Source organism: Frankia sp. AgPm24, assembly GCF_023243055.1.
Taxonomy (GTDB): domain Bacteria; phylum Actinomycetota; class Actinomycetes; order Frankiales; family Frankiaceae; genus Frankia; species Frankia umida.
The window spans coordinates 1-57,671 of the sequence record NZ_JALKFW010000218.1 but is presented as its reverse complement, the minus strand read 5'-3'; the positions used below and the strand labels follow the sequence as shown (position 1 = coordinate 57,671).

Sequence of the window (57,671 nt, the reverse complement as noted above, 5' to 3'; positions counted from 1 at the left end):
CCGTGCGGCAGCATGATCACGCCGGCGTTGTTGATCAGGATGTCGATGGTGGGGCGCTCGACGAGCAGGGTCTCGGCGGCCTTGCGGACGCTGGTCAGGGAGTTCAGGTCCAGCTCGAGGAGATGGATGTCGGCGTCCGGCGACTCGGCCAGGACGCGATCGCGGGCCTCCTGCGCCTTCACCGGATTGCGACAGGCCAGGATGGTGGTGGCGCCGCGCGCGGCCAGCACCCGCGCGGCCTCGAAGCCGATCCCCGTGTTCGCCCCGGTGACGACGGCGGTCCGGCCCCTGAGCGTGGGCACCTCCGCCGCCGACCACCGTCGCCGCTGCCCAGAAGTAGCTGCCACCGTTGGACCTCCAGGTTTCCGGACGGGGGCGAGGCCCCGATCACCACAAAGTGCTTGATGTGACGTAGGTGCTCGATGTGACGTAGGTGATAGTACGGTCAACGCCGCGCAGAGGCGTGTGATCGGAACATGGCGCCCGCATCGCCCAGATCCTGGTCGCGTCGTGCGGTCGGTTCGCCACACTCCCGCACCCACACCCATACCCACACCGACGGGCTGGACGGCCCGGCGGGTCCCCAGTCGCCCGAACTGGTCGTGCACGTGTATGCGCCGTTCGACGGCGGCCCGCTCGGCCGGGTCAGCCTCGGCCGTCCGGCTCGACCTGCCGCTGTCCGGGGAGGATCGACTGATCCTGCTGGACGAGCTCGCCGTCGACGCCGCGGCCGGGGTGGGGCTGGTGGTGCGACGTGATCCCCGGCACGGATCTTGGCGCGACCGCGGCACGATCTCGGCGAGGTGGCTTATAAGTGCATGTAGACGGTCGGATCGCTGCCTGCGGGGGTGCCGTCGGCGAAGCCGGGCGGGCCTGCCGTCCGGTGAGCCCGGATGCCCGGCCCGGCCCCGGTCCCGGTCGACGCATGCGGCGAGAGGACAGCCATGACGCAGCACCCGGCCGCCCAGCAGCGGGAGGGTCGTGAACGGACGGCCCGTGCGGGGACGACCGACAGCGGTGTCGAGACCGGTCTGTCACCCCGGCAGGAACGGCTGCTGCTACCCGTTCTGACCCTGGTCGGACTGTTGATCTCGCTGATCGGCAGTGTCGGGGCGCCGCTGGTCCCGACACTGGCGCGGTCGTACCACATCTCCGAGAGCACGGCGCAGTGGTCGTTGACCATCACGTTGATGAGCGGCGCGGTCAGCACACCGCTGCTGACCCGGCTCGGTGACGGCCCCCATCGGCGCGCGGTGCTGTTCGCCGGCCTGATGGCCGCGGTGGTCGGCGGGGCGCTGGCGGCGATCCCGGGCAGCTTCGCGCTGCTCGTCGTCGGCCGGGCGTTGCAGGGTGCGGCGAACGGCCTGCTGCCCATCGCCATGTCCATCGTGCGCGACCATCTGCCCGCCGAACGGGCCCGGCGCGCGGTCGCGGTCCTGTCGGTGACGGCGGCGGCCGGCGTGGGTCTTGGCTACCCGGTTACCGGACTGATCGCCAAGTACCTCAGCTTCCACATCGGCTACATCATGGTGGCCGGGTTCGCCGCCCTCGCGGCCGCCCTGGCCGCCGTCGTCGTCCCGTCCGACTCCGATCGCCCCCGGCGACGCATCGACCCACGCGGCGCGGTGCTGCTCGTCGTCGGATTCGGCGCGTTCATGCTGGCGCTGAGCGAGGGCGTCGCGTGGGGATGGGCTTCGGTTCGGGTCCTGGGTCTGTTCGCGGCCGCGCTGGTACTCCTGACCGGTTGGGTGTGGCAGGAACGCCGGACGGCCCATCCGGTCGTCGATCTGCGGATCATGGGTGACCGGGCGGTGCTGGCCGGCAACCTCACCGCGGTGCTGGCCGGCATCGGGATGTACCTGCTGCTGTCGCTGGTCGTCCGGTTCGTGCAGACCCCGCGTTCCAGCGGCTACGGGCTGGGGGAGACGGTCCTGGTCGCCGGGTTCGTGCTGATCCCGTTCTCGGTGCTCAGCGTCGTGTCGAGCCGGGTCGCGGCCCGCATCGAGGACTGGCTGGGTTTCCGTCCGGTGATCCCGATCGGCTGCATCGTCTTCGTCACCGCGATGCTCGCGTTCCGGTTCGCCCGTGGCTCGCTGTGGGAGGTCTGCCTGGTCATGGGCATCGCGGGCCTGGGATCGGGATGTGTGTTCGCCGCGATGCCGCGGCTGATCCTGCGCTCGGTCCCGGCGGCGCAGAGCAGCAGCGCGCTCGGTGTCAACCAGGTGATGCGGTTCATCGGCTTCTCCATCGGCAGCGCCCTGAGCGCCACCATCCTGTCCGCCTTCACCCACGGCGGTCTCGGACTGCCCCGCGTGGGCGGCTACGACATCGCGGCCCTCACCGGTGCCGGTGTGTGGCTCACCGCGGGCATCGTCGCCTACGTCGTCCCCGGCGGCGCACGCCCCGACACCGCATCCTCCCTCGCCACCGCTGGTTCCGCTGTCGGCCCGGGTCCGGTCGCCGCCGTCGTCCCGGATCCCGCCGCCGCGGTGGTCCCCGCGCCTGTGGGCGGGTCATCCGATCGCCACGACGCCGAGCAGGACGGCGCGGACGTGTGACGCCGGGCCCCCACGCCTTTCGAGGCCGTCAGGGGTGAGGATGAGGCCATGGCGGAATCGTCGTTTGATCCACATGCGCTGCTTGCCGCGAGCCGACTCGGTGTCCTTGCCACGATCAGGGCGGACGGTCGGCCGCAGCTGTCGCCGGTGCTGCCCTTCTACGACCGGACGGCCGGGGTGATTCTCGTGTCCTCACGTCAGGGGCTGGCCAAGACCGCGAACCTGCGGCGCGAACCGTGGGCCGCGGTGGAGGTCACCAGCCCCGACGGCCGGTCGTGGGCGACGGCCGAAGGGGCGGTGACGCTCTCGGGGCCGGGCGACGATCCGCTCGGCCCCGAGGTCGAGATGCTCGTGGACTACTACCGCAGGGCCTCCGGTGAACATCCCGACTGGGAGGAGTACCGGGCGGTGATGGTCGCCGACCAGCGTGTTCTGATCACCGTGGCCGTCGAACGGGTCTACGGGCAGTCCCTCGCCGGAACCTGACCGGGGCTGTGGTCAGCTGGCGATGCGCTCACCACAGAAGTTGGGATCGATGGTGGTCTCACCGGTGCCGGTCGCGTTCACCGCGCTGAACGGGTAGCAGAGGGAGACCTTGCCGAAGTCGTGTTCGAAGTCGACGCTGGGGATGAGGCCGCCGGCGGTGTAGTTCTTCACCGCGCGCAGGCCCGAGATGAAGCGGGCCCGGGTGGGGCAGGGGCCGGCGGCCTTCAGCCCTTCGATGATCATGTCGCCGAGGATGTAGCCGATCACGGCCACCGACTGGCCCCTGTCCTGAAGCTCGGGTGCGAAGCGGATCATCGCGGCACGGTAGGCGGCGGCACCCGGTGCGCTCGAATCCGGCGGCTGGACGGCATAGGTGGTCAGACCGGCCAGCAGCGGGCCGTAGGTGGCCAGCAGGTCGGCACCCGGCGGCTGGCCGCCGCTGAGAACGACCTTGGGCTGTACGCCGGCCTGCCGGACGGTGGCGACGATGCGGGAGAAGGTCTCGATCGTCAGAGGACTGGCGAGGATATCCACGTTGTTGGTGGATATCAGTCGGATGATCTCACGGATCTGGGCGTCGGTGGGTGATTCGTCCGCGCTCGTGGAAAGAGTCGGGATGCCGACCGACTGGAGGCTGGACCGCATCTGTTGCGCGATGCCGTCGCTGACGCTGAGGCCGGCGGGGTCGCCGACCACGAGGGCGCGGGTGCCACCTTGTTTCTGCGCGTACCTGCCGAAGGTGGTGACTGCCTCCGAGGAGGTGCTGGCGTTGCGGGAAAGCGAGTAGGTGAACATGTTGCGGTACTTCGACCAGGCGGGTTCCACCGCGATACCGACCACCGGGATTTTGTTGGTGGCGAGGTAGTCGGCGCCGCCGCTGGATACCGGGGTCGCCTCGATGACGGCGAAGTCCTTCTCGTTCTCCACCCGGTCACGGCTGGCGACGGCATTGGTGTCGACTCGGCCTCGGTCATCCGACCAGGAGTAGTGAATCTGTCGACCGTTCACTCCGCCGGATTCGTTGATGGCGCCCAGTCGGGCGTTCAGACCCGAGCGTACCGGCAGGAACGTGGTGGCGAGTGCTCCGGTGTCCGGGTAGATGAGGCCTACCCGTACCTCGTTCTTCGATACGCCGGGATCGTTGCATCCGGTGGCCGCGGAGGTGGCCGGACTGCTGCTGCAGGCGGCCAGCGAGGCCAGGCAGAGTAACACGGCAGATGCTGCCGACAGTGAGCGGACTGTCATGGCCGGGACCTTCCAAGTTCGGATCTTGAGTGGAGGCAACGTTATCCGCCATCACGCAATTATTTGACTATTTGATCACAATATGCTCATCGAGGCTCTGGATAATGCCGTTTCCGAATGAGTGAAATGGAGATTTAGGACGATTTGGGATTGCTGATCCTCGGGTATGGTCGACTTCGCCCCCTGAGTCCGTTCCGTGTGTCGACTCGTCCGCATGTCGTCGACGGACGGCCCGGTGCGGACGTCCTCTGACCAGTCACCTTCGGCGCTCATGGTCAGGGCGCTGGCGAAGGATGATGGCACCGGGGAAGGTGTCGCGCGAAAGGCCGGGAGCGGACGGCGGAATGCTGTCCGTGCCGAGGCGGCCAGGCCGGCGGGTCGAGGCGGGGTGGCGTCGCGGGTCGAATCCCGTCGTGGTGGCGGGTGCCGGGCCTCGGCTACCGATTGCCTGCCACCCGATCGGAAAGCTCGCCCACGATGCGTGATACCGATCAACAGGGTGGCGCGGGCGCCAGTCCAACGGTGCGGGAAAAGTGATGTCCGGGTGGCCTGAAGGGCACGTCCGAAGCCACACCGGGGCACGCTGATCCCCCGGTGTGGTCATTCTTGCGGCTGGCACATCGCCACGCCAGGGTCCCGAAAGGATGGCGTGTGGCCTTGCCCGCGCGTGAGGTCAATGGTGGGCGGATCGCTGTTAAGCGGGTGGTATGTCAGATATTCCTACGGCCGTTGTCCGGGCGGCGGCTGCCCGGCTGGCGACGGCGCGCCGTGGAATCGTGGCGTCGCCGGTTGGTCCGGGCGGCCCGGGTGTCGGTCATGGTCCGCGGCAACGGTCACCGGCGATGGGGCAATGGTCACCGGCGACGGGGCAATGGTCACCGGCGACGGGGCGAGGATCGGGCATGTATCGTGATGCCAGTCACAGATCATCGTCCGCGGCCTGGGTCGACAACGCACAGTGGACGGCCGACGGCGCAGGTGATGTCGGCGATCGGCGCGCGAGGAGCGTGAAGGCGGCGGTTGCGCCGACGTTCACCGGGGGTCCCCCGGTGAACGTCGGGTTTCGGCCGCTCGCCGGCTGGTGACCTGGCCGCAACCGCCGGTCCGACCGGCCGATATTGCGTCGGCAAGCCGACAGTTTCGCGGTATGACTGTGTCGTGGCCGGGCGCACGGGTCTCCATGCGGCAGGCTATGTTCGCATTGGCCGGAGTCGGGGCTCGGTCGAACGCTGACGTCCCTGCTCGCGGAGGTGTCCGGTCTGGTATCACACGCCTGACCGGCCGCCGCCCGGCGGTCCATGCCCGGTTGGTCGGGTGGCTGGCATCCCGGTGCCCGCCGTTCGTCCGACAGTAACCGAGGCGGTCACCTGCCGGGTGCCCGCGGGAATATCAGCATATCGGCGCGGAGCGTCCGCCGCCTGTCTATCCGAACCTCCCAGACGCCGCGCACCGTACGGCCCTGAGCAGGAGAACTGATGAAGACCATTGCCGAGTTCGCCATCCGCCTGCGATGGCTTGTCATCGTGGGCTGGCTCGCGATCATCGTCGCGAGCCAGGGTATCGCCGCGGCGATGGGAGGAGCGGCGTACAAGGACACGTTCAGCCTCCCGCACACCGAGACCGCGACCGTCGCCGATCTGCTCAAGGACGCGGGTCTGGACAACCAGAGCGGCGCGGTGGGCACCATCGTCCTGAAGAACAACAGCGGTGCCTTCACCAGCCCGCCGGCGAAGCTGCAGCCGGCCCTGGCGAAGCTGTGCACCTCCGGTGACCACGTGGCACTGCTGGCCACCCCGTGGCAGTCGATCAACTGTGCCGACAACGGAGCCACGTCGGCCGGTAACCGCCAGCTGCTGAACACCGCGCACGGGTCGACCACCGCGCTGGTGTCGGTCACCTGGGAGAACGGCCACTTCGAGCCGGAGAACTTCAAGGCCGTCTACGACGACCTGAAGACGCTGGACAGCGACGCGCTACAGGTGGAGTTCACCGGTAACGCGTTCGCCGGCATCGGCCAGAGCCAGGGCTCGGGCGGATCGGTGTTCATCGGTTTCGCCGCCGCGCTCATCATCCTGGCCATCGTGTTCCGGACGGTGGCGGCGACCGTGCTGCCGCTGGCCAGCGCCATCGCCGCCCTGGTCAGCGGCCTTGGTCTGATCTACATCCTGAGCCACGCGATCAACGTCTCCAACATCACGCCGTACCTGGCGGAGCTGATGGTGATCGGTGTCGGCGTCGACTACGCGCTGTTCATCGTGACCAGGCATCGACGCAACCTGCGTCGCGGCATGCCGGTGAACGAGTCGATCGTGTCAGCGATCAACACCTCGGGCCGGGCGGTGCTGTTCGCCGGGACCACGGTGTGCATCGCGATCCTCGGTCTGATCGCGCTCGGAGTCAGCTTCTTCAACGGCATGGCGGTCGCCACGGCACTCGCCGTCGGCTTCACCATGATCGCCTCGCTGACCCTGCTGCCCGCGATGCTCAGCCTGTTCGGTCTGAAGGTGCTCACCCGTAAGCACCGGGCGGCCGTGCGCGCCGGGGAGTACATCGGCGACACCCAGGTCGGTTTCTGGGCGCGCTGGTCGGAGTTCGTCGGCAAGAACCGGATCCTCGTCGCCGTGGTCTCCGGCGCGATCATGCTGGCGCTGGCCGTGCCGTTCTTCTCCCTGCAGCTCGGCGCCAGCGACCAGGGCAGCGACCCGAAGAGCTCCACGACCCGCACGGGTTACGACCTGATCGCCGACGAGTTCGGGGTCGGCTACAACTCCGGGCTCGAAGCGGTGGTGAGCGGGCCCGGTGCCACCGACGACGCCTACCTGGAGCGGGTCTCCAAGGCGCTGTCCGGCCAGGCCGGTATCGACGCGGGCAGTGTCACGACGCTTCCGCTGGCCCGCGGGATCGCGTTCGTCTCGTTCAAGACGACCACGTCACCGCAGTCGGAGAAGACCTACACGCTGGTTCGTCATCTGCGTTCGGATGTCCTGCCACCCCTGTACGAGGGCACCCAGAACCACATCTACACCTACGGTGAGACGGCGATCAACGTCGACTTCGCCAAGGTGCTGTCCCGCAAGCTGCCGCTGTTCATCGGCGTCGTGGTCGGCCTGTCGTTCCTGCTGCTGCTGCTGGCCTTCCGCAGTCTGGTCGTTCCGCTGACGGCGGCGGTGATGAACCTGCTCGCCGCGGCCGGATCGTTCGGTCTGATCGTGGGGATCTTCCAGTACGGCTGGGGATCGGAGGCTTTGGGCGGCGGGCCCGGTGGGCCGATCGACGCCTGGATTCCGGTGATGCTCTTCGCCATCCTGTTCGGCCTGTCGATGGACTATCAGGTGTTCCTCGTCAGCCGGATGCACGAGGAGTGGATTCACACCCGCGACAACCGCCGGGCCATCACCATCGGCCAGGCCGAGACCGGCGGCATCATCACCGCCGCGGCCATCATCATGATCGCGGTGTTCTTCGGGTTCGTGGTCTCCCCGGGCCGGCAGATCAAGATCTTCGGTCTGGGTCTGGCGTCCGCGGTGTTCCTGGACGCGTTCGTCCTGCGGACCATGCTGGTGCCCTCGCTCATGCACCTGATCGGGAAGCGGAACTGGTACTTCCCGCGCTGGCTGGACCGGGTCACCCCGCACCTGTCCGTCGAACCGCCCGAGGAGCGGGTGGCCCCGGCCACCGGCAACGTTCCTCCCACCCCGCCCCAGACGCCGCCGCCGCACGACTCGAACGTCAGGGTCTGACGGTCGGCGTCCCGACGCACGACGCATGACGGGGACGCTCCCGGCGATGACGGGGGCACCCTGAGCGCGGACAACCGCATATCGGCACTGTCGGATCGGCCCCGGAGAACACCGTTTCTCCGGGGCCGATCCGTCTGTCAGGCGCCGTTCCGGCCGCGCCAGCGCCCGACCCCGCCCGGACGCGGAACCGCCCCGGTCCCATCTGGTGACCGGGGCGGTTCTGTGACTGTGGCGCTGCTGTGACTGTGGCGCTGCTGGTCAGGAACTCAGCCCGCGCTTGTTCGGTGCCGGTGTGAACTCGGGGGTGGCGTGGAAGTCCACGTCGCCGGCGAGCTCCGGATAGTGCAGGTCGAACGCCGGCCGCTCGGAGCGGATACGCGGCAGGGTGGTGAAGTTGTGCCGCGGCGGCGGGCAGGACGTCGCCCATTCCAGCGAGTTCCCGAAGCCCCACGGGTCGTCCACCGTGACAATGGGGCCCTTGCGGTACGACAGGTAGAGGTTCAGCAGGAACGGCAGGGTGGACAGCGCCAGAATCACACTGCCCAGCGACGAGATGGTGTTCAGCGTGGTGAACCCGTCCTGCGCGCTGTAGTCGGCGTACCGGCGGGGCATGCCCTTCACACCGAGCCAGTGGTCGACCAGGAACGTGGAGTGGAAGCCGACCAGCATCGTCCAGTAGTGCACCTTGGCGAGCTTGGTGTTCATCATCCGGCCGGTGACCTTCGGGAACCAGAAGTAGATTCCGGCGAACCCGGCGAACAGCAGACCGGCGACCACGTAGTGGAAGTGGCCGACGACGAAGTAGCTGTCACTGACGTGGAAGTCGACCGGTGGGCTGGACAGCAGGACACCGGTGAGGCCACCGAACAGGAACGTCACCAGGAAGCCGACAGCGAACATCATCGGCGGTTCGAAGGTGATCTGCCCCCGCCACATCGTGCCGATCCAGTTGAAGAACTTGACCCCGGTCGGCACCGCGATCAGGAACGTCAGGATGGAGAAGAACGGCAGCAGCGCGGCCCCGGTCACGTACATGTGGTGCGCCCACACGGCGATCGACAGGCCGCCGATGCCGATGGTCGCGTACACCAGACCCTTGTAGCCGAACAGCGGCTTGCGGGAGAACACCGGCAGGATCTCGGTGATGATCCCGAAGAACGGCAGGGCGATGATGTAGACCTCGGGATGCCCGAAGAACCAGAACAGATGCTGCCACAGGACGGACCCGCCGTTGCCCGCGTCGAAGATGTGCGAGCCGAACCTCCGGTCGCACTCCAACGCGATGAGCGCCGCGGCCAGCACCGGGAAGGCGATCAGCACCAGGATGGACGTGACCAGCACGTTCCAGGTGAAGATCGGCAGCCGGAACATGGTCATACCCGGCGCCCGCAGGCACAGGATCGTCGTGATGAAGTTGACCGCGCCGAGGATGGTGCCCAGACCCGAGACGGTCAGACCCACCAGCCACAGGTCGCTGCCGAGCCCCGGCGAGTAGGCCTCGTTCGACAGCGGCGTGTAGGCGAACCAGCCGAACGACGCGGCGCCGTTCGGCGTGAGAAAGCCCGCGATGACCGTCAGGCTGCCGAAGAAGAAGAACCAGAACGACAGCGCGTTGAGCCGCGGGAAAGCCACGTCCGGCGCGCCGATCTGCAGCGGGATCAGATAGTTCGCGAACGCGAAGGCGATCGGCGTCGCGAACATCAGCAGCATCAGCGTGCCGTGCATGGTGAAGACCTGGTTGTACTGCTCGTTGGATATGTACTGCAGCCCGGGCCTGGCCAGTTCGGCCCGGATTATCATGGCCAGCACGCCGGCGAACGCGAAGTAGACAAGAGACGTCAGGGTGTACATCACCGCGATGTCCTTGTGCGACGTCGTCCGCAGGTAGTGCAGCAGCGACCCCAGGGCCTTGGGGGGCGCGTCATCTGCCGGCGGGTCCGCGTGCCCGGCCGGCGTGTCGTGCACTAGTGTCACATTCCGCTCCCGATGGTGATGCCGCTGCCGGCATTGGCGTGCGCGGCCCCGGCTGCAGGCTCGGCGCACCGGCCGAGAAACCTGCCGGCGCACGTCACGCTATCCACGGGCCCGTTTTCTCGGCCTTGTCGGACGTCCCACGCCCGAAGGAAATCCGGCACACCGATTCAGCGTAGAAGGTCCCGCCCCGGCGCCCCCACCATCGGGTCCCGCACTTTCTGGCCCTCCGCTGGTCTGTGCCTGTCGCCACACCGGTATTCGTTTCGTTCCGGCCGGCTTCTGGAAACCCCACCGGGTTGGTTGTTCTCCGGGTTGGTGACCTGCTGTTTCCCCGTCCGGTGGGCTGCCGGTGGCCGTGCGCCGTGGGCATCGCCGACCAGGGGCGGGCGAGGACGGGTGCGCTCGGCTGACGTCGGGTGGGTCACGCCGCCCGGATGGGCCTCGCCGCGGCCCGACCCGGCGATCCCGGCCAGCCTGGCATGGCATCCCCGTCGGCATCGCCGCCGGATTCCGTCACCGAACGCGGCAGGCGTCCCAGCGGGCGGCGCACCGGCCGTAGGGTGGTAGGGGACCGGCTCCGACACGGGACACTGGCGGTACGGGGAGGAGCCCTGACGTGCGCCGATTCAACACCGCGGGCCCCTGCGAGCCGGATCTTCACTACATGGTTCCCGCGTTGTCCAGGCTCCCCGAAGCACCCGCTCTGGTCGCGGAGATGAGCTACTTCGTGGTCCACGCGCCGCGTCAGACGGGGAAGACCACCGCGCTGCGGGCGTTGGCCAGGGAACTGACCGCCAGCGGGCGGTACGCCGCGGTCCACGTCACCTGCGAGACCGGTGAGATCGCCGAAGACGACTACGCCGCCGCGCAGCGAGCGGTTCTTCTGCAGGCCAGGGTCGCGACCGAGCTGCATCTGCCGGCCGAGCTCCGACCGCCGCCCTGGCCGGACGCACCCGGCGAGGGGCTGCTGACCGTCGCTCTGACAGCCTGGGCGCGCTCGTGTCCCCGGCCGATCGTGCTGCTGCTGGACGAGATCGACGCACTGCGCGGGCAGAGCCTGATCAGTGTGCTGCGCCAGCTCCGTGCCGGTTTCCCGCAGCGCCCCGGCGGATTCCCGGCGTCGGTCGTCCTGTGTGGCCTGCGGGATGTGCGCGACTATCGGAGCGCCGCCGGTGGCGATCCGGCCCGGCTCGGCACGTCCAGCCCGTTCAACATCAAGGTCGAGTCGCTGCGGCTGGGGGATTTCACCCCGGACGAGGTGCGGGCGCTGTATGGGCAGCACACCGCCGAAACCGGGCAGGAGTTCACCGAGGGCGCGCTGGACCGGGCGTTCGAGCTGACGACGGGGCAACCCTGGTTGGTCAACGCCCTGGCCCGGGAGGCCATCGAGAAGATCGCTGTCTCCGCCGCGGCCCCGATCACCACCGAGCATCTGGACGAGGCGAAGGAACGGCTGATCCTCGCCCGTGCCACCCACCTGGACTCGCTCACCGCCCGGTTGGCCGAACCCCCGGTTCGCCGCGTACTGGAACCCGTCCTCGCCGGCACCATCGTCAACATGGACGGCTACGACGACGAGCTGACCTATGTCCGCGACCTCGGACTGATCGCCCCGGACAGCCCCGTGCGCATCGCCAACCCGATCTACCGTGAGGTCATCGCCCGCGTTCTCGCGCAGGACGTCGAGACCGTGATGGTCGCCGATCCGCGGACGTTCGTGCGGCCCGACGGCCGGTTCGATGTCGACCGTGTGATCCGTGAGTTCGCCGAGTTCTGGATGGAGAACGGGGAGATCCTGGCGACCGGCCGCCGCTACCCTGAGGCGGCCGCGCAGCTTGTCTTCATGGGATTCCTACAGCGTGTCGTGAACGGCGGCGGCTATGTGGCCCGCGAGTACGGCATCGGTCGCGGCCGGATCGATCTGCTCATCCGCTGGCCCTGGACGTCGTCCGACGGGAAACGGCGCTGGCAGCGTGAGGCCCTGGAACTGAAGGTGCGCCGGACGGGCCAGGCCGACCCGCTGCCGGCCGGCCTGCGCCAGCTCGACGGCTACCTGGACCGTCTCGACCTCGACCACGGCGTCCTCGTCGTGTTCGACAGCCGCCCCGACGCCCCGCCCATCACCGACCGCACCGCCATCACCGCGATCACCAGCCCCGCCGGTCGTCCCATCACCCTGCTGCGCGCCTGACAAGGGCCGCCTGCCCAGGCCACTGGTCGCATTTCTTTGACATCGTCAGGAGAGCCCACTGGGCGAGAGGCCGAGGTCGGGGTCTTCCTCCCCGAGCGCTTCAGCGAGGGCATGACGGGAGTCGATGCGGAGCTTGCGGTAGGTGTTGGTGAGGTGCTGTTCCACGGCGCGTCTGGACACGAACAGGGCCTGCGCGATCTCGCCGTTGGTCAGACCTCCGACGGCGAGGAGCGCGACGCGCCGCTCGCTGCCGGTCAGTGCCGCTGGCCCGTCGACAGCGGCACTGCGGGTGCGGACGCCCAGAGCCCGCAGCTCCTCGCGGGCCTGGGTGGCCAATGGTCGCGCGGAGCAGCGGGTGGCGAGGTCCAAGCCGAGGCGTAGCTGTTCTTTGGCTTCGTTGCGCGCGTGGGTGCGCCGCAGCGCGGCTCCGTACTCGATCCGGGAGCGGGCCCGCTCCAGCCGGGCCGGTGAGGTTTCCAGTACCGCGACGGACTCGCGGAGCTGTTCGAGACGGCGCTGGCGATCGTCGGTGACGAGGCCGGTGATCCGTAGAGCGATACCGAGGGCACGGGCGGCGCCGAACTGTCGGCTGCGGTCGAGCTCTTCCTCGGCGAGCCGACGGGCCTCGTCATGTTCGCCGAGCGCGTGGTGCGCCAGCGCCGCTTCTGCCCGCCAGTGGGCGAATCCTGGATTCGTGTAGCCGGAGGTGATCAGGGATTCCCCGCAGAGACGCAGGTCCGTGAGGGCGTTCCGGGGGCGGTGCTGACGCAGGCGTAGTCGACCACGAGCGACGTGGAAGAAGTGTGCCGCGAGCATGTCCAGCGGGACCGGTCCGTCAAGCTGGCGGGAGGTCAGCAGGGCCTGCGCGTCCTCAACCGCTCCTTTGTCGACGAGCGCGTCGATCAGGACCGCGACGGCCAGGGGAGTCTGGCCATCGCGGTCGGTGTGGATGTCCAGGGCGATGCGGGCGTCGGCTTCGGCATCGAGTATCCGACCCGCGTACAACGCGGTGTGGGAACGCATGATGGACAGGTAGGCGAACTCGGCCGCGTCGCCATCCCGTTGTGCGGCCTCGATGCCGGTGGCGAACAGCGCCAGGGCTGGGTCGAGGCGGTCGGCGATGGCCAACGCGGGGCCGGCGAGGCTTACGATGATGAACCGGTCGCGCGCGTGCTGTCGGCCAGCGGGAAGCAGGCCAGCCGCGGCGTCACTGGCCAGCCGGGCCACCTGCGCCGCGGAGCGGTCCGCGACGGCGGCCGCGGCGAAAGCCACTGTCGCCTGGGCCACCCGATCCTCCGTCTCGCCGGCGATACCACGGGCGGTGAGCTGGTCGAGTCGGTCGAGCCACGACTCGACCGACTGGCCGGCGAGCAGATCGGCGAGTGCGATCCCGACGAGCAGACGACGCGACAGGTTGGGTTCGTCGCGCAGTCCGCTCGAGCGGACTCGTCCCAGGATCGCCACGGCTTCGTTGCCCCGGCCGAGCATTGTCATCAGCGCTCCGAGGCTGAGCGCGATCTCGGTCCGGGCGGAAGGGTCGGTGGTCAGCTCAAGAGCCTCACGCATCACGGCTGCCGCGCGATCGGCGCGGTTCGCCATCCTCAGGGCCAGACCGGCCTCCAGCAACAGGCCGCTACGCGCCTCGGCCACCGGGGGTTCGCCAAGCGCTCGCTCCAGCAGGACCGCGGCTGGTTCGGGAGCGCCTCGCGCCAGTGCCTCGGCCGCTGCCGCACGTAGCCCGGCGACGACCCACTGGTCATTGGCAGGCTCGCAGTTGAGCAGGTGTGTGCCGATCCGCTCGGCTGGGGCCATGCCGGCTTGGAGCAGCCGCGCGGCCCGCTTGTGAGCGAGGGCGCGTTGGGACCTGTCCGTGTCCGAATAGATGGCGGTCCGAATGAGGGGATGGACGATCGTCAGGGGCTGGCCAGGAACGAGTATCCCCTCGCGGACGAGTGCGTCGACCGCGCTCGCCGCGCGGGTCTCCTCGAGGCTGGCAAGACTCGTGGCGTGCCAGAGCATCGCGTCGGGGCCGAGAACAGTGACCGCGCGTGCCATGCGGGCCGCGTCCGGACCGAGCCGAGCCAGGCGGACCAGCAGGGCGCGTGAGATGTTCTCCGCTCGCAGGGTGTCCAGCCGGCCGGTCTCGGCTGCTGCCGGTCGGACATCGTCGGCCCGCAGCGCGTTCAACGCTTCGGCGAGAAGAAACGGGTTTCCGCCGCTGGCATGGGCACACGCCCGACAGAATTCATCATCAGCATCAGGAGACAACTGTTCGCGGACGAGTTCTCCCACCGCCTCGGTGCTGAGCGTGTTCGGCCTGAGGGTTTCCAACCGTAGCCCGGCCAGCGCGCTGCCGACGACCAGATCAGAGTCGGTGTTACTGATCGGGAGGGCCGCGAGCAGCAGGAGCACGGGAAGATCGAGCGTGCGCCGGGCCAGATAGGAGATGAAGCGCAGAGACGCCTCGTCCGCCCAGTGCACATCATCCACGGTCAGCAGGAGCGGAGCATGGTCGGCCAGGTTGACACATGCCCAGAACAGGCCATAAAGGATGCCACCCAGCGTGCCCGCGGTGCCGTCCGCCCGTTCCATGAGGACCGGCTCGGCCAGTGTCGCCGCGCCCGCGAAAAGTTCCTGGCGCTGCTGTCGGTCAGCTCGTCGCAGGACCGGTTCGAGAAGCTGGCGGACAATGCCGAACGCGTACTCCCGCTCCAGGTCGGCACCGGTCGCCGACAGGACGCGTACGCCGCGACTGGCAGCGAGCTCCCGGACGGCCCCCAGCAGCGCGGTCTTACCGATTCCGGCGGCACCCTCCACGAGTAGCGTCGCCCCCTGGCCCCGCGCCGTCGCGGCGAGAACCTCCTCGATACGTTTCAACTCGCCGTCCCGTTCGAACAGACCACTCACGTCTCAGCCTCCCCCGTGCCAGCCTGTCCGCGAACGCGTGGGCGCGGCGCGGACAGAACAGCGACAGCCGAAGGCGCCGAGGCTTCGGCCGGATGATCCGTAGGGCCACAGACTACGGCCCCGCCTGCACTCCGTTGCGAAAAACCTTCGGTGGCCACCGTATGTCCACGAGTCGGTCGTGGAGGCTACCGTCACGCACGAATAGACACGCTGTGCGGGGGAGATCGATATGCACCGGGTAGGTATTGTGGCGTGGGGCTGGTGTCGGTTGGCGGTCGCATGCGTCGCGATGGTGCTCGTATCGGTGGCGCTGTCTGCCTGCGGCCCGATAGGGGATGGGCCGGTAGATGGAGGGCCGACGGGAAACGACTCGGCCCAGGCCGGCCTTGCCGGCTGCCCCACACTTCATCCGAAAGAAGAGGATCCGGTCGACGGCCGAAACTGTGTGGCGGCGTTGCAGCAGGCCCTGCACGACCGTGGCTACTCGAACCAGGTGGTGGATGGCCGGTTCGGCGCTGCTACCACGGCCAATGTCGTTGACTTTCAGAAGAAGCACGGGCTGACCCACGATGGCGTTGTTGGACAGCAGACCCGCAACGTACTTCTGTCCGGCGGTGGCGGTGGCGGTGGCGGTGGCGGTGGCTCGGCGAAACTCGTCGCCGGCTGTGCACCCAGGAACCCTCTGGGCGCGGCCTGTCCTATCATGGGATCGGGGTTCGCGCCGGGTGAGCGTGTCCATGTGGACTACTCGCTACCGAACGGCAATGGCCAGGGTGTAGGTGCGACAGCCGACGGGAAGGGCGCTTTCACCGCCAGGACTGTTCTTCCCGTCGAACACACGGGTACCGTCTCCGTCGAGGCGACGGGAGAGCAGTCGGATCGCTCCGCGAGCACAAAGTTCGTCCAGGAGGGAAGAGCGGTTGCCGGCCCGGCCGAGATCCACTGTGTGTTGGCCGAACCCGACGATTGGAGTTTTACCTACGCGGGATCAGGGTTCGGCCCCAGCGAAGGGCTGGATGTGACCTTCAACCCGGACTCGAATGATCCGCAGGTGCGGCGTATCGCGACGCAGAACGACGGGACCTTCCAGGCCATCTCCAATTTTTCTGTGGAGCCGGGAAAGCCCCTGAGGCTCCAGGCCAAGGGCGTGACCACTGGCAGAGTGGCCAGCACGACGATCCACCGCCCGGGCGCGGGCGGTAAACCATCCCCGTGCTGACGCTTCAATGACCAGAGGCGGCAGCATAACGACTTCGGCGTAGGGGGCAGGGTGGCCCGTGACAGCCCTGCGCCGAGGACCTCGACCTGCTGCGGCGGTCCCGATCCTGGAGTTCGAAATGTATGTTGTCTTGGCGTTTTTTGTGGGCCCCGCGGTAGCGGCCTTCACCGGAAGCCCGCCCGCTGGAATCGTCGCGGGGATCATCGTTGCCCTCGCCTCCGTGGGTGCCAGGCAGCGGAGAGAGAAAATCAGGGCCATCAAGAACGATCCTACGAAGAGGCGGTGTCGCACATGCGGTGGAGACGGCGTGGCCCAGTGGATGTCGAACGGCTCGGTTCGACGGGGAACCTGCCACAGCTGTCGTGGTCGCGGCTGGCACCCCAGGTAGCTGTGTCTCCGGACAGCGCCAGCCGCTCCCTCGCCCTTCTGCGTGCCTGAGCTGGCCCCGTCCGCAGACGCCTGCCGCCCGTCCGATCGTCGGATTAGTCTGCGACGGGGAACCCGAGCGCAGGAGGGGACGGGCTATGAGTGAGCCGACGAGCCAGGGCCAGCGGGCCGTCGCGGACCTCGCGCACCGCTACGACGTCAGCGTCGAGGCGGTGCGCACGCTGCTGGCCGCGGTGCTGGCCGGCAACGGCACGCAGGCCCAGTTCACCCATCCCGACCTCGGCGGACGCGGGCAGTGGATGGCCGGCGGCATGACCATGGTCGGTGACATGTTCGACACTGCCCTACAGGCCAGGGTCAGCGGCCTCGCCACCGACCTCGCGGCCCTGCTGGCCAGCCCGGACCTGTTCGCGCCCCACACCACGACTTCGACCCCGCCCGCATCTCCAGCCCCATCGTCGTGGGCTCCGTCCTCGTTTCCTTCCCCAGCCCCGTTCCCGTCTTCGTTCCCGTTCTCGACGGGGGATGGCTGGTGGCCCGGTGAGCTGGGGCGACCCAGCGCCAGCGGCAGCCAGAACGGCGCGCGGTACGCGGTCTTCCCCGCCATGCGACGGCTCGCCGTCCAGCGGGATGACGGACCGGTCAGCGTGTACGACACCGGTGACCATCGGGTCGGCGGCGTCCAACAGCAGCAGGGTGGCCGGCCAGGAACACTGTCGTTCACCAGCCAGCACGGCACCTTCACCGTGGACAGCCTCTCCCCGGCAGCCCCCACGCCACTCGTGACACCCGGGCCCACCGCACCGTCCGAGCCCGCCGCCTCACCCGAACCCACCCTGGCGTCCGAACCTGCCGCCGCAGGGGCGGACGCGGAGGCGATCCTGGCGACCCTTGACCGGCTGGGCGAGCTGCACCAACGCGGTGTGCTCACGGACGCCGAGTTCGCCGCGAAGAAGGCCGAGCTGCTCGCCCGGCTATGACATGACGGAAACGGAAGGGGCCGTGGCCACTATGCGGTCTCGGCGGTCAGCTCGGCCGGGGCGCGCATCCGCCAGGCATCGGTGACGAGTTCGGTCAGCCGGTCGACGCCCACCGCGGCCAGCCGGCACATCACCAGCGGGAAGCCGTCGTAGCCGGGTGCGGTGAAGAACAGCTCGGGTTCGCCGCGCAGCAGCGCCTGCTTCTCGGCCTCGTCGCCGACGTAGAGCACGGCGACGTCGGTGCGAATCCGCCGCGGCTGCCCGGGCCGGCGCTCCGGATACGACCAGACGAACCCCTTGCCGCCCACCCGGAAGTCGAAGCCCTCGCTATGGACTTCTTCGACCCCCGGCAACGCCAGCGCCAGCCGGCACACATCGTCGGCGTCAGCCACCGCACGTCCCTCCCCGCATGACCATCTGGTGTGCGACGAGGCTACGGCCTGATCCCGTTCGGATGGTCGGAAACCGCATCGAGGACGGAGCCGGGACTCGCGGCGGGAGCGGGAGCGGCGTCGGCGGGCCCGCTGACGCCGGGTTCTCGTCGCAGGATGTCCCAGTAACCGCCGAGGGCGGCCTTGAGCTCGCGGACCAGGTCCGGGCGGTCCTCGGGTGCCGCCACGGCGATGAGTGGCAGCACGCCGGCGAAGATCTGGAACGTGACGGTGCCGGCGCGGTGGCAGGCGGCGTCGGTGCGCTGCGGGGCGATCTCGCCGATCAGCGCGTCGACCCGGTCGCAGATCGCCGTGTGCAGCGCCTTCGTGGCGATGGCCAGCTCGGGGGAGAGACCGGCTCCGGCCAGCAGGGCCCGCGCCGCGGGGTGGGTGAGGGTGAGGGTGAGCACGGGGTCGACGACGCTGTCGATGATGTCGGTGGTGGGCAGCGCGGCGAGTCCAGAGATGGTGGCGGCGGCCGGGCCGGTGTACAGACCGGCGCCCGTGGCCGCCAGGTGCTCGAGGTAGCGCTGGGTGAGGGCCGCGGCGATCGCCTGTTTGTTGGCGAAGTACTGGTAGAGCGACCCTGGCGACACTCCCGCTCGCGCCGCGATCAGGTTCGTCGTGACCGCGTCGTAGCCGGCCTCGCTGATCGCGAGTTCGGCGGCGTCCAGAATCGACGCGGCGCGGCGGCGCCCGCGCTCCTGGCGCCTCGGACCCGACTCGGCCGCCAGACCACGTGCGGTCACCAGCTCACCCTCCCTTGACCAATGCGAGCGAAAGCTCGTATTCTGCGGACGTCAAAACGCGAATGATTGCTCGCATCTTACTCCTGGGGGACGTGCATGAACGGCTCGACGCTACGTGGCTGGACCGCGATCGTCACCGGAGCGTCCAGCGGCATCGGCCGCTCGATCGCCGAAGCCCTGGGAACCGCCGGCGCGGCGGTTCACCTGATCGGACGAACCCCCGAACCGATGGCGGCTTCGGCCGCCCGCATCACGGCGGCCGGTGGAACGGCGTCCACCACCGTCCTCGACATCCGGGACGCCGACGCCCTCACGGCGCTGGTCGACCAGGTCGCCGACCGGGCGGGCCGGCTGGACGTGATGGTCAACAACGCCGGCATCGCCAGCAACCGCCCCATCCTCGACGAGACTCCCGCCGCGGCCCGGGAGATGCTCGAGCTCAACGTCCTCGCCCTGCTCACCGGCTGCCAGGCCGCCATCGCGGCCATGCGCCGCACCGGCAGTGGCGGTCGCATCATCAACATCTCCTCCACCTCGGCGCAACGCCCGGACGGCGGCGTCTACGGCGCGAGCAAGGCGGCCGTGAGCTACCTGGGCGAAGGCCTGCGCCAGGAACTCGAGGCCGACGACATCCGCATCACCACCGTGCTCCCCGGCGCGATCGCGACCAACGTCGTGCGCAACTTCACCGCCGACACCGTCACCGCCCTCGGAGGCCTCGCCGGCACCAACGTAAACGTCGCCCCGGGCGAACGCATCCCGCAGGACATCCTCGACGCCGCGCAGGCCGCGTACGAGAACCACCTCGCCCGCCCGGAGGACATCGCCGACGCGGTCCTGCACGTGCTGGCCGCTCCCCTGCGGCTGAACATTCCCGAGCTGGTCATCCGCCCCGCCCAGACCATCCGCGTCTGATCCACTCGTGCTCCCCGCCGCACGCACACGGACACGGACACGGACACGGACACACGGGTGCCAGCGGTACAGCCATGCCAGCGGTCTCTGCGGTGCCAGCCGTCGGACAGTACGTCGAAGGGTACGTGAACCAGAACTATGCGCAGCAATTCAGCTGCCGGCGGGCAGCTCCGGGCCGCTGTGGTCAGCCCTGTGTGGTCAGGCCGCGGTGCGGGTGTTCCAGCCCGGGGGGATGGTGGGGTCGGCGAAGGTGGTGAAGTCGGTCGTCGCCTGGAAGGCGGGCAGTTGGTAGAGGCGGCGGGCGTAGGCCCACAGGTTCGGGTGGTCGCGACGCTCCTGCTCGTCCGCGCGGCCGGGGTAGCGGGCCAGGGTGACCCACAGCCGCAGGTCCGCCTCGGTGAGCTGGCCGCCGACCAGGTACGGGGTGTCGGCGAGCCGGTGGTCAAGGCGGGCGAACGCGTCGAGCAGGGCGGTGCGGGCCGTCTCGTCGTGGGCGGCCCGGTGCGCGCCGCGGTTCACCGCCGGGCCGACCCAGGCGTCGAGCTCGGCGATCTCGGCGCGCAGGTGCTCGGGGTAGAGGTCGGCGCCGTTGGACCATGCCGTGAACTGGGTGGCGAGGTCGATGCCCAGGGTGGTGTAGTCGTTGCTCACCACCTGATGGGTCTGACGGTCCCACAGGGTGGGCACGCTGACGTGGCCGTCGAAGCCGGGTTCGGTCGCCTCGTAGGCGTCGCGGAGCAGGGTGAAGCCGTTCACCGGGTCCGGGCCGTAGGTCTCCCGAAACGCCCAGCCGCGGGCGTCCCGGCTGTTGTCGACATAGGAGACGCCGATGACGTTCTCGAGTCCGTTCAACGCTATCTGCAGGGTGACCCGCTGCGCCCACGGGCAGAACCAGCCGGCGTAGACGTGATAGCGCCCCGGTTCGGCCCGGTAACCGCTGGAACCGTCCGCGGTGAGCCGTCCGGTGAAGCGGTACAACGGCCGTGGATCCGCCGGGTCCTGGTTGATGGTGTACGCGCCAAACGTGGCGACGTCGGTGGGGCTGGCGTACTGGGCGCTCGTCGTCTGGGCCACAGCCGTTCTCCCTGCTCGTGAAGGTGCCTGCGTACCTGACCCGCCTGCCGGACGGTCGGCGGGTGGATCAGCCGCCGATGACCTTGCGATAGACCCGTGGACCGTCGTAGTCGTTGACCGCGTAATGCCAGGTGGCCAGGTTGTCCCAGAGGACGAAATCGCCGGGCTGCCAGCCGAAGCTCACCGTGTGGTTCGGGGAGGCGGCGTGGGCAAGCAGGAACGGCAGCAGCGCCTCGCCCTCGGCCGCGCTGATACCACCGGTCAGCCGCAGCGCCGAGGAACTGAGGAAAAGCCCCTTGCGGCTGGTGTGACGGTGGGTGCGCACCACGGGATGTTCGACCGTCTCGGTCACGGGTGGCCGGTTGTAGGTGCCGTCACCGGGATAGGCGTTGTAGACGGCGTTGACCGATTCGAGCAGCTCGCGGAATGGTTCGGACAGGCTGTCGTAGGCCGCCTGGAGATCCGCCCACAGGGTGCGCCCGCCGATGGCCGGCACCACCTGGTAGGTCAGCGACTCCAGGTGGAACGGCGAGGTGCGCCAGGTACCGCCGACATGCCAGGTCGAGGCCGTACCGGCCTTCTCGAGATCGAAGACGTAGACCAGCCGGTTGTCGGCGTCGCGGTGCAGCCAGCTGGGGTGGTCGAACGGTTCGTCGAAGATCCGCACGGCCCGCACATGGGCGTCGGGGGAGAGATGCTGCCCGCGCAACACCAGCACCTTGTGCGCCCAGAAGGCCGCGCGCAGCGCCTCGGCGGTGGCGTCGTCGACTCCGTCGGCCAGGTTCACCCCGACGATCTCGGCGCCGAGGACGGGACTGGCCGGGCGGACCTCGAAAGGCGCGGTATGGATGATGGTCACCGTTGCCCCCTCTGCACAGGGTGCGGCGTCGGCCGCATCGGTCCGCCCGACGCTAACCCCGCACCGGCGACCCGGCAATCCTTCCTGATATCGGTGAAAAGGGCCGGACATGTTTCGGCAACATTTGTTTCTGGTGTGCCGGGGGAGCGCGTCACGGATGAGCGACGGTACGGGCGGCGAGTCGCCCACGGCCGGCTCGGGTCCGCATCTCCGACGCCTCTCGTCCGCGGGCCTGAACCATGCTGATACGTCCGATGGGAAACGTAGAGTACGTCGCAGACGGGTGACGTGGGGTGCGGGAGGTGGCTGTGACAGTAGCCGACAACCGGCGCCGATTCAGCGACGAGGAGCTGTCCGCGCTGAAGGTGGTGCAGCCGGTGGCCGATGCGGACTGCCGCGTCCGAACCGTGATGGACCGGGTCGGCGACAAGTGGTCGGTGGCCGTGGTCAACGAGATCAGCGGTGGCCCCCGGCGCTTCTCCGAGATCCGACGCTGCCTGCCCGGTATCAACCAGCGGATGCTCACCAGCACGCTGCGGGTGCTCGAACGCGACGGGCTGGTGACCCGCACCGTGTATCCGCAGGTGCCGCCCCGGGTCGACTACGAACTGACCGAGATGGGCCGGGCGATGCTGGAGACCGTGTCGTCCCTGCTGGACTGGGCCCAGCGCAACATCGACGGCATCGACGAGGCCCGGCGGCGCTACGACGCCCGCCAGGCCTCCGCCGAGGACTGACTCCGCACACCTGACCCGGCGCATCCGACTCGGCGTACGTGACTCAGGGTGCTCTGTTCGGAAGGATCTGTTCAGGGTTTGCTGCTCGGGGTGTTCAGAAGCCGATGGTCTCGCGGATGAGAACGACGACGCCGCGGTCCGGGAAGGCCTCGCGCTCCAGGATCAGGTACCGGCCAAGAAACGACCCCTGGTTGTAGAGGTCGTTCAGCCGCTGGTGCTCCCGGGGCAGGCTGTAGGTGCGGATGCGGCGCAGCGCGGTCGGCACATCGGCGACGATCTTCTGCGAGCCGACGACCCAGATCGCCCGGCGTGCCCCGGAGGCGTACGGCGCGAACTGGCTGCCGCTGGCCGAGCCGACGACGAGCGCGCCGTCCTCGGTCACCGCGTGCACGCTGCCGACGACCACGTCGGGGGTGGCTCCGAGCCGGATCGTGGCGTAGACGTCCTCACCGGGCGGCGGTGCGCTGGCCCGCACCGAGGTGTACGTCCCGGATTCGTCGATGTCGGCGAGGATGCCGGACACCCGCAGTGTCTCGCTGGACGCGGTGAAGATGCTCTGCCCATCGGTCGGCAGGAGTCCGCCGACGAGCTCGCGGGCCTGCTCGACCGTGTCGACGACGTGCACGGTGTAGCCGTGCTCCCGCAGCGCGACCACGGCCCGGTCAAGGCGCTCGGTGTCGGCGGGCAGGGAGAAGGTCTCGTCGAGAGGTGGGGCTTCGACGGTCATCGTCGTCCTTTCCTGGTGCGGTGCTCGGTGAAGGCTGCTGCCGGTCACGCCTGTGCGTGCCCCGAGTCTGCGTGGCACCGCGAAACCACGGAAGAAGGCACTTTTTTCTGCCTCGGTGTGCGGAAGGGAACCATGGGCCGCCGGCGCGGCCGCACCGCACCGGGTCGCACCGCACCGCACCGGGTCGCACCGCACCGCGGCGGGCGTATGGACGCTGCGAGTGACCGAGGTAGGCGCCGACGGGACAGTCCGGTATCTGGCGGGCCTGACCGCGCGGCGTCCGGCGATAACCCGGGGGAGCCGGCGATAACCCGGGGGAGAGGGGACGATCACCCGGGGGAGAGGCGGCGAACGTCGTCCTTGGCCGGCATGCCGAGGCTTGTTCGGGAATCGAGGGCCGAATTTTCTGAACAACCCTCGGCGTGAGGCCGAACGACCCTCGGCATCTGGGCCGCGGACCTCACTCGTCACCACCTGGCGCGATCAGGTGCTGCTTGGTGACGATCCGGCTGTCGCCACCAAGATAATCAACGATGTTGACGGCCTCCCGGCCTGCTCCGCGAAGATCAAAGAAGATGAAGATCAAAAGCGGCGTGGCAGTCAGGCCGGGGTGGGAAGGCTGGCAGCGGCGGTCGCGATGCGGTGGCGGCGCCAGCGCAGGGCGGCGGGCACGAGCAGGGCGGTGAGGATCACGAGGACGCCAACCTCGGCGAGAACGCTGTTCAGGGCGTCGGGTGCTGGGTTCAGGCCGCGCTCGGTGAAGCCGAAGACACCCACTGTTCGCGACAGAACAAAGCCGACCAGCGCGCCGCCCGCGAGCCCGGCCGCGGCCAGGCGCAGGACGAACGATCCGCTGATGATGAGCAGGAGGGCCACCGCGAACGAGCCGCTTTCCTGGATCAGGAACATCGTGCCGATTCTGGGAATGACCCGGTAGCCGTCCCGATAGAGGTCGAAGTGGATGTAGCCGCTGATGGCCAGCAGCGCGGCGGCGGCCAGCCGGCCCACCTGATCCGCCACGGCAGGACTGCGCTCGAGTCTCATCCGCACACCGTTCCGGCCCCCGGCCGGGGGCCTGGCTCGGACCCGCCTGGGTGCGGGTTCCTCACCGGTAGATAGCGCGCCGGGTTACTGGCCACCCGCCGCCCGCCGCCCGCACCCCGCCGCCCGCCGCCCGCCGCCCGCACCCCGCACCCCGCACCCGCGTCCCGCGCCCCACCGCCCGCGCCGGGCCGCTCGGCTAGCGTGGGCGGTATGACGACAGCGTCCGACATGGCTGGTTCGGCGCCGACACCGGGCGGCGACCGGCCCCGGCAGCGCACGTTCACCTGGGAGGATCCGGGTGCGATCCTCGCCGCCGGCGCGGACCTCAGCGGGGTGGAGATCTTCACGGCGATGCGCGACGGCGCGATCCCGCCGCCGCCGATCACGAAGACGCTGGACTTCGATGGGGTCTCCTTCGCCGAAGGCACCGCCACGTTCCAACTGACACCGCAGGAGTTTCATTACAACCCGTTGGGGACGGTGCACGGCGGTGTCCTCGCGACCCTGCTCGATTCGGCCTGCGGCTGCGCCGTGCACACCCTTCTGCCGGCCGGGGTGTTCTACACGAGCCTTGACCTGGCGTTGAAGTTCCTGCGGCCGGTGACGACGCGGACCGGCCCGGTCACCGCGCAGGCGAGCGTCACCCATCTCGGTCGGCGCACCGCCCTCGCCGAAGGACGGATCACCGACGCCGCCGGCAAGCTGTACGCCACCGCGACCAGCAGCTGTCTGGTGATCCGCCCGGAGTAGCCAGGGATCGGCGGGCTGAGCCACAGGGAATGCTCAGTGCGCCTCGGTGCTCAGTGCGCCTCGGTCGCGGCGAGGGTGCGCCAGAGGAACTCGTACGTCAACGCCGAGACGTGTGCCAGTTGCTCGTTGTCGGCGGCACCGCCGTGGCCGCCCTCGATGTTCTCGTAGTAGCGGACGTTCTGGCCGTGTTCCCGCAACCGGGCCACCATTTTACGGGCATGCCCGGGGTGGACCCGGTCGTCGCGGGTGGACGTGGTGAACAGCGTGGCCGGATAACGGTGCTCGGGGCGCGCGTTCTGGTAGGGCGAGTACTCGCTGATGAACGCCCAGTCGTCGGGATCATCCGGATCGCCGTATTCGGCCACCCAGGAAGCGCCGGCCAGCAGCAGATGATAGCGGCGCATGTCCAGCAGCGGCACCGAGCAGACGACGGCGCCGAAAAGCTCCGGATACCGGGTGAGCATCACGCCCATCAGCAGTCCACCGTTGGAACCGCCTTCGATGCCCAGCTGGCGCGGTGTCGTGATGCCGCGGGCGACGAGATCCCGGGCGACGGCGGCGAAATCCTCGTAGGCGCGCAGGCGGTTCTCTCGCAGCGCAGCCTGATGCCAGTCGGGGCCGTACTCCCCGCCGCCGCGAATGTTCGCGACCACATAGGTACCGCCGCGGGCGAGCCAGGTACGACCGATCGTTCCGCTGTATCCCGGGGTCAGCGAGACCTCGAAACCGCCGTACCCGTACAGCAGTGTCGGTCCGCCAGCCGCGGCGTTCCCGGGCTCGTCCGACGGGACGTCGCCGGTCGGGGTGTGCGTGTGGCTCGGGCCGACGACGGTGTAGGGGACGCGGGTGCCGTCGTCGGACACCGCGAAATACTGGTGGACGCTCTGCCCGTCGGTGGGGAAGAACGCCGGCGCCTGCTTCAGGATCTCCGGCTGCCCGCCGGACGCGGGGGTGAGCTCGGCGCGGTAGAGGGTGGCGGGCTGCAGGTAGCCGCTGGCGGTGAGCAGGTACTCGTCATCGTCGTCCGGGTTGGTGTCGCTGATGTAGACCGCGCCGGTGTCCGGGAGACCGGTCAGCACAGTGCTCGTCCAGCCGTCCGGCCCGGGGGTGCGCACCGTCAGCTCGGTGCGGACGTCCCGCAGGGTGCCGATGATCAGATGGTGGCGCGTCCACGTGTGGTATTCGAGTGAGGTGTGCTCGTCCGGGGCGAACAGGACGTCGAAATCGCGCCGTCCGGTCAGGAAGGCGGACAGGTCGAGGGCGAGCAGCGCGCCCGACGGATAGACATTCCCGTCCACGGACCACTGCGAGCGGGTGGTGACGAGCAGCCAGGTGCGGTGGATCGAACTGTGCGCGTCGTCGGGGACGTCGAGTCGGACCAGCCCGGACGGAGTGCGCAGGTAGGTCTCGTCCCGGTAGAAGTCGATGCTGCGGTGGATGATGTCGTGTTCGTGGCCCTCGGTCGGATCATGGTAGGCGTTGACCGAGACGTCCTCGTGTTTTCCCTCGAACACGGTGACGGCCTCGGAAAGGGGCGTGCCGCGCCGCCATTCCTTCACCAGCCGCGGATATCCGGACGCGGTGAGCGTTCCCTCGCCGAGATCGGTGCCGACGTAGATCCGATCCAGGTCGATCCATCCCACCGAGCTCTTGGCTTCGGGCAGGGTGAAACCGTCGGCCACGAAGGCCTTGTCGACCAGGTCGAACTCGCGGATCACGCTGGCGTCCGCGCCGCCGCGGGACAGGCTGACCAGCGCCCGCCGGTAACCGGGCCGCAGCACCTGCGCGCCGTGCCACACCCAGTTCTCGTCCTCGGCGGCGCCGAGCGCGTCCACGTCGAGCACGATCTCCCACGCGGGCTCGGCGGTGCGGTAGGAGGCGAGCGTCGTGCGCCGCCACAGACCACGAGGATGCGCCGCGTCCCGCCAGAAGTTGTACAGATGCTCGCCGCGGCGCACCGGGTAGGGGATACGGTCGTCGGCGTCCAGCACCTCGCGGATCTCGCCCCGAAGCGCGGTGAACCGGTCGGATTCGGCGAGTTCGGCGGACGTCTCGGCGTTGCGTTCCCGCACCCAGGTCAGCGCCTCATCGCCGAGAACGTCCTCGAGCCACTGGTACGGATCGTCAAGCAACTGGTACGCGTCGTCGTCAGCCACCGTCCAAGTCTGCCCGAGCCGCGAGCCCACACGCCCGTACCTGGGTCACCAGGTCCCCGGACGCGGGAAACGTCACGTTGCCGATCCGGAGGAGGGCGAGGACCACAGTGCCGGCGGACGTGCCACCGCGGCGGGCCCGGGTCGCCTGCATGATCGCCATGGTGGCGTTCGGGTTGCTGGCGGGCTGCTGGGCGCCGCGGATTCCCGATGTCCGCGCGGACCTGGGTCTGTCGGACGGTGCCCTCGGGGCGGCGTTGCTCGGCGCGCCGTTCGGCGCGGTCGCGACCATCTGGCTCACCGGACGGCTGCTCGGCCGGTTCGCCAGCCGCGTGGTCGTGCGCGCCACGCTCGTGCTGACCTGCGCGGTCTGGAATCTGGTCCCGATCGCCGGCAACATCGGTGAACTGTTCGTGGCCATCGCGCTGTGGGGTGCGGCCAGCAGCGCCCTGGACGTCGCCCTGAACACCCAGATCGCCCAGGTCGAGCGACACTACGGCCGTCCGATCATGACCTCGGCCCATGCCGCCTGGGCCGGCGGCGCGCTGCTCGGCGCCGGCGTCGGTTCGGCCTGCGCCGGCCTGGACATCCCCCTCGCCGCCCAGATCGTCGGCGTCGGCGCGTTCTCCCTGGCCACGATCCTGCCCGCCACCCTGGCCATGCTCCCCACCGACCCGATTCCCACCACCGACCCGATCCCGGCCGTCCCGCGTCCGCTGAACGGCCCGCCCAGGCCGGACGGCTCACCGCCACCCGCCGTCGCGCCCCCGCCGGACGCCTCGCGCGCACGCAGGCCCGGCCGCCCGGCACCGGAGCGCTCGCCGGGGCGGATGGGCGCGCGGGCCCGAGTCGGGAGGATGCCCCGGACATCGGTGGCGCTGTGCGCGATGGCGTTCGGGTCGCTGCTGTGCGAGGGCGTCGCCGCCGACTGGAGCGCGCTGTACCTCGAGGAGGTGACCGGGGCCGCCGCCGGTGTGTCCGGCCTCGGCTACACGGCGTTCAGTGGCTGCATGCTGGCGACCCGGACCATCGGCGACCGTGCGGCTGTCCGGTTCGGGCCGGACCGGCTCGTGCGCACGCTGGCCGGCGCCGCGGCCGTCCTGTTCGGGCTGGCCCTGGCGACCGGCGCCACCAGCGCGGGAACCGTCACCGGCATCCTCGGGTTCGCCGCGGTGGGCACGGGCGCGGCCTGCGTCTACCCGTCCGGCATGTCGGCGATGGCCCGGGTCGGTCAGGGCGCCGGGACGTCCGTGGCGGCCTACGCGACCTTCGGCTACCTCGGCTGGCTGACCGGCCCCGTCCTGGTCGGCGCCCTGTCCGCCCTGCTCGGCCTGCACACCGCGATGCTCGCCGTCCCACTGCTGCTTTTCATGATCGTAATTCTGGCTCCGATGTTGGCCGTCGGGGACGGCCATCACAGCAGCGCACAGCCGCGAGCCACGGGCGCGTGAACCGTTGCTCAAACGGTCTGGTGGCGACGGGTCAGGCTCGTAGGAGGGTCACCAGGCGGCCGGACGGGGTGGTGGTGACGTCCAGTTCGGTGCGTTCGGTGATGTCGGGGGCGGAGGGCCGGCGGTCGAACACGATGAGGGTTCCGGTGTCGAGGCCGAGGCGGTCGAGGTAGCGGTCGAGCTGGGTCAGGCCCTGCGGCAGCGGGTTCGCCCGGCCAGGGTGCCAGACCTTGAGTTCGAGGGCCTCGCGCTGCCAGCGACGTCCGCCCTCCTGATCCGGGTACGGCCAGCGCACCAGCAGATCGATCCGCCCGGCGCCGACACCGTACTCACGTTCCACGAAGCCGCCGCCGTTGACGACGCGCTGGAGAAAGCCCATCAGGACAAGCTGCGGGGCGACCTCGTGGTAGTGCTCGGTCGAGGTGAGGGCCTCGCCGTGTTCGACCCAGAAGTCGGCGAACTCCCGCAGCAGCAGCGGCAGGTCGAACCGGCCGTCTGCCCGGACGAAGCTGCGCGGATCCGCCACGATGTTGGCCTCGACCTGGGCGGTCAGGACCCGGACCACGACTTCCCGGTAGATCGGGTTGGCGATACGCACCGGATTCTTCGTGGCGATGAGGCCGAGGTCGCGAGCGTAGGCGAGGTCATCGTCGTAGGGGTCGAGCTGAACGAGATCACCGGCCAGTAACGGTTGCACGATGCGGCGGACCCGGGGCTCGGCAAGGCGGGCCGCGAGCGAGTCCAGATGGGTTGCCCGGGCGAGGATCAGTCGTTCCTTCGCCTGCTCCAGATGGTCGACGGTGATCGGTGCCGAGGCCGGTACCGCGAGCTTCACGACGACCTCGTGGGCGAGCGCGTTCACCAGCCACGGCTGGCCGGCGGTCAGCTCGAAGGTTCTCGCCACCGCGGCCGGGGTGATCTCCTGCCCGGTGTCCGCCGTGTGCTGAGCGTAGAGCTCTGTCACCTCGTCCACGGTGAAGTCCCCGAGCCGCAGCGACTCCAGTTTGATGTTGAAAGGGCTGGACGTGCCGAGCCGCGATGATTTTTCACCCGCGGCGGACCCGTAGTCGCGGACATCGCGCAGGCCGCACAGCGCGACCGAGGCAGGGAAATGGCTGGGGCGACCACGGAAACCGTTGCGCAACTGGCTGAGAACACTCAGCAGGCTCTGCCCCTGCAGCGCATCGATCTCGTCGAAGAAGAGCACCAGCGGCCGTGGGCACGCCTGTGCCGACGTCGATGTCGACCAGTTCCGGGAGGATGTCTTTGAGGATCAGAGAAGAGGTGTGTCTCGCGCTGGGTGCAGTGCGCGAGGAGGAAAACTCAGGGTGCGGTGGTGAAGGGGTCGGGACAGGCGGCGCTCACAACGGTGCCGAAGTCGACATGCCGGCGACGGAAGAGGACACCCCTTGGCGTGCGGTGGTGTGTGACCGTGCGACGAGAAACTATCCAGGCGAAGTCGGACGGCAGAAGAACGTCACCCACCGTACTGCCCTCCCCGCCCGCTGGCCCGCTGTGGAACAGGAGCATACCGGCGTGGTACTCCGGTATGCAACAGGGGTCCTGATCTGCGCCAATCGGTGTTCCGCGGCACAGGGGTCGGCCCCTTGCGGAGAGCCGCGGATCAGCGACTCCCCGGCCCGCCCGCCGCCTTCGCCCACCCGCCTTCGGTGACCATGCGATCACCGATCCGGCACGGCCCCTCGTCACGCCGGCGGGCTTTCCCGGCAGTATCGTTTCCTTTCCCCGTACGCTGGCCATCCGTCACCGGCGGGCACACCCTCGACGCATCCCTCGCAGCCCCAGAAAGAGGCAGCAACACCATGACGGAGATCCCAGGGCTGCAATCCGTCGCAGCGGATCCGGCGGCTGTCAGGCAGGGCACGCGGAGCATCACGCAGAGCATGCGGAGCACGCGGGGAGATCTGCGGGATCTGTTCGGGCAGTCCGTCGCCGTGTTCGCGTCGCTGGCCGGCCCGGCCCACGTGGTCGAGGCGGCGACCCCGGCCTTCTTCGCCGTGATCGGCGACGAACGGGCGGGCATCGGCACACCGCTCGCCGAGCTGGGGCCCGACCTGGCCGGGCGGAGTCTCCTCGCCCCGCTCGACCGGGTCCACCGCAGCGCCGAGTCCCACATTGAGCGGGACGTGCGGGTCGTGCGAGGTGTCGGCGCGCACGAGCAGGAGACGTTCTTCGACGTCACCTACGAGCCGCGTCGCGACGCCAACGGCGACGTGACCGGGATCCTGGTGATCGGTGTGGAGACGACCCAGGTCAGGCACGCGCAACAGCTGATGGCCGAACACCGTGCCCTGCTGGAACAGATCGCCCGCCAGGCGCCGCTGGGCGAGGTGCTCGACGGGATGGCCCGCTGCATCGAGAACCTCGCCCCGCAGGAGGTGCTCGTCTCCGTTCTGCTCGCCGATTCGGACGGCACGCGGCTGCGCCACGGCGCCGCACCCAGCCTGCCCGACTTCTACAACCAGGCCATCGACGGGATCACCACCGGGGAGGGCATCGGTTCCTGCGGCACCGCCGCCCACCGGCGCGAACCGGTCATCGTCACCGACATCGCCACCGACCCGTTGTGGGACGACTTCCGGGAGCTGGCCGGGCGGGCCGGTCTCGGCGCCTGCTGGTCCACGCCCATCCTGGCCCGCGACGGCAGCCTGCTGGGCACGTTCGCCATGTACCACCGCATCCCCCGCGTCCCGCAGGACAGCGACCTCGCCCTCACCCGGGTCTTCGCCGGCACCGCGGCCCTGGCCATCGAACGCCACCACAGCGAACAGGCCCGGCAAAGCGCCGAAGCGCACGCCGAAGCGGCCCGGGCCGAGCTGGCCAGGGCGGTGCGCGCGGAACAGCAGCTGCGCGCCGAGGCGGAGCTGCGCGCCACCGCCGCCACCGCACTCGCCGCCCAGATGCGCGCCGCCGCGGCCACCCACGCCAGCGCCCCACACCCGAAGCACTGCCAGCTCGGCGGCAGCCACGGATGCACCGCACCCGCCGAGCTCAAGGTCGCCGACCCCTGGGGCGACTCGGCGTGGGGCTGCCTCGCCCACGCCGAGGAAGCCATCCTCAACGTGCGCTCAGCGTTCATCGCCGACGAGGACCTCGGCGGCCTCGCCGCCTACCTCAACCGCTGACCCACCCGCAGATCGGGTGGAACGGGCGCAGGGCGGGAAACGGCTCGCGGACAAGCGTGCGGTTTCACGGTGGAGGTCGGGCTCCTGCTGGCGCCTGCGTCCTGACCGGAAGGTATGCACGCCGCTGGGTTGTCATACGCCTACACCGCCACGGCCCGCTCAACTCCGGCGGAGGCGAGCAGGACCCATCCGTATCTACTCGGTCCTGGGCACAACCGGGCAGGGGACGGCCGGAGGAGAGCTGCTTGGCGATCAGCGCCGGAAGTCGTCGACCGATTTTGGTAGCCGCAGGTGCCGGTCGGAGGCTGCCATCTGCTGCATCAGGCTGAAGGCCTCGGCGGCGTCGATCTCCCCGTCTGCGACCGCGATGCTGACGATGTCGATTGTCTCGCGCGTGATGATGTTCTGGAACTTTGCGTGTCGAATGGCTTCCCTGTCGTCAGAGATCCACCAGGATCCGGCGAACGATGCCCAGTTCTTGATGACATAGCAGGTCTGTGCCTCACCAAGGTGCTTCAGCGGCTGATCGTCCATGCCGCCGAAGACGGCGCGCCTTATCCGCGCGATTCTCTGCATGTCTGCCGGGTCGGTAATCTCGATCGGCTCGTCCAGCCAGCCCTCTAACGGGAGCCGCAGCAGCGAGGGCAGCTTGGCTGCGGACCTACTCGCTTCGTACGCGACCGCTTCGGTCCACCTGCCCCGCCCGCCGAGAACGGACTTGAGTAGGTCCAGGCCGTCGACTGCTGCGAAGTTGCACAAGACGGTGTTGTCGGGAAAAAGGTGTGCCTTCATGCGGCGCCCGCCGCCCCGTCGTTGGCCTCGATCGCCAGCCTGAGTTCGTCGGCGTCGATGCCAAGCAGGTTTGCGTATGGGCGGATCGTGGTCGCGCCGCTCTCGTATGCCTGGTAGGCGTCCCGGACGAGCAGGCCGGGTGGGCGGGCTGAGCTCGCGTTCGCGACCCGCTGCGCGAACTCTTCGGAGCGCCCGGTGATGGATGCCGCCTTGGCCGCGGTGAGCCTCCGGAACCGGTCGCCCGTCCCGGCGTCGATCAGCCGCAGCTGCTGCAACCGGACCGCCAGCGCGGATGGAGTGACCCTGAGGTCGCAGGCGAGCGCGGCGAACCCGTCCTCGGCGAGGCCGGATGTTCCCGCTGTTTCCCGTAACGCGTCTTCTGGCATGAGGAACGCGGACGCGAAGTTGTTTGCTCGTATCTCACTGGGGTCTCTGGCCTGCGCCCGGTCGTAGATGTCCTTGTCCAGGTGCACGCCCTGGTCGTCGCCGGCCAGGAGGTGTCCCAGCTCGTGGGCCAGGGTGAACCGCTGCCGGGCGGGGATCGCCGATGTCCCCAGGACGATCAGCTTCGCGTCGTCCGACGATGCCGACAGCCCGTCGAAGCCCTCGTCGAGTATGACCACGGCCACGTCAGCCCCGAACGCCATCTCGACCAGGGCGGGCAGGTCCGCGCCGGTCACGGACAGCCCCGCGGAGGCGGTGCGTGTCAGCGCCGCGGACGCGAGCGCGCGGCCCTGCTCGGCGTATGTTCCGCCCGGGGCGCCGACTTCCAGGGGCCGCCATGGCTGCACCCAGCCGAACGCAGCCAGATCCTCGCGCATCACGCTGTATTTTTTCGCGGCCTCCAGCGCGGTGCGTGCCTGCCCGGTCGTGGTCCGCGCGGCGAGGGCCAGCGCGGGCTCCTCCCCGGTGAGCAGCCACTCGATGGTGACACCGCACTTGTCCGCGATGCGGGCCAGATCGAGGGAGGAGAAGCGGCGGGCGCCGCTGAGAGACTTCGAGAGCTTGGAGTCGTCGAGGCCGATGCCCTGGGCGAAGGCGCGACGGTTCTGCCCTGATGCTTCGATCAGGGTCAGTACTCGGCCGGGTATGCCTTCCATGCGGCTCAGCCTACTTGTGATTTGCGCAATTCGCAAACCTGGACCATGATGGGCAGGGCAGTGGATGAGCCGGTACATGGGTGGACGTCGTGGGGGATGGTCTAGTTGACAACGCTTGAAGGTAGTGCTTCCGAGCGAGTCGCGGCGGCTCCCCCCGTACGTGTCCCGCCGCTTCCCGAGCGGGGCCGGATCGTGAACGTCCGTGGCGTGACCTGGGCCGTTACCGACGTCCGGGCGCAGGGTCTGCCGCGCAGCCCGGCGGATGAGGCAGAGGCGGGCCGGGCACATGTCGTCAGGTTGCAGTCGCTGGAGGAGGACCGGCTCGGCCAGGAGCTCGCGGTCGTCTGGGAGCTTGAGGTGGGCCAGACCATCGCCCCGGATCAGGGCCTGCCCGAGACGGTGAGCCCTGACGGGTTCGATGATCCGAACACTCTGGCCGCCTTCGTCGATGCCGTCCGGTGGGGCGCAGTCACGTCGGCGGACGGGAGCTCGTTTCAGGCCCCGTTCCGCAGCGGTGCGAACGTCGAGGCCTATCAGCTGGAGCCGCTGCGCCGTGCGCTGCAGTCCGGGCGGACGAACCTGCTGCTCGCCGACGACGTCGGCCTCGGCAAGACCATCGAGGCTGGCCTGGTCGTCGAGGAGTTGCTACTGCGGCATCGTGCCCGCTCCGTCATCATCGTGTGCCCGCCGAGCCTGTCGCTGAAGTGGCGGGATGAGATGCGGGAGAAGTTCGGCCTCGAATTCGAGATCGTCAACACCGAGCTGATGGCGAGGGTGCTCCGCACCCACGGTCCAAACGCCAACCCGTTCCGGCTCTACCCGCGGGTGATCGTCTCGATGGCGTGGCTGCCGTCGCTGCGCGCACAGCGGCTGCTGCGTGCGGTGTACGCCGACGCGCGGGACACGAACTCGGCCCGCCGGTACGCGTTCGACGTGCTCATCGTGGACGAGGCACACCACGTCGCGCCCGCGAGCCCGGCCGCCGCCAGCGGGTTTCGTGGGTACGCCGTCGACAGCCAGCGCACAGTGGCCACCAAGGCGCTGGCGGAGAAGTGCGAACACCGGCTTTTCCTGTCCGCGACCCCGCACAACGGCTACTCCGAGTCGTTCACGGCACTGCTGGAGATGATCGACGGCCGCCGGTTCAAGCGGGGCGCGAACCTGGACGAGCGCGCGCTGCGCGACATCGCGGTCCGCCGGCTCAAGGCGGATCTGCGTGGCACGAAGGACTTCCAGACCCGAGAGCTGAGGACCCTGGTCTTCTCCCCGGCCGGCGACGAGGTGGAGCGGTTCGCGCTGCTGGACCGGATCCTCGCCGAGAGCGCCCGGCTCAACGGGCGCGGCCGGTCGGGCGGCATCGTGGCGATGCTGATGAAGAAGCGGTTCCTGTCCAGCCCGTGGTCGTTCGCGCAGACGCTGCGCCACTACGCCGACTCCGACGGCGGATCGGGCCTCGGGGAAGACGACGAGGACCGGTACTACCAGGAGGTCCTCGGCAGCGGCCAGGCCGACGAGGAAGAGGGCACCGCCGCGCACCCCGAGTTCACCACGCTGCGGCACAGCAAGCGCTCGGACCCTCTCGTCGCCGCCACCCAGGCCGACATCGACTCCTTGATCGAATGGGGCCTGGGCTACGAGAACAGGCCGGATACCCGCTTGGAGGCACTGCTCACCTTCCTGGACGCCGTCTGCCGGCCGGATGGCAGGACCTGGACGAACGAACGGGTCGTGGTGTTCACCGAGTACGCCGAGACCGTGGACTGGATCGTCCGTGTCCTCGGCCAGCGGGGGTACCGGCAAGGGAAGGAACTCGCGGTCATCCAGGGCTCGACCCCCACGGAGGACCGGGAGGACATCCGGGCGATGTTCACCGCTCCGCCGGACAGGCACCCGGTCCGGGTCCTCGTCGCCACCGACTCGGCGGGCGAGGGCATCGACCTGCAGGCGCACTGCCACCGGCTGGTCAACTTCGACATCCCGTTCAACCCGTCGCGGCTGGAGCAGCGGATCGGCCGCGTCGACCGCTACGGTCAGCAGCACACGCCGGAGATCTACCAGCTCGCCCCGGCGGAGCGGAAATCCGCGCTCGCCAGGGACACGGCGTTCCTGCTGGACAAGGTGCGCGAGAAGATCGGCCAGGTCGCCGCCGACCTCGGCTCGGTCAACGAGGTGATCGACGCGGACGTCCAGGATCACTTCACCCCGGGCGGCACGGGCCAGAAGGTGAAACTGGCGGCGCGTGACGACGGCAGTGTGATCATCAATCGTGTCCTGGCCGGCGGCCAGGAACTGAACCGCACCCTCACCGAGCTGTCGCGCACCTACCGCGACCGCAAGGCCGAGATGCACCTGACCCCCGCGAACGCGCAGCGCGTCGTGGGCACCGCACTCGAGTTGACCAGTCAGCCGCCGCTGAAGCCGCTGGAAGGCGCCGACCCAGTGGAGGTCCTCGAGGTCCCGGCGCTCGGGTCCGCGTGGCAGTCCGCGCTGCGCGGCCTGGAGACCCGCCTCGACCCCGGCGTCCTGCGCCCGGTCACGTTCGACGAGGAGCTCGCCCGGGACCGGGACGACGTCGTCTACGTCCACCTTGGGCATGCGCTGCTCCAGCGCTCCGCGCGCATCCTGCGCGAGGCGCTGTTCAACGCCGACTCCCCGGTCCACCGGGTCACCGCGGTCGTGGCGGAAGGGCTGCCGCAGTCCTGCGTCGCGGCGGTGTCCCGCCTCGTCCTGGTCGGCCTCGGCGGCCTGCGTCTGCATGAGGAGGTGTTCCTCACCGGCATCCGGCTGCGCGGCAGCGCCATGGCCGAGGCGAAGGTCGAGCAGGTCCTCGACCAGACCCTGGATGCCCAGGACCTGGTCCTCGCGGGCGAGGAGGTCCGCCACCGGCTCGCGGACCAGTGGAACGCCGACGGCGCGCCGCTGCGGACCCGGCTGCTGACCGCCATGGAACAGAAGGCCCACAGCCATCAGCAGCGGGTAATCGACACGCTGTACCAGCGTCGTGACTCCGACATCGCCCGAGTTCGGGAGATCTTCGCCGCGTTCCGCGTCAACCTGCAGGAGTCCCGCGACCGTCTCAACCGGGAGATCCGCGGCGAGGAAGAGAAACTGTTTCCCGACGACCAGCAGCGGCAGCGCCAGCATGACCTCGCCGGAATGATCGACCGCCTGGCCAGCCTCGACGAGGAGGAACGGCGGGAGATCAACGCGATCGGCGCCCGCTACGAGGACGTCAGGCCCCACGTCACCGCGGCGGCCGTCGTGTTCGCCCTGACCCCCGAAGACGCCGCAGCGGTAAGGAATCAGGCATGAGGAACGGCAGCGACCTGCACCGGGACTGGCTCGGCCTGCTCGACACCGACGGCCCGTTCCTGTCTGTTCCCGCTCTGAAGAAGGCCTGGCCCAGCGGCATACCGGTGGGTGATCGTGCGGCCCTCGACGCGCTCCGCGACGCGGGGCCCGCGTTCGAGAAGGCCTGGGACGGGTGGGACATGGCCGAGAAGGCGACTGCCGCCCAGACCGCCGCCGCGCTGGCGGCGTACCGCGAGGCGCGCGACGCCTGGGTGGACGTCGTGCTGCGCACGGTCCTGGGCTGGAAGAACTTCTACCTCACCCCGCCGTCCGCCGACGTGCGGGTCCACGCGCCCGATTACTCGGTCACCGTCAGCCCGACCGGCGCGCTCACCCGCGGCGATGTGACCGGGGCGCTCGTTCTCGTCACCGATCCGGTCGAGTCGCTGCGCGCCCCACTCGAGGATGGATGGGCCGCCAGTCCCATCGACCGGATGGAGGAACTGCTGCGGGCCGGCGGGGTCCGCGTCGGCGTCGTCACCGACGGGCGCTGGTGGTCGATCGTCAGCGCCCGCCCCGAGACGATGGTCGCCTCCGGCATCACCGACTCCCAGCGGTGGATCGAGCTGCCCGTCGCCCGCGACGCGTTCATCACCCTGCTACGCCTGCCCCGCCTGGTCGGGAACCGGACGGAGGACCTGCTCACCACGCTCTTCGGGGATTCGGTCGCCGCCGCCGAGGAGATCACCGAAGCCCTCGGCACCAACGTCCGCCGCGCCGTGGAGCTCCTCGTCCAGGCACTGTCGGAATCCGCGCTCGATGCCCGGCGCCGCGGCGAACCCGACCCGCTGCCCGCCCGTCGCGACGATGTGTACCAGGCCGCCGTCACGATGATGATGCGCGTCGTGTTCCTGTTGTTCGCCGAGGAACGCGGCCTGCTCCCGCAGACCCAGCTGTTCACCGGCGGCTACGGGATCAGCGACGAACTCGACACTCTCGACCAGCGCGCCCGTGACGAGGGCGCCGAAGCACTCGATCGCACCCATCTCACCTGGCACCGGCTGCTGGCCACCTCCCAGGCGCTGTACCGGGGTGCGTCGTTCGAGGACATCCGTATCCCCTCCTACGGCGGGTCGCTGTTCGACCCCGGCCGGTTCCGCTTCCTCACCGCCCTCGACGCCCACGACACGCTGGCCGTCGTGGTCAGCGATCGGGTCATGCTGGAGGTCCTGCGTGCCGCCCAGATGGCCGAACTGCGCGGCGAACCCGCACGACGAGTCTCCTTCCGCGACATCGACGTGGAGCAGATCGGCTACATCTACGAGGGCCTGCTCGGCTACTCCTGCACGGACGTCGATGAGGTCCTCGTCGGGCTCATCGGGAAGAAGGGCGAGGAGCCGGAGATCCCGCTCCCGCTGCTGGAGGGGTTCGCGGCGAAGCACGCGAAGCCGGACGCCCTCGCGAACGCGATCATCACCTGGGCGAAGACCGACCAGCCCGCCGCGGTCGCCCCGTCCAAGGCCGCTCTCGCGAAGGCGATCAAGAATTCCGCGGACGTCGAGGACGCCGACCGGGCGCTGCGCGCGGCGGTGCCCACCACCTTTGGCCTGCGGGAACGACTCCGCCCGTTCATCGCAGCGATCCGCCGCGACCTGCGAGACCGACCGACGGTCTTCCTACCCGGTGGCCTCGTCGTGGTGGAGACGCCGTCCCGGGCGACGGCGGGCGCGCACTACACGCCGAAGTCCCTCGCCACAGAGGTCGTCCTGCACGCCCTCGAACCCCTCGTCTACAGCCCAGGGCCGCATCAGGAGCCCGACCAGAAGAAGTGGGTGCCGGTCGACTCCGATCGAATCCTGGAACTGAAGGTCGCCGACATCGCCTGCGGCTCGGGTGCGTTCCTCGTCGCCGCCGCCCGCTACCTCTCGGCCCGCCTCGTCGAGGCGTGGCAACGCCAGGACGAAACCGGCGGCATGACGCCGAAGGAACTGCAACTCCACGCGATGCGCGAGGTCATCGCCAAGTGCCTGTACGGCGCGGACATCAACGCGATGGCCGTCGAGATGTGCAAGCTGTCGCTGTGGCTGGTCTCCCTGGACCCGAAGCTCCCGTTCTCCTTCGTCGACGACAAGGTCCTCCACGGCAACTCACTACTGGGCCTGACCGATGTGAAGCAGCTCCGGTACCAGCACATCGACCCTGCCGCCGCGCCCACCCAGCGGACCCTCGGTGCGATCGACATCGACGACGTCCTGAAAAAGGCCGTCCGGCTGCGAGGGAAACTTGCCAGCGAGGTCAACAACGCGGATCCGCAGCGATCCGTCCGCGCCAAGCGTCGCCAGTGGCAGCAGTTTCAGCAGGTCACTGCCGACCTCACCGACGTCGCCGACGCCATCGTCGCCGCCGCCCTGCGGCTCGGCAGCAAGCCAGGCCGGGCACTCAACGACGCGTACAAGGACCTGGAGACCGCCCTCGGCGAGGCGTACCCGGACAGCGACCTGTTCGCCACCGAACCCGACCGCACCAAGCTCGACGCGATCCTGGCCGCGGGTCTCACCCCCACGATCCCGACGGACTACGACCGCTGGAAGCCGCTGCACTGGATCATCGCGGTCCCCGATGTGATGGAGCGAGGCGGCTTCGACGCCATCATCGGCAACCCGCCCTTCCTCGGCGGAAAGAAGATTACCAAAGCAACGGGAACCAGCATGCGCAGCTGGTTCGTAAACGTCCTTGCCGGCGGTAAGACAGGAAACGCAGATCTAGTTGCCTATTTCTTCCTTCGTGCCACGTCACTACTGAGCGGGCAGGGTAATCTTGGGTTGATCGCCACGAACACTATCGCGCAGATGGAAACTCGCGAAGTTGGGCTCAAGAAAATGGTGGCCGACGGGTTTACCATCACGCATGCGATTCAAAGTAGATCGTGGCCCGTGTCCAGCGCTTCCCTGGAGTATTCGGCCATTTGGGGAACCCGCAGTAAGGTAGCGGAAATCGTTCCGCGCATAGCAGACGGAGTCCCAGTCGAACGGATCTCAACCCTGCTGGAACCCGGACGAGACATAGATCCGACCCGCCTCATCGAGAATCGTGGTGTCGCGTTCCAGGGCTGCATCCTCTTCGGCGGAGGTTTCATCATAGATGATCTGGGAGTGGTGGAAGATTGGGTCCGGAAATGCGATAAAAACAGGCAAGTAATCTTCCCGTACCTGAATGGAGATGATCTTAACTCCCGTCCAGATCTCTCTGCGTCTCGATATGTCATCGATTTTAACGATCGACCAGAGGCCGAGGCTAGAAAATATAATGCACCATACACTTATCTGTCAGGGACTGTGAGGGGGGAGCGTGCGAGCGCGTCGCGGGCCGTTCAGAGCGCTCCATGGTGGCTGTTCTGGAGATCGCGCCCGGCAATGCGCAGAGCAATCAGAGACCTAGCAGAATTGCTAGTAATTACTCGAGTAAGCAAGACAATAATGCCGGTTCGCATCGAGAACAAAGTTATTCCAAGCGAAGCCGTAGTGGTCTTCGCGACTGATTCACTTGCCGATCAGGCCGTACTTTCTTCCGGCTTGCATCAGATGTGGGCGATCAAGTATGGGGGTGGGCTCCGCGTCGATCCGCGCTACTCGGTTTCCAAGGTTTTTGAGGCGTTTCCATGTCCGGCGTCGACCGAAGCGCTTTCAAGGATCGGCCGCATCCTCGAAACCGAGCGGAAGGAGATCATGCTCCGACGCCGCCTTGGCCTGACAGATCTATATAACCTCGTCAATGACCCTGGATATGCCGACAACGACATTAATCGTATGCGGCAGATCCACGTCGAACTCGACCACGCCGTGATGGACGCCTATGGCTGGGGCGACGTGTCACTTAATCATGGATTCCATACCTACCGGCAGATGCAGCGGTGGACCGTCTCGCCCGCCGCGCGGGTGGAGATCTTGGACCTACTGCTAGACGAGAATCTGCGACGAGCTGCGGCCCAGGGCGACGCTCCGCCGCCTGCTGAGGACGAAGACGAGGGGGATGGCGAATGACTCCGCCCCGCATGCCTGCGGCGTCCGCTGAGCCGCCTCAGTATCGGCTGGAGTACGAGCCGGATGGGAGTTCCTGGATTGCTCGGGAGAACCTGGCCGACATTCTGGAACGGGAACTGCTGGGGCCGATGAACGGGCCGACCGAGGTCATCGACGGCGCGCCCGATGCCGTGTATCTGGTCGGGCGGATCGCGCCGTTCAAGCTCGCGGCCGGGGCCGATGACCCGGCGGACGCGGACACCGGCGAGTCCGACAGCGACGTGGGGGACTCCGTCGACGCGCAGGAGGGCCAGGGGGTGCCGGTCACCGGGGTTGACGACAGCGGTGCCGGGGCGGACGAGGATTCCGGGCTGGAGGACACGCCGCAGCAGCGCGGGCTGATGATCCCGGCGTCGATGGGGCTGCGGTGCCAGATCCCCGACGACCTGGAGGCGTTCACCGTGACCGCGTCGTGGGGCGTGTACGAGTCGGTACCCACGTCTGAGGGTGACGAGTCGCGGATTCGGCGGTACAAGCGGACCCCCATCGAGATCTCCAGGCGGATCGTGGTCGCCGACCTTGACCTGTCCGTGACGATGGAGATCCCGCTCAAGGACAGGGTCGTACTGCGCGTCGACCGGCACGACGACGATGAGTATCACCGGCGGCTCATCGAGATCGCACTGTGCAACGACCGGGAGGCGCCGCGGAAGATCCCCGTCGATGCGTGGCTGTACCAGACGAAGCTCACCGCGACCACGGACGGGGAGCCCGCCTTCCTGCCAGTGACCGACGTGCTGACCGACGACCGGTGGGAGCGGGACGACGAGGTCCGGCGGCTGAACCTGCAGTACCGGGACCGGCTGGAGTTCGCCGTCGGGCGGACCTGCTCGGTCAGCTGGGAGGAGCCGGCCGGGTGGGACTCCCCCGAGGTCCGGGCCGTCGCGGGCAACCGCCGGGTCGGGAAGATCTGGACGACCTGGCTGCCGGTGAGCGAGACACCGCAGGTCGCCGCCGATGAGATCGGCGAGGCGCTGCTCGACATGCGCAGGCTGGCCGCCGCGTCCGAGGACGAGCTGCGCGCGGGGCTGACCCCGATCGCGCAGCAGTACGGCTCGTGGCTGGCCGGCGAGGAGACCCGGGCGCATCGGCTTCCCGGTCACCTGCGGGACGAGGGGCTGGACGCGGTTCATGAGGCGCGCAAGGTGCAGCGCCAGCTCGCGGCCGGGATCGAGCACCTGCTGGGCGACTCCGGCGCGTTGCGGTGCTTCCGGTTCATGAACGAGGTGATGGCCGACCAGCGCGTGCAGTCCCAGGTCGCGCGCCGCCGGGCGAGCCGTCCGTCGGAGCCCCTCGACGAAGCGCGGGCGGTGGTACTGGCCGGAGACAGGCCGCACTCGTGGCGCACGTTCCAGCTCGCGTTCATCCTCATGCAGCTGCCGCTGCTCACCGACCCGGCAGCACAGCTGAGGTCGGGGGATCTCGCCAAGGCGCAGCTGCTGTTCTTCCCGACCGGTGGCGGCAAGACCGAGGCATACCTGGGGCTGGCGGCCTACGCGTTCGCGATCCGGCGGCGCCAGGGCGTGGTCTCGGCCGCGGATGGTTCACTCGACGGCGGCGCCGGGGTGACCGTGCTGATGCGGTACACGCTGCGGCTGTTGACCGCCCAGCAGTTCCAGCGCGCGACGGCGCTGGTATGCGCGGCGGAGATGGCGCGGCGTCGCGACGCTGAAACCTGGGGTGCTGAGCCGTTCCGGATCGGGCTGTGGGTCGGGACCGACGTCTCGCCGAAGCGGTACAAGGAGGCGAAGGAGCAGATCGACCGGTCCTCCTCCTCTGGCGGCTACTCGCGGCTGACCGTGCTGCAGTTCCAGCGCTGCCCCTGGTGCGGCACGCCGATCAGCGCGGCCAACGTGGTCCCCGACGGCGAGCACCAGCGCGTCTATGTGTACTGCGGCGACGAGCTGGGCGACTGCCCGTTCTCCCGCGACGGGTCGGTACCGGAGGGGCTGCCGGTCCTGACGGTCGATGAGGAGATCTACCGGCTGGCGCCCGCGTTCGTGATCGCGACCGTGGACAAGTTCGCCCGGCTGGCGCGGGAAGGCGAGGCGGCGGCGCTCTTTGGCTACGTGGCGCAGAAGTGCGAGCTGCACGGCTACGTGCACCCGGATTACCTGGGCTGCAAGATCGCTGTGGGCAACAAGCACCCGAAGACCACGGCCTACCGGCGGCCGGTGACCCGGCTCCGTCCGCCGGATCTGATCATCCAGGACGAGCTGCACCTGATCACCGGCGCGCTTGGGACGACGGTCGGGCTGTTCGAGGTCGCCGTCGATGCCCTGTGCTCGTGGCGGACTTCCGCAGACCTGCCGGTGCGGCCCCTTGTTGTCGCGTCCACGGCGACCGCGCGCAACGCGGCCGAGCAGGTAAACGCCCTGTACGGGCGGGACACCACGATCTTCCCGCCGCAGGTCCTCGACGCGGGCACGACGTTCTTCTCCGCCGAGCAGCCCATTTCCCGGAAGTACCCGGGACGGCGGTACGTCGGGATCAGCACCTCCGGGGTCCGGCTCACGACCGCGGAGATCCGGGTGTCGGAGGTGCTGATGGCGGCCGGGCAGCTCCTGCTCGACCGGTCCGGGGACGTCGCCGATCCGTACCTGACCCTGGTGGGGTACTTCAGCGCGACCCGCGAGCTGGCCGGCATGGCCCGGTACATGGGCGATGACGTGCAGACGGCGCTCGCGAAGGGGCACCCGTGGTCGCGGCTACCGCGCCGGTTCGGCACGGTCGGGCAGCTGCACCTGGCGGAGCTGACCTCCCGCGTCTCCTCCGCCGACATCACCGGGACGCTGGACCAGATGGGGGTCTCGTTCGACCCGGGATTCGACTCGACGGCGGCGCGGCGGGACCGGACGGCGCGGCGCAAGGCGGGCGAGAAGGTCCCCGACCGGCCGGTGCGCCCGTTCGACGTGGTCCTGGCGACGTCAATGCTGCAGGTCGGCGTCGACGTCGACCGGCTCGGCCTGATGCTGGTGGTCGGCCAGCCGAAGAACACCGCCGAGTACATCCAGGCCTCCTCTCGGGTCGGCCGGCAGGCGTCCCGGCCCGGTCTGGTGGTCACGCTCGGGAACTGGGCCCGACCGCGGGACCTGGCCCACTTCGAGCAGTTCCGGCACTACCACGAGACGTTCTACGCCCAGGTCGAGGCCCTGTCCGTGACGCCGTTCTCGGCCACGTCCCTCGACCGCGGCCTGGACGGCGTGCTGGTCAGCGCCGCCCGGGTGCTGGAGGCGGTCGTACCCGGCGGGCTGTCGCAGGAGAAGAACGCGGGCCGGATCGAGGATCGGCGGGACGTCGTCGTCGAGGTGATCGACGCGCTGGTGCGCCGGATCGGGCGCGCGGCGACCGAGGGTGACGCCGAGCGGGCCCGGGCACGGCTGCTGAACCGGCTCGACCGGTGGGTCTCCCGCCGCAAGCACCTGGCCGAGCTGCACAAGACCCTTGTCTACGAGCGGTTCTCCGCCTCGGAGGAGGGGAAGTACGACGCGCTGATGATGAGCGCGGAGAACGCCCGGGCGCTCGGCAACGGCAGCGATGTCGCGCCGTTCGTCGTCGCGAACTCCATGCGCGAGGTGCAGCCGGAGATCAACCTTCTGGTCAGCCCGATCAAGGACAACCTGATCTACATCGCGCCTCCCGGCGCGCCGCAGTGGGAGTTCCCCCCTGCTGAGGAGGCCACGTCATGAGCCTGCTGTACAACGAGCAGCGGCCGGTCGACCCGCTGGGCGACGCGGATGCCGAGAACGAGAAGCAGGTCAAGCACAACCGGGCCAAGGTCGGGTCCAGCCGCCCGTCATCCCTGCTGTACACCTACGGCCCCGGGGCGATCATGGACCTGCCCCAGTTCACGATCATGCCGACCGGCCTGGATGACTGGAATCGGATCTGGCGGCGCCGTGAGACCGACCCACCGCCGATCCACGCGCCCCGGCTGCGGCAGGCGGTCCGCACCCACATGCGGGCCCCGAACGTGCAGCTGCGCCCGTTTCCCTGGCAGCCGAAGCGGAACACCTTCAGCAGCGAGGGCGCCGACCTCGGTGTGCCCGCGCGGGTGTTCCCCCAGTGGCTGCGGTGCACCGGTTGCGACCTGCTCGGCCTGGTATCCCAGTTCAGCTACGTCAACACCCATCCGTACCGCAGCGACCTGGCCCGCTTCGAGCACCCGAAGTGCCCTGGCCGCAGCGGCGAGGGCAAGGCGACCCGCCCGGCCGTCCCGGCCCGGTACCTGCTCGCCTGCGCGGCGGGGCACCTGGATGAGTTCCCGTACGACCTGTGGGTGCATCGGGGCCGCCGGTGTGAGAAGGCCGAGTTCCCGTTCCTGAAGATGATTGATCGGACCGCCGGCAAGGGCGCGTCGGCGATGATCCACTGTGCGTCCTGCGGAGAGCGGCGCCCGATGAACGAGGCCCAGGGTGTCGCGGGCGCCGCGAAGCTGCCACGGTGTCGGGGCCGTCACCCCCACCTGGACGCGTTCGAGCCGACGGGCTGCGGCGTAGAGACGAAGCTGATGCTGATCGGCGCGTCCAACCTGTGGTTCCCCTCCACGCTGTCGATCATCGTGATGCCCGAGTCGGCGGAAGAGAAGGCCAGCGACCTGGCGGACCGGCTCCGGGGCGCGCTCGCGGACAAGCTCGCGAAGTACGCGGGCGACCTGGAGCTCATCCGCGACTTCGCGGCGACCGCGAAGGTCGACGTGACCGGCCAGTCCGATGACGAGCTGGCCGCGCTGGTGGCCACCGCCCTGCAACCGCCGCCGTCCGAGGAGGAGCAGGATGCCAAGCTTCGCGACTGGGACCCGGTCGACCTGCTCGTCCCCGAATGGCGGTACCTGCTCAAGGACCCGATCGGAGACCGGCACGAGGACCGGGCCAGCGGCCTGACGCTGTCACGGCGGGATCGGGACCCGCAGCTGCGGCCCGAGATCACCCGGGTGCTGGCGGCCGAGCGGCTGCGGAAGGTGAACGCGCTGACGGGCTTCACCCGGATCGACGCGTTCGATCGGGTCGGCGACGTGCCCCGCCGCCTCGTCCCGCTGGCCCGGGAACGGTATCCCGACTGGACCGTCGCGACCGAGGACCGGGGTGAGGGCGTCTTCCTCCAGCTTGCCGAGGAACAGGTCGCGGCCTGGGAACAGAAGGTCCTGGCCAGCGAGATCTGGGAAGCACACCGGCAGGCGCACCAGCGGAACTTCAACCGGCGGTTCTCCGAGACCGCGGAGAACATCGACGCGGACGATCGGCTGCGGCCACCGCGGTACTGGCTCGTCCACACCCTCGCGCACGTCCTGATCCGGGGCATGGCGATGGAGTGCGGATACTCCGCGGCGAGCCTGAGCGAACGGCTGTACGCCTGGCCCGGGACGGACGAGCGCCCGCCCGCGGCGGGACTGCTGATCGTGACAACGGCATCGGACAGCGACGGCACCCTCGGCGGCCTGGTATCGCTGAGCAAGCCAGAACGCCTGCAGCAGGTGGTGTCATCGGCGCTGGAACGAGCGGCACGCTGCTCATCGGATCCGATCTGCGCGCGCCGCACCCCCGCCGACCCGGAGGACTTCCTGCACGGAGCGGCATGCCACTGCTGCGTGATGGCATCAGAGACATCGTGCGAGCGGGCCAACCGGTTCCTGGACCGCCGGTTCCTCCTCGATCTCCCAGGAAGCTCCCTTGGGTTCTTCGGATGATCCGGCCAGGAAGCTCGGCGCGTTGTTGACCGGAAGCGAGGCACGGGAGATCGCGCACCGCTTATCGGATGACGACACGCTCACCGCGTCGCTGCGAGTCGTGCCGGCCGGGCGCCGGGCGGAGATCCGCCTCCTGCTGTCGGGCATCGACCGGACCGCGATGATCGTCGTGCTGCGGGCGATCGAGGGCGCACGGTCAGCGCCGACGACCGTGGACCCGCTGTGGACGATGCCGGGCCACCTGGCCCGGCACGGGCGGCTGACGCAGTCGGTGACGTACCTGGTAGACAACGCCAGGTACTCGGTCGTCTGCTCGACGTTCAACGTCCAGCGATCATCAGGCCTGTGGAAGGCACTGCAGCGAGCGGCACGGCGACCCGAGATCACAATGAAGGTCTACATCGACACGGACGCGGCTGACGCCGGACCACGGCGACCGGGGTCACCGACAACGGACGAGGTCGCGGCGCACCTGCGCCCGGCCCTGATCCTGCGGACAAAGCGTTTCGATGGCCGCCAGGTCCGCAACCACGCGAAGTTCCTGTCGATCGACCACAGGTTCCTGCTCGTTACCAGTGCGAACTTCTCCTGGAGCGCCGAGAACGTGAACCTGGAATTCGGCGTTGTCATCGACAACCCCAACCTCGCCGAGGCCATCGAACGAGAGCTACGCGAAGCCGAGGACTTCATTTTCGAACACGTGCGTCCCGACGGGCCTCCGGCGAACGAACATGAGTAACTCAGACGTCGGCGATGGCCGACACTGGCGCTGCTGGGACGGTCGGCAGGGTGCGCCAGTCATCGAGGGGCTTGTGGGGGAGCTCCCGGCGGATGACCGGCGCGATCGCGGTTCTGCGGTGACCGCGTGTGTCGCTATCTGATCAACGGTGGTCTGACTCCCGGGCGTGAGCCAGCGCATGGACCGCGCGCAGCGGCTGCGAGCCGTCCTCGCCGTCGACGGCTCCGTCGGGCCGATGGTCTGATTACTGTGAAGATGCGGTGCGTGCCTGCGGCGGTGAGGTGCGCAGGCCGTCGATCATGACCGTGAGCAGGGCGCGCACGTGGGCGTCGCGGTCGGGAGCCTGTTCCTTCACCCAGGAGATCGCGCCGATCAGCGAGATCAGCTCGTCCGGGGCGAGGTCCGCGCGGACCGCGCCGGTCTGCTGGGCCCGCCGCAGCAGGGACGTGGCGGCCTGGTCGACGGCGTGGCAGGCGGCGTGCAGGGCCGAGTCCGCGTCCTGTTCGGCGAGCAGCACCGCCGAGACGCCCTGGTAGGCGGCGACGTGGTCGACAAGGTCGGTCAGCCACTCGAACAAAGCGCTGCCCGCGTCGTCGGCGGGCACCCCGAGCAGCCGTTCGGCCTCGGTACACAGTGCCTCGGTGCGGTCGTGCATGAGGGCCTCGAGCAGTGCGTCCCGGTTGGGGAAGTGGCGAAACAGCGTGCCGGTGCCCACGCCGGCCCGGCGGGCCACCTCGTTGAGGGAGATGTCGCCGTTGCGGTTGGCGAACGCGTCCCTGGCCACCGCGAGGATGCGGTCGCGGTTGCGGCGGGCGTGCGCACGCAGCTGCCGTGGCGCGGTCTCCGCCAGCTCGACCATGCGAAACCTCCCTGATCCCGGCGCCCACGGCCGGGCCGAGCAGGTCAGGCGTCGGCGTGCGTGCCGGTGGCGGTAGCAGTGGTAGCAGTGGTGGCGGTGGTGCGGGACTTCCCGAGCGGGATGTACCACACCAGGATGCCGATGACCGCGGCCGCGGTCGCGATGCCCACGCCGCCCCGGAAAGCGTAGGTGACGCCCTCGGCCACGTCATCTCCCCGGGTGAACAGTGTCAGCAGGACCGCGAGGCCCAGCGAACCGCCGACCGACAGCGCCGACTGGAGCACCGCCGAGGTGACGCCGATCTCCTCGGGTGCCGTCTCGCCGAGCACGATCAGGTTCAACGGCACGACCGCGGCACCGGCACTGGCCCCGAGCAGGGTGATCGGCACGAGGATGTCGGTGGCGTAGCCGCTGGTGTCGTCGAGCCGGGTGAGCCAGAGCATCGCCAGGCCCATGACGACGAAACCGATGATGGCGAGCGTCTTCGGGTTCACCCGGGTGAGAATCCGCGGGACGAACCGAGCGGTGATCAGCAGTGCCACACCGAACGGCAGGAACGCGAGCCCCGTGACCAGCGGCGTGAGGTCCAGAACGCGCTGCAGGAACTGGGTGAGGAAGAACAGGAAACTGGTCAGGGTGAAGGCCATCAGCAGCAGGTCGACGAACGCGCCGGCGCGGTTGCGGTGCGTGAGAACCCGCAGTGGCAGCAGCGGCGACGCCGCCCGCGACTCCCGGAGGACGAAACCGGTCAGGACGACGGCGCCCCCGGCCAGACCCACGAGCGCGCCGGGGTCGCCCCACCCGGCGTCGGCGGCCCGGACGAAGCCGAACACCAGCGCGGTCATGCCCACGACGGACAGCGCCGCCCCGGGCAGGTCGAGCGGCCGGCGCTGCCCGCCGCTGGGGACCACGGGCAGCACGCGCAGCGCGAGCAGGCCGAGGAGCAGGCTGATCGGCGCGTTGACGAGCAGCGTCCAACGCCAACTGGCCAGGTCGGTGAGCAGCCCACCGAGGATCATGCCGGCGGACGCGGCCAGGCCCGTCACCGTGGAGTAGGTCGCGAACGCCCGCTGCTGGCGGGCGCCGGTGAAGGTGGTCGCCAGCAGGGCCAGACCCGCCGGCCCCGCCAGTGCCGCGCCGGAGCCCTGCACGACCCGACCGGCCAGCAGCACGCCGAAGTCCGTGGCGAACCCGGCCAGCAGCGAGCCGCCGCACAGCAGGGCCAGACCGGCGAGGAACGTGGTGCGGTAGCCGAGCACGTCACCGAGGCGACCGCCGAGCAGCAGCAGACCGCCGAAGGCCAGCAGAAAACCGTTGACCACCCAGGACAGCGAGCCGGTGGACAGCCCCAGCGCGTTCTGCACGTCGGGCAGCGCGACGGCCATGATCGTGCCGTCGAGCTGAAGGACGAACTCGGCCCCCACGATGGCCGCGAGCACAGGCCCGAGGGCGGCGGTCCGGGGCGGTGCGCCGGCCGCGGGGGGCGGGGCGGTGCTGCGCGCACCCGCGGTGGGCGCGTCGGCATCGGTGGTCATCCGGGTCTCCTTGCCGTGTGACGTCGTGAGGGGCCGGCCACTGCCGGCCGGGCTCGTCCGGCAAAATCTACACCGTGATTTACTGAAAACTAAACCCTATGGTGTAGTTTTCTTTTATTGGATCACCAGGGAGCGTTGTACGATCGGCGGCATGGCCGGCACCGAGCACCGCCCGATCTCGCGGGGGCGGGTCGCCAAGCGGGAGGCGATCCTCGACGCCGCGATGAGGGTGTTCGTCGAGGACGGCTACCCGGCCGCCGGGATCGACCGGATCGCGACCCTCGCCGGAGTCTCGAAGCCGACGGTCTACAACCACTTCGACGACAAGGAGTCGCTGTTTCGCACGGTGATGCGCGACGGCGCCCGACGCTCCGCCACCAAGATCATCAGTGCGTTCGACACCCTGTCCGGGGCGGCCGACGATCCGGGTGGCCGGGCCGATATCGCCGCGCAGCTCGCCGAGGTCGCGCTCCTGGTGCTCGACTGTCAGCTCAGCGATGAGGGCTGGACCCTGCAACGGCTGCTGTACGCCGAGGCGGCCCGGATGCCCGACCTGTACGACGAGGTCGTCGGGCTCGGCGGGGTGCCGGTGCGCAACGCGCTCGCTGGCTGGCTCGCCCGGCTGGCCAACCGCGGGCTGCTCGAGATCGAGGACCCGGACATCGCCGCCTCCCAGTTCATGGCGCTCATCGCCGGTGACCTGCCCGCGATGAGCGCGCTGGGTACCCGCCCCATCGGCCGGCCCGCCCTCGTCGCGGCGGTCGACGCCGGGGTACGCACGTTCCTGCGCGCCTTCGCGCCGCGGCGCCGGTCCCGGGCGGCCCAGGTCCGCCCGCCGGCCACCGCCACACGCCCGTCCACCGTCGGTTGAGCGGACCGCGAGCTAGGCCGTCGTCGAGGAGGAGGATCCACGAGGGGTGGCCTGAGCCGCCGTCGCAGACGGGCCCGCCTCCTCGATCGTGGCGAAGCGGTTGGGGGGAACGGGCAGACCGAGCGAGGCGCGAAGGGTTCCCTGCGGGTACTCCCGCTGCACAAGCCCCCGCTCCCGCAGGATCGGCACCACGTGGTCGACGAAGGTGCGCAGCCCCTGGGGCATCGCCTCGAGCAGCATGAAGCCGTCCGTCGCGCCGGTCTCGAACCAGTGCGCCAGCCGGTCGGCGATCTGCTCGGGCGTGCCGAGGAACTCGCCGCGCGGCGTCACCGCGTCCAGCGCGATCTGGCGCAGTGTCGCGCCGCTGCGCCTGGCCTCCCCCTTGATCCGGGTACTGGTGGCCTGGAAGGCGTCCTGGCCGGTCTCGCCGAGCTCCGGGAACGGTGCGTCGAGGTCATAGCCGGTGAAGTCGTGCCCACCGAAGTTCAGGGACAGGTACCGCAGCGCCTCGTCGACGTTGACCAGGTCGGCGATCTCCCGGTGGATGCGCCTGGCCTCCTGCTCGGTCGAGCCGACGAACGGGGTGATGGCGGTGAACAGCACCGGTGCGGCATCGCCGGTGCGGCCGAAGGCCGCCGCGCGCCGGGCGATGTCCTGGGCACAGGCGAGTGCGTCCGGGTGCGACTTCGGCCCGAGGAAGACGCCGTCGGCCTCACGGGCGGCGAAATGCTCGCCGTGGTGGTCGAGGGTGTGCAGCCGGGCGTCGTCGAAGAAGACCCCGGACTCCCGGTCGCGGACGAGGGCGCCCTGCTCCCAGGAGTCCCACAGCCCACGCAGCACGTCGAGGTGTTCGGCCGCGATCCGGTAACGCTCGTCGTGTGCGGGATGCTCGGCCTCGGCGCGGTTGAAGTTGAGCGCGGTGCCGGTGGGCGCCGAGGTGACGATGTTGACGCCGGCCCGGCCGCGGCTGATGTGGTCGACGGACCTCGCCGGACTGCCCAGCACCTATCTGGCCACCATGGAGCTCGACCCCGCCCGGGACGAGGGCATCGCGTTCGCGGTGCGCCTGCTGGCCGCGGGGGTCAGCGTCGAGCTGCACTCCTATCCGGGCGCCTTCCACGGCAGCGAGATCTTCGCGCCGCTGGCGGCGGTGTCCCGGCGGGCGGCCGAGGAACGCCTGCGGGCACTCGCCCGCGGCGGCGAGGGTGGCGCGCCGGACCGGGCTGGTCGACCAGGGATGCTGTCGGCATGGAAGGCGCCCTGACAAGAGTGGTCTGCCAGGTCGCGGCGTTGCGCCGGGATGTCGTCGACGGCCTGCGCGGCCACGATCTTGCGCTGATAGCCGCCGGGGTCACCTACTATGCCGCGATCGCGATCGTCCCAGGCGTGCTGGTCGCGATCAGCCTGATCGACCTGTTACTCGGCGAGGCACGCACCCGCGAGTTCGGCCGCTCGCTGGCCGAGGCCCTGCCCGGCGGTCTGGGCGCGCCCGCGGTCGTCCACACGGCGTTCCAGGCTGCCGCGACGATGTCGCCACTGGTCGTGGCAGGCGCGGCGGTGCCGGCCACGTTCTACGGCGAAGGGCTGCGCCGGGCGTTCGTCCGCCTCGCCGGACAGCGCGAGAACCTGGTCGGATGGCGGGGCCGGCTCAGCGTGCTGCCGCTGCTCGCCGCCGCGCCGGTGCTGCTGCTCCCGGTACTGCTCGTGACGCCGATCCTGGCCCGCCTGTTCGCCGACAGCGGCCTGTCGGCGGCTCTCGGCGTGGTCGTCGCGTTCACCGTCGACTGGCTGGTCCTGACCGTGACCCTGACCTTCGTCTATCGGGTGGTCGGTCCAGGCCGGCCAGCCTGGACCGCGACGCTGTGCGCGGCGGGAGCGACCGGATCCTTCGTCGCGGGGTTCGTGCAGGGATTCGTGCTCTTCCTGTCTTTCACCCTGGATCTCGGACTGCCGTTCGGTGGTTTCTCCGCGGTGGGCGCGGCCGTCGCGGTCGGCTTCTGGCTTTTCCTGATCCACCTCATCGTCCTGGTCGGGTACGGACTCACACTGCGCCTCAGTGAGAACCGCGGTGCGTCGGTGTGCCCCGCACCGACGCACCGCGGCCTTCGCCGTTCTCGGTGAGCGTGCACGCTGCCGACGACCACGTCGGGGTGGCGCCGAGCCGGCTCGTCGCGTGGACGTCCTCGCTGGCACAGGAGCGCTGGCCCGCACCGAGTTGTACTTCCGGACTCGTCTGTGTCGGCGAGGATGCCGGAGATCCGCAGCGTCTCGCCGGAGGCGGCGAACACGCTCACATGTATGGGGACTGGACCTCCGGTGGCGGTCCGCCAGGTTTCGAAGGAAGCCCGGGCGTTGACCTGGATTCAGAACTGCCACTGCTCGGCGAGCAGCTCGTAGGAGCGCAGGCGGTCGGCGTGGGCGAAGGTCGTGGTGACCGCCAGCAGTTCGTCCGCGTCGAAGCGGTCCCGTAGCCCGCGGAGCCCGTCGGCGACCTGCCGAGCGGAACCGATCAGCCGGGCCTGTCCCAGATCGGCGACGAGCTCCCGGTCCGGCGCCGTCCAGGTGTGCGCCTCGGCCTGCTGCGGGGTCGGGAAGACGGTCGGCGCACCGGTACGGTTGGCCAGGGTCCACACGTCGTGGCCGACCGCTGCGCGCCGCGCGGACTGCTCGTCGGGGCCTACGACCACGTCCGCGGTGATGACCACGTATGGGCGCGACAGCGTGGGCGAGGGGCGGAAGGCGGCCCGGTAGGCGTCGATCGCCTCCATGGTCGTGGCCGGGCTCGCGTGGTGGTTCGTCGCGAAGGGCAGGCCGAGCGCGCCGGCGACCTGGGCGCTCTCGCTGGCGGTACGCCCCAGCACCCAGAGCTGCACCTGGGCCCGGTGCGCGGGGACAGCCGCAACCAGCAGGTCGCCGACACGGTGCGTTCCTGCCAGCAGGCCCGCGACCTCGGCCACCTGGTTGTGGTAGTCGGGGCTGGTGGCGTTGTGGCGGGGTAGCAACTGCCGGTGCAGGGCGAACAGGTTCGAGCCGCGCAGGCGCCGCTGCGACGCGGGAGCCTGGACGGCGTCATCGGTGGGAGCGGGCTCGGGCGGGTGCCAGCCGGCGCGGCCCAGGCCCAGGTCGAGCCGGCCGGGATAGAGCGCGTCGAGCAGACCCCATTCCTCCGCCACCGACAGTCCGGTGCGGTGGCCCAGCTGCAACGTGGCCGAACCTACCCGGATGTGCGATGTCGCCGCGGCCACCAGAGCCGTCAGCAAGGTCGCTGACAGTCCGGCTGTGCTGGCGTTGAGATGGTGTTCGGTGATCCAGTAGCGCCGGTAGCCGAGCTGGTCGGCGCGGCGGGCGAGCGCGGTGGTGTTGCCCAGTGCGTCGGCGATGCTCTCCCCGGCGCTGACGGGAACCAGGTCGAGCACGCCGAGGGGCACGTCGGCGGTGGGGGAGGGGTGGTTTTCGGAGTCCGGACCAGACATGGATCGACCTCTCTGTGAAACGATGAGCCGACAGAATGCGAAAAAACACCCGCGCAGTCAGCCGGAATTGCGGAAAATGTGAAACTTTCGCTCCGGAGCGCAGTAGCCACCTCCCGTTGAACCCCCGGTAACGTAGGAGGATGCGGAGAACAGGCACTGCCGCGGCCGGTACGGCCGGTGCGGTCGGGGCGCGGGGGCGGATCGACAAGCGGCAGGCGATCCTGGACGCGGCCTTCGCCGTGTTCGCGCGTGAGGGCTATCCGCAGGCGAGCATCGACCTGATCGCGGGCGAGGCCGGCGTGGCCAAGCCCACGATCTACAACCATTTCGAGAACAAGGAGAGCCTGTTCCGCCACGCGATGACGGCGACTGCCGACCGGGCCTCGGTCAAGACGATCGCCGCGGTCAGCCGGCTTTCCGCTGACGTGGCCGACGTACGCGTCGCGTTCGTGGACGTCGGCTGCGCGCTGCTGGAGTGCTACTGTGCCGACGACTCGTGGGCGCTGCGTCGCCTGCTGCACGCCGAAATCACCCGCTTTCCGGACCTGTACGACCTGCTTGGTGCCAGTGGCCCCGAGCAGGTGGGTGAGCTGTTCGCGGATCGGCTCGCCCGGCTCGCGCTGGCCGGCCGGCTGCAGCTGACCGACCCCGTCGAGGCCGCGGAACAGTTCCTCGCTCTGCTCACCGGGCCGGTCGCGGGTCGGTCGGCGCTCGGCACCCGCCCGTTCGACCAGACCCAGCGGCGACGCACCGCGGAGGCTGCGACCAGCACGTTTCTCCGCGCGTTCACCGCGGCCCCGACGGACGCCTCGGCGTAGCGAGAGCAGCTCACCGCGGACCGCGCCTTCGCGGACCGCCGAGAGACATCACCGCGGCCGGGGCCGGCAGACGACGATCAGGCCCTACGAAGCCGACCGCGGCCGTGACCAGGTACGCCATGATCCCCCCAGTGAAACGAAAATCAAGAAAAACTGAACCGATCGTTTCAATTTAATGGTCCGAAGGCTAGCATGCGCTTATGGGTGGATGGGAGGTCCTCGACGCGGCTCGACTGCCTGCGGACCGGGTGCAGGAGGGCAGCGTCGTGCCGGGTCGGGCCGCGACGCCGGGAGTAAAAACGATCACTGATCTCGCCGCGGCGATCCGCAGGGACCGTGCCGAGCAGGCGGCGTCGCACATCGACACGCCGCCCCCGGCGCCGGGGCTCACCATCACCGACCACGTCCTGCGGGGAATCGGCGAGGACGTGCGGATCCGGGCCCGGGTCTATCGCCCGCACAGCGGCTCCCCGCTCCCGCTGGCGGTCTATCTGCACGGCGGTGCGTTCGTGCTCGGCAGTCTCGACCGGGTGCACGACAACGTCGCCGCGCTCGCCCTCGGCGCCGAGGCGGTGGTGATGTCGGTCGGCTACCGGCTGGCCCCCGAACATCCCTTCCCCGCCGGCCTGGACGACTGCGTCAGCGCCCTGGCCTGGGCCGCGGCCCAGGCCGGCGCCCTCGGCGCCGATCCGGACCGGATCGGGCTGGTCGGGGTCAGCGCCGGCGCGACCCTGGCGCTGGGGGTGGCGCTACGCACCCGCGACACCGGTGGTCCGTCACCACGGTTCCTGAGCCTGACCATGCCCGCCCTCGACGATCGACTGCGGACGCCGTCCATGGTGGCTGCTGTGGACACCCCGGTATGGAACCGGCCGCTGGCAGTCCAGAGCTGGCGCCTCTACCTCGGTGACGAGGCGACCGAGGTCAGTCCGTACGCGGCTCCCGCCCGGGCGGTCGACCTCACCGGGCTGCCGCCGACCTACCTGGCCGTGGGGGGCCGGGACCCGCTGCGCGACGAGGGGATCCTGTTCGCGCTGCGGCTCATGCAGGCCGGCGTCCCGGTCGAGCCGCACACCTTCGCCGACGCCGGCCACGGGTTCGCCGGCCTGGACACGCCGACCTTGCGGCGGGCCCGTGACGAGCAGCTCGTGGTCCTGCGCCGCGGTCTGGGTGCCGCCTGACCTGCCCGCCATCCCGCGAGAGTCTCGGACCTGGAGCGCCACGAACATGCCCAGGAGCTGGAGGCGCGCCGAGCTGGCGGGCGGGTCGCGGAGTCAGGCCGTCTGGCAGGTCAGCGCGGCGATGCGGCCCCTCAGGGCGGCGATGTCGTCACCAGCTCCTGGAAGGTAAAGTGATGGCGTGCGACGGGCGGCGGCCGGAAGTCCTGGCACACGGGGCAGAATCGACAAACGGCAGGCGATTCTGGATGCCGCCTTCCTGGTTTTCGCGCGTGAAGGTTACGCGCAGGCGAGCGTGGATGCGATCGCGGCCGAGGCGGGTGTGGCGAAGCCCACGATCTACAACCATCTCGACAGCAAGGAAAACCTGTTCGTGCGAGCCATGACCGCCACGGCGGAGAAGGCCACCGCGCGTAGCCGTGCGGTGGTCACCCGGCTGGCTGTGGACGCGGCGGATCTGCACACCGCGTTGGCTGACGTCGGCGAGGGATTGTTGGGCTGCTACTGCTCGGCGGAGTCCTGGGCGCTGCGGCGTCTCCTGAACGCCGAGATCGTCCGGTTTCCGAAGTTGTTCGACGCCATCGGTGCGAGCGGACCCGACCAGGTGGAGGAGGCTTTCGCGGACCGGCTCGCCCGGTTCGCCCTGGCCGGGCGGCTCACACTGACGGATCCGGTGGAGGCAGCCGAGCAGTTCCTTGCGCTGATCACCGGTCCGGTGGCGACCCGCTCCGCGCTGGGGACCAGACCGTTGGACGCCACCCAGGTGCGGCGGGTGGCGGAGGCGGCGGCCACCACTTTTCTGCGGGCCTTCGCCACCGCGCCCGCTGATCTGCCGACCGTCGGCTGACCACGGTCCGGGCGCGGACCGGCGGCAGTGCTGCCGTGGCCCGCGACGGCGTCGAGGATGGGTTCATGCGGTTCCGAGCGCGTTGTCGATGAAGTCGAAGAACTCGTCGTCCGAGGCATCAGCGGCCGGTGCCACGCCGCCCGCTTCGCCCGCGGCTCCCACACCAGTCGCACCCGCAACCGCGGGACCGTCCGGCGGAGAACCGTTCCCGTCAACGGCGTTCAGGGCGTCGAGCAGAGAGCGCAGGTGCTGCGTGAGCGCGGTGCGCCGCTGCTGGTCGGCTGCGAGCGACGGCAGAATCGCCGAGATCTCCGCCAACCGGGTCAGGGCAAGCTCCGGGTCCGCGGCGGCGTCGGTCACCAGCTGGTCGCGGACGTGCCCGGCGAGCGCCTCGATGGTCGGGTGATCGAAGACCAGCGTGCTCGTCAGCCGCAGGCCGGTCCCGTTGGCGAGCCGGTTGCGCAGCTCGATTGCGGTGAGTGAGTCGATGCCCAGGTCGAGCAGTCCGCGCCCGTCGTCCGCGACAGACAGGGAGTCGTGGGGGGGGGGGGGGGGGGCGGGCCCCGCCCCCCCCCCCCCCCCCGCGGGGGCCCCCCGCCCCGCACGCCCGATTCCCCGCCGCCGGATTCCCGGCCGTCCGCTTCCCGAGCACCGCACTGATACGCACCGCACCGTCACGC

The 57,671-nt window shown here is 69.6% G+C and carries 40 protein-coding genes and 2 pseudogenes (1 of these 42 running past the window's edge); 22 read left to right on the top strand and 20 right to left on the bottom strand.

The genetic code is table 11. The features are described 5' to 3' along the window. Positions 1–347 carry the start of an oxidoreductase gene (locus MXD61_RS25320; protein ID WP_248815925.1) on the bottom strand. It extends 592 nt beyond the left edge of the window, so the window shows 347 of its 939 coding nt (coding positions 1–347); its start codon is at positions 345–347; its stop codon lies off the left edge, out of view. Between the two features lie 597 nt (positions 348–944). Here MXD61_RS25320 and MXD61_RS25315 point away from each other — a divergent pair. Together MXD61_RS25315 and MXD61_RS25310 are read left to right on the top strand one after the other, a co-directional pair. Further along, positions 945–2,558: an MFS transporter gene (locus MXD61_RS25315; RefSeq protein WP_248815924.1), complete on the top strand. Its 1,614-nt coding sequence runs from the start codon at positions 945–947 to the stop codon at positions 2,556–2,558. A gap of 48 nt (positions 2,559–2,606) precedes the next feature. After that, on the top strand, positions 2,607–3,044 hold the full coding sequence (locus MXD61_RS25310; protein WP_248815923.1) for a PPOX class F420-dependent oxidoreductase: 438 nt from the start codon (positions 2,607–2,609) through the stop codon (positions 3,042–3,044). 12 nt (positions 3,045–3,056) lie between these two features. Here MXD61_RS25310 and MXD61_RS25305 read toward each other — a convergent pair whose 3' ends face one another. Then, positions 3,057–4,256 (bottom strand): ABC transporter substrate-binding protein, encoded by a 1,200-nt coding sequence (locus MXD61_RS25305; RefSeq protein WP_248815922.1) that lies wholly within the window; start codon positions 4,254–4,256, stop codon positions 3,057–3,059. Between the two features lie 1,508 nt (positions 4,257–5,764). Here MXD61_RS25305 and MXD61_RS25300 point away from each other — a divergent pair. After that, positions 5,765–8,029 carry an efflux RND transporter permease subunit gene (locus MXD61_RS25300; protein ID WP_248815921.1) on the top strand — a complete coding sequence of 755 codons (2,265 nt, stop codon included), beginning with the start codon at positions 5,765–5,767 and terminating at the stop codon, positions 8,027–8,029. Positions 8,030–8,287: 258 nt separating this feature from the next. On the opposite strand, the gene ctaD is transcribed toward MXD61_RS25300, so the two are convergent. Beyond that, positions 8,288–10,003: a cytochrome c oxidase subunit I gene (gene ctaD, locus MXD61_RS25295; RefSeq protein WP_248815920.1), complete on the bottom strand. Its 1,716-nt coding sequence runs from the start codon at positions 10,001–10,003 to the stop codon at positions 8,288–8,290. A gap of 664 nt (positions 10,004–10,667) precedes the next feature. Between ctaD and MXD61_RS25290 the strand changes: the two genes are divergently transcribed. Continuing rightward, on the top strand, positions 10,668–12,194 hold the full coding sequence (locus MXD61_RS25290) for an AAA family ATPase (RefSeq protein ID WP_251080597.1): 1,527 nt from the start codon (positions 10,668–10,670) through the stop codon (positions 12,192–12,194). A gap of 45 nt (positions 12,195–12,239) precedes the next feature. On the opposite strand, the gene MXD61_RS25285 is transcribed toward MXD61_RS25290, so the two are convergent. Beyond that, the gene (locus MXD61_RS25285) at positions 12,240–15,101 is read right to left on the bottom strand and encodes an AAA family ATPase (protein ID WP_248815918.1); all 2,862 of its coding nucleotides are present in this window, start codon (positions 15,099–15,101) and stop codon (positions 12,240–12,242) included. Positions 15,102–15,390: 289 nt separating this feature from the next. Between MXD61_RS25285 and MXD61_RS25280 the strand changes: the two genes are divergently transcribed. After that, positions 15,391–16,320 carry a peptidoglycan-binding protein gene (locus tag MXD61_RS25280; RefSeq protein WP_248815917.1) on the top strand — a complete coding sequence of 310 codons (930 nt, stop codon included), beginning with the start codon at positions 15,391–15,393 and terminating at the stop codon, positions 16,318–16,320. A gap of 524 nt (positions 16,321–16,844) precedes the next feature. Next, positions 16,845–17,687 carry an SHOCT domain-containing protein gene (locus tag MXD61_RS25275; RefSeq protein ID WP_248815916.1) on the top strand — a complete coding sequence of 281 codons (843 nt, stop codon included), beginning with the start codon at positions 16,845–16,847 and terminating at the stop codon, positions 17,685–17,687. Between the two features lie 29 nt (positions 17,688–17,716). Here MXD61_RS25275 and MXD61_RS25270 read toward each other — a convergent pair whose 3' ends face one another. Next, positions 17,717–18,079, bottom strand: coding sequence for an MmcQ/YjbR family DNA-binding protein (locus MXD61_RS25270; protein ID WP_248815915.1), 363 nt, complete (start codon positions 18,077–18,079; stop codon positions 17,717–17,719). Positions 18,080–18,120: 41 nt separating this feature from the next. After that, on the bottom strand, positions 18,121–18,867 hold the full coding sequence (locus MXD61_RS25265) for a TetR family transcriptional regulator (protein WP_248815914.1): 747 nt from the start codon (positions 18,865–18,867) through the stop codon (positions 18,121–18,123). 96 nt (positions 18,868–18,963) lie between these two features. On the opposite strand from MXD61_RS25265, the gene MXD61_RS25260 reads away from it, so the two are divergent. Next, positions 18,964–19,782, top strand: a complete 819-nt coding sequence (locus MXD61_RS25260) for an SDR family oxidoreductase (protein ID WP_248815913.1) — start codon at positions 18,964–18,966, stop codon at positions 19,780–19,782. Positions 19,783–19,980: 198 nt separating this feature from the next. On the opposite strand, the gene MXD61_RS25255 is transcribed toward MXD61_RS25260, so the two are convergent. Both MXD61_RS25255 and MXD61_RS25250 read right to left on the bottom strand, forming a co-directional pair. Then, positions 19,981–20,856 (bottom strand): glutathione S-transferase C-terminal domain-containing protein, encoded by an 876-nt coding sequence (locus tag MXD61_RS25255; RefSeq protein ID WP_248815912.1) that lies wholly within the window; start codon positions 20,854–20,856, stop codon positions 19,981–19,983. A gap of 67 nt (positions 20,857–20,923) precedes the next feature. Next, positions 20,924–21,715 (bottom strand): TauD/TfdA family dioxygenase, encoded by a 792-nt coding sequence (locus tag MXD61_RS25250; protein WP_248815911.1) that lies wholly within the window; start codon positions 21,713–21,715, stop codon positions 20,924–20,926. A 410-nt stretch (positions 21,716–22,125) separates the two neighbouring features. Between MXD61_RS25250 and MXD61_RS25245 the strand changes: the two genes are divergently transcribed. Then, a complete protein-coding gene (locus MXD61_RS25245; RefSeq protein WP_248815929.1) occupies positions 22,126–22,452 on the top strand; it encodes a helix-turn-helix domain-containing protein in 327 nt (108 codons plus the stop codon). 94 nt (positions 22,453–22,546) lie between these two features. Here the strand turns inward: MXD61_RS25245 and MXD61_RS25240 are convergent, their stop codons facing one another. The 3 genes from MXD61_RS25240 to MXD61_RS25235 all read right to left on the bottom strand — a co-directional run bounded on the left by MXD61_RS25240 (position 22,547) and on the right by MXD61_RS25235 (position 24,223). Next, positions 22,547–23,179 (bottom strand): LUD domain-containing protein, encoded by a 633-nt coding sequence (locus tag MXD61_RS25240; protein ID WP_248815910.1) that lies wholly within the window; start codon positions 23,177–23,179, stop codon positions 22,547–22,549. Between the two features lie 460 nt (positions 23,180–23,639). Next, complete coding sequence (locus tag MXD61_RS28220; protein ID WP_285223379.1) at positions 23,640–23,765, bottom strand: hypothetical protein; 126 nt, start codon at positions 23,763–23,765, stop codon at positions 23,640–23,642. A gap of 14 nt (positions 23,766–23,779) precedes the next feature. Further along, the gene (locus tag MXD61_RS25235) at positions 23,780–24,223 is read right to left on the bottom strand and encodes a hypothetical protein (protein WP_248815909.1); all 444 of its coding nucleotides are present in this window, start codon (positions 24,221–24,223) and stop codon (positions 23,780–23,782) included. A gap of 210 nt (positions 24,224–24,433) precedes the next feature. Here MXD61_RS25235 and MXD61_RS25230 point away from each other — a divergent pair, with 210 nt between their 5' ends. After that, on the top strand, positions 24,434–24,973 hold the full coding sequence (locus tag MXD61_RS25230) for a PaaI family thioesterase (RefSeq protein ID WP_285223378.1): 540 nt from the start codon (positions 24,434–24,436) through the stop codon (positions 24,971–24,973). 50 nt (positions 24,974–25,023) lie between these two features. Here the strand turns inward: MXD61_RS25230 and MXD61_RS25225 are convergent, their stop codons facing one another. Next, on the bottom strand, positions 25,024–27,129 hold the full coding sequence (locus MXD61_RS25225) for a prolyl oligopeptidase family protein (RefSeq protein WP_248815908.1): 2,106 nt from the start codon (positions 27,127–27,129) through the stop codon (positions 25,024–25,026). Between the two features lie 107 nt (positions 27,130–27,236). Here MXD61_RS25225 and MXD61_RS25220 point away from each other — a divergent pair, with 107 nt between their 5' ends. Further along, on the top strand, positions 27,237–28,577 hold the full coding sequence (locus tag MXD61_RS25220) for an MFS transporter (RefSeq protein WP_248815907.1): 1,341 nt from the start codon (positions 27,237–27,239) through the stop codon (positions 28,575–28,577). 31 nt (positions 28,578–28,608) lie between these two features. On the opposite strand, the pseudogene MXD61_RS25215 reads toward MXD61_RS25220, so the two are convergent. After that, positions 28,609–29,808: pseudogene (locus MXD61_RS25215) on the bottom strand (ATP-binding protein); the annotation flags it as partial. Between the two features lie 673 nt (positions 29,809–30,481). Here MXD61_RS25215 and MXD61_RS25210 point away from each other — a divergent pair. Beyond that, positions 30,482–31,723, top strand: coding sequence for a GAF domain-containing protein (locus MXD61_RS25210; RefSeq protein ID WP_248815905.1), 1,242 nt, complete (start codon positions 30,482–30,484; stop codon positions 31,721–31,723). 252 nt (positions 31,724–31,975) lie between these two features. Here MXD61_RS25210 and MXD61_RS25205 read toward each other — a convergent pair whose 3' ends face one another. Further along, positions 31,976–32,515, bottom strand: a complete 540-nt coding sequence (locus MXD61_RS25205; protein ID WP_248815904.1) for a hypothetical protein — start codon at positions 32,513–32,515, stop codon at positions 31,976–31,978. Beyond that, positions 32,512–33,615, bottom strand: coding sequence for an XRE family transcriptional regulator (locus MXD61_RS25200; RefSeq protein ID WP_248815903.1), 1,104 nt, complete (start codon positions 33,613–33,615; stop codon positions 32,512–32,514). Before MXD61_RS25200 ends, MXD61_RS25205 begins: the two co-directional genes overlap by 4 nt. A gap of 207 nt (positions 33,616–33,822) precedes the next feature. On the opposite strand from MXD61_RS25200, the gene drmD reads away from it, so the two are divergent. From drmD to drmC, 5 genes are read left to right on the top strand one after another with little or no spacing between them, the layout of a single operon-like run. Then, positions 33,823–36,927: a DISARM system SNF2-like helicase DrmD gene (drmD, locus tag MXD61_RS25195; protein WP_248815902.1), complete on the top strand. Its 3,105-nt coding sequence runs from the start codon at positions 33,823–33,825 to the stop codon at positions 36,925–36,927. Continuing rightward, positions 36,924–40,946 carry an Eco57I restriction-modification methylase domain-containing protein gene (locus MXD61_RS25190; protein WP_248815901.1) on the top strand — a complete coding sequence of 1,341 codons (4,023 nt, stop codon included), beginning with the start codon at positions 36,924–36,926 and terminating at the stop codon, positions 40,944–40,946. Before drmD ends, MXD61_RS25190 begins: the two co-directional genes overlap by 4 nt. Next, complete coding sequence (gene drmA / locus MXD61_RS25185) at positions 40,943–44,674, top strand: DISARM system helicase DrmA (RefSeq protein WP_248815900.1); 3,732 nt, start codon at positions 40,943–40,945, stop codon at positions 44,672–44,674. Before MXD61_RS25190 ends, drmA begins: the two co-directional genes overlap by 4 nt. Beyond that, positions 44,671–46,671, top strand: coding sequence for a DUF1998 domain-containing protein (gene drmB, locus MXD61_RS25180; RefSeq protein WP_248815899.1), 2,001 nt, complete (start codon positions 44,671–44,673; stop codon positions 46,669–46,671). Before drmA ends, drmB begins: the two co-directional genes overlap by 4 nt. Beyond that, on the top strand, positions 46,655–47,410 hold the full coding sequence (gene drmC, locus MXD61_RS25175) for a DISARM system phospholipase D-like protein DrmC (protein WP_248815898.1): 756 nt from the start codon (positions 46,655–46,657) through the stop codon (positions 47,408–47,410). Before drmB ends, drmC begins: the two co-directional genes overlap by 17 nt. A 244-nt stretch (positions 47,411–47,654) precedes the next feature. On the opposite strand, the gene MXD61_RS25170 is transcribed toward drmC, so the two are convergent. Both MXD61_RS25170 and MXD61_RS25165 read right to left on the bottom strand, forming a co-directional pair. Further along, positions 47,655–48,269, bottom strand: a complete 615-nt coding sequence (locus tag MXD61_RS25170; RefSeq protein WP_248815897.1) for a TetR/AcrR family transcriptional regulator — start codon at positions 48,267–48,269, stop codon at positions 47,655–47,657. A 44-nt stretch (positions 48,270–48,313) separates the two neighbouring features. Then, complete coding sequence (locus tag MXD61_RS25165) at positions 48,314–49,804, bottom strand: MFS transporter (protein ID WP_248815896.1); 1,491 nt, start codon at positions 49,802–49,804, stop codon at positions 48,314–48,316. A gap of 151 nt (positions 49,805–49,955) precedes the next feature. On the opposite strand from MXD61_RS25165, the gene MXD61_RS25160 reads away from it, so the two are divergent. Further along, positions 49,956–50,675 (top strand): TetR/AcrR family transcriptional regulator, encoded by a 720-nt coding sequence (locus MXD61_RS25160; RefSeq protein ID WP_248815895.1) that lies wholly within the window; start codon positions 49,956–49,958, stop codon positions 50,673–50,675. A 12-nt stretch (positions 50,676–50,687) separates the two neighbouring features. Here the strand turns inward: MXD61_RS25160 and MXD61_RS25155 are convergent, their stop codons facing one another. Further along, entirely contained in the window at positions 50,688–51,680 is a 993-nt protein-coding gene (locus MXD61_RS25155) for an LLM class flavin-dependent oxidoreductase (RefSeq protein WP_248815894.1), read from the bottom strand. Here MXD61_RS25155 and MXD61_RS25150 point away from each other — a divergent pair. After that, positions 51,652–51,939: pseudogene (locus MXD61_RS25150) on the top strand (alpha/beta hydrolase); the annotation flags it as partial. The gene MXD61_RS25155 and the pseudogene MXD61_RS25150 sit on opposite strands and share 29 nt — an antisense overlap. Further along, positions 51,924–52,796 (top strand): YihY/virulence factor BrkB family protein, encoded by an 873-nt coding sequence (locus MXD61_RS25145; protein WP_248815892.1) that lies wholly within the window; start codon positions 51,924–51,926, stop codon positions 52,794–52,796. The pseudogene MXD61_RS25150 and the gene MXD61_RS25145, both read left to right, overlap by 16 nt. A gap of 242 nt (positions 52,797–53,038) precedes the next feature. Here MXD61_RS25145 and MXD61_RS25140 read toward each other — a convergent pair whose 3' ends face one another. Continuing rightward, complete coding sequence (locus tag MXD61_RS25140; protein ID WP_248815891.1) at positions 53,039–54,148, bottom strand: MsnO8 family LLM class oxidoreductase; 1,110 nt, start codon at positions 54,146–54,148, stop codon at positions 53,039–53,041. 140 nt (positions 54,149–54,288) lie between these two features. Here MXD61_RS25140 and MXD61_RS25135 point away from each other — a divergent pair, with 140 nt between their 5' ends. From MXD61_RS25135 to MXD61_RS25125, 3 genes are all read left to right on the top strand, one after another. Beyond that, complete coding sequence (locus MXD61_RS25135; protein ID WP_248815890.1) at positions 54,289–54,966, top strand: TetR/AcrR family transcriptional regulator; 678 nt, start codon at positions 54,289–54,291, stop codon at positions 54,964–54,966. Positions 54,967–55,166: 200 nt separating this feature from the next. Continuing rightward, positions 55,167–56,147 (top strand): alpha/beta hydrolase, encoded by a 981-nt coding sequence (locus MXD61_RS25130; RefSeq protein WP_248815889.1) that lies wholly within the window; start codon positions 55,167–55,169, stop codon positions 56,145–56,147. Positions 56,148–56,325: 178 nt separating this feature from the next. Next, complete coding sequence (locus MXD61_RS25125) at positions 56,326–56,991, top strand: TetR/AcrR family transcriptional regulator (RefSeq protein ID WP_248815888.1); 666 nt, start codon at positions 56,326–56,328, stop codon at positions 56,989–56,991. Between the two features lie 63 nt (positions 56,992–57,054). On the opposite strand, the gene MXD61_RS25120 is transcribed toward MXD61_RS25125, so the two are convergent. Beyond that, a partial coding sequence (locus MXD61_RS25120) for an acyl carrier protein (protein ID WP_248815887.1) occupies positions 57,055–57,671 on the bottom strand: 617 nt, incomplete at its 5' end.

Coding starts and splice junctions, on each gene's coding strand:
- MXD61_RS25165 (WP_248815896.1), bottom strand. CDS start 49,804: ATGACCACCGATGCCGACGCGCCCACCGCGGGTGCGCGCAGCACCGCC.
- MXD61_RS25160 (WP_248815895.1), top strand. CDS start 49,956: ATGGCCGGCACCGAGCACCGCCCGATCTCGCGGGGGCGGGTCGCCAAG.
- MXD61_RS25210 (WP_248815905.1), top strand. CDS start 30,482: ATGCGGAGCACGCGGGGAGATCTGCGGGATCTGTTCGGGCAGTCCGTC.
- MXD61_RS25310 (WP_248815923.1), top strand. CDS start 2,607: ATGGCGGAATCGTCGTTTGATCCACATGCGCTGCTTGCCGCGAGCCGA.
- drmA (WP_248815900.1), top strand. CDS start 40,943: ATGACTCCGCCCCGCATGCCTGCGGCGTCCGCTGAGCCGCCTCAGTAT.
- MXD61_RS25260 (WP_248815913.1), top strand. CDS start 18,964: ATGAACGGCTCGACGCTACGTGGCTGGACCGCGATCGTCACCGGAGCG.
- MXD61_RS25235 (WP_248815909.1), bottom strand. CDS start 24,223: ATGAGACTCGAGCGCAGTCCTGCCGTGGCGGATCAGGTGGGCCGGCTG.
- MXD61_RS25315 (WP_248815924.1), top strand. CDS start 945: ATGACGCAGCACCCGGCCGCCCAGCAGCGGGAGGGTCGTGAACGGACG.
- MXD61_RS25140 (WP_248815891.1), bottom strand. CDS start 54,148: ATGTCTGGTCCGGACTCCGAAAACCACCCCTCCCCCACCGCCGACGTG.
- MXD61_RS25170 (WP_248815897.1), bottom strand. CDS start 48,269: ATGGTCGAGCTGGCGGAGACCGCGCCACGGCAGCTGCGTGCGCACGCC.
- MXD61_RS25300 (WP_248815921.1), top strand. CDS start 5,765: ATGAAGACCATTGCCGAGTTCGCCATCCGCCTGCGATGGCTTGTCATC.
- MXD61_RS25280 (WP_248815917.1), top strand. CDS start 15,391: ATGGTGCTCGTATCGGTGGCGCTGTCTGCCTGCGGCCCGATAGGGGAT.
- MXD61_RS25240 (WP_248815910.1), bottom strand. CDS start 23,179: ATGACCGTCGAAGCCCCACCTCTCGACGAGACCTTCTCCCTGCCCGCC.
- MXD61_RS25145 (WP_248815892.1), top strand. CDS start 51,924: ATGGAAGGCGCCCTGACAAGAGTGGTCTGCCAGGTCGCGGCGTTGCGC.
- MXD61_RS25130 (WP_248815889.1), top strand. CDS start 55,167: ATGGGTGGATGGGAGGTCCTCGACGCGGCTCGACTGCCTGCGGACCGG.
- MXD61_RS25245 (WP_248815929.1), top strand. CDS start 22,126: ATGGACCGGGTCGGCGACAAGTGGTCGGTGGCCGTGGTCAACGAGATC.
- MXD61_RS25290 (WP_251080597.1), top strand. CDS start 10,668: ATGGTTCCCGCGTTGTCCAGGCTCCCCGAAGCACCCGCTCTGGTCGCG.
- drmB (WP_248815899.1), top strand. CDS start 44,671: ATGAGCCTGCTGTACAACGAGCAGCGGCCGGTCGACCCGCTGGGCGAC.
- MXD61_RS25190 (WP_248815901.1), top strand. CDS start 36,924: ATGAGGAACGGCAGCGACCTGCACCGGGACTGGCTCGGCCTGCTCGAC.
- MXD61_RS25275 (WP_248815916.1), top strand. CDS start 16,845: ATGAGTGAGCCGACGAGCCAGGGCCAGCGGGCCGTCGCGGACCTCGCG.
- MXD61_RS25135 (WP_248815890.1), top strand. CDS start 54,289: ATGCGGAGAACAGGCACTGCCGCGGCCGGTACGGCCGGTGCGGTCGGG.
- MXD61_RS25205 (WP_248815904.1), bottom strand. CDS start 32,515: ATGAAGGCACACCTTTTTCCCGACAACACCGTCTTGTGCAACTTCGCA.
- MXD61_RS25230 (WP_285223378.1), top strand. CDS start 24,434: ATGACGACAGCGTCCGACATGGCTGGTTCGGCGCCGACACCGGGCGGC.
- MXD61_RS25200 (WP_248815903.1), bottom strand. CDS start 33,615: ATGGAAGGCATACCCGGCCGAGTACTGACCCTGATCGAAGCATCAGGG.